Raw genomic sequence first — 57,671 nt, 5'->3', positions numbered from 1 at the left:
AGCGCGGCCTTCGTATCCGCCTCGCTGAGCTTTCCCTTGCCGCGGAGGTCGCGGAACACGCGCTGTAACTTTTCGGTTAAACTCTCAAATGCCATAGGCTTCCTCCTTAGCGCGCTGTGAGCTGCAAGAGCTCGTCCGTGAGTTTCTGAATTGCCGGGAGCGCCGTCTCTCTGTTGCCGCCCGCACAAACGGCTTGAATCGCGGTGAGGATGCGCTGCTCTTCGCGGAACTTTTCCGCGAGGTGCAGTTTTTCCTCATACGCGTAGAGCTGTTCTTCGGTGCGGCGCACGAGATCCGAGACGCCCTGGCGGCTGATGCCCGCCTCCTTCGCGACTTCGCTGAGCGAACAGTCGAGAAAGACGACCGCCTCAAATATGTGTCGCTGGTGCTCGGTCAGAAGCTCCGCGTAAAAGTCAAAGAGAAGGTCGCGATCCGCGAATTTCTCTGCTCTTTCTTTTCCCATGCGTCCCAGTATAAGAAAAACCGGGAGTGCTGTCAAGTATTTTTCCTTGACACTCCCGGTTCCATTTATTCCTTCGTCTCCGCGGTGCCCTCCGGAATATTCCAGAGTTTTCTCGGCCCCTTGCGGTTGATGAACATCGCCTGGGTCTTCGAGTAGGGGAACTTCTGGCTCGTGTAGAGGCCATAGTAGCCCGATAGCGTGAAGCAGACGGCAATCGCAAACGCATAGTACGGCATGCCCGCAAAGCCGAATATCTCGAAAGTCATGAGTAACGAGGTGAAGGGGCTGTTCGTCATGCCCGCAAAAAAGGCCGCGACACCTATGCCCGTGTAGAGCGGCACCGGCAGGCCGAACCAGCCGGCAAAGGCCGCGCCGAAGCAGGCGCCTATGGTGAGGGTCGGCACAATCTCTCCGCCCTTAAAGCTGCCGAAGAGGCAGGCGCAGGTGAATATCATTTTAAAGAGAAAGCTGTACCAGGCCGCCTCGCCCCGATAGGCCTTCTCAATCAGCGCAAAGCCGCCGCCGTTAAAGTCGAGCGCGTGCGTAAAGAACTGCTGGTTCAGCGCCGTCAGGCAGAGCAGCGCGACCGCGCCGACCACACCGCGCATCCACGGGTTCGGGAAACGCTCCGCCGTATAGCGGTGTCCGCGATACAGAAGAATGCTGAAGGCCATCGCGAGAACGGCGCAGAGCACCGCAAAGAAAATGACCATGACCGCGCCGCGCAGGTTAAACGCCGGCACTTCCGTGACCGGGAAGGCCTCGCCGTAGACACCGAAGCGCACCGAGACATGGGCCGCGATAAATGCCGCGAAGAGGCAGGGAATCAGCGCCGCGTAGTACATGATGCCGATAGAAATCATCTCCATCGGGAAGATGGCCGCCGCGAGCGGCGTCCCGAAAATCGCGGCGAAGCAGGCGGACATGCCGCACATAATCGCGATACGCTTATCCTTCTCGTCCATACGAAACGCCTTGGAGAGCGCTTCGCCGAGGCTTCCGCCGATCATGAGCGCCGCGCCCTCTCGTCCGACCGAAGCGCCGACCAGATGCGAGAGCACCGTCGAGAGAAAGATGAGCGGCGCGGTCTGCACCGTGATGTGTTTGCCCTCGGTGATCGAGTCGATGACGGTGTTGGTGCCGCCGTTTTTCTCCTCGTGTAAGAGCTTCTCGAGCCCCACAATCAACATCGCCGAGAACGGCGCGAGCAGCAGAAACTGCGGATGTGCGTTCCAGTTTGCGGTTCCGAAATCAACGCCCTTCCGGAACAGCATGCCGATAAAACCGACCAGCAGGCCGGTGACAATCGCGTAAAGCGTCCATTTTACGAAATAGAGCAGGTTGCTCTTTGCCGACTCATTCACCGTAGGTCCCCTTCGAGCGCACAAGTTTCGGGCGATACCCCTCTTTCTTCAGGCGCTCACAAATTTTTTCTTTGTGTTCGGTGCCAAAAGCCTCCATCGTGATACGGAGTTCCACCGCCGCATTGCGGTTGATGCTCACAAACTGGTTGTGCTCGAGCTTAATCACGTTGCCGCTCTCCTCGGCGATGACCTCGGCAACGCGTGCAAGCTGGCCGGGCTTATCCGGGAGCAGCACCGAGACTGTGAAGATGCGGTCTCTCTGAATGAGGCCGTGCTGAATCAGAGACGCCATCGTAATCACATCCATGTTGCCGCCCGAGAGAATGCTCACAATCTTCTTGTTCTCGACATCGAGGTGCTTCAGCGCCGCGACGGTCAGAAGACCCGAGTTCTCGACGATCATCTTGTGGTTCTCGACCATGTCGAGGAAGGAGACAATCAGCTCATTGTCCTGAATCGTGATGATGCCGTCCAGGTTCTTTTGGATATAGGGGAAAATCTTCTCGCCGGGCCGCTTCACCGCAGTGCCGTCCGCAATCGTGTTGGCACTCGGCAGCGTCACGACCTCGCCCGCCGCGAGCGAAGCCTTCATGCAGGCCGCATTCTCCGGCTCCACGCCGATCACATGGATGTTCGGATTCAACAGTTTCGCGAGAGTCGAGACGCCGCTCGCGAGGCCGCCGCCGCCGATCGGCACGAGAATGTAGTCGACCGTCGGCAGCTCTTTCACGATTTCCATCGCGATGCTGCCCTGGCCGGTTGCGACCGTCAGGTCGTCAAACGGATGCACAAAGGTGGCGCCGGTCTCGGCCGCAATCTCATAGGCGCGCTTTAACGCGTCGTCAAAGACATCACCGGAGAGCACAACCTCCGCGCCGAGCGCCTTGGTGCGGTTAATCTTCATGAGCGGTGTCACCGTCGGCATGCAGACCGTCGCCTTCACGCCCGCGAGCTTTGCCGCAAAGGCGACGCCCTGCGCGTGGTTTCCCGCCGAAGCGGTAATCAAGCCTTTTTCCCGCGCACTCTCATCCATCGTCGAAATCTTATAGTAAGCGCCGCGCACCTTGTAGGCGCCGGTCTGCTGCAAATTCTCCGGCTTAAAGTAGACCTTGTTGCCGCTCTGCTTGGAAAAGAAGTCCGAGTAAATTAACTTAGTTTCCTTGGTCACCTCGCGGACTCTGTCGCTTGCCTCTTCAAAAGCCTCCAATGTCATCGGTTCCATACCGCTTATGCCTCCTCTTCACTCTCTCTGTCCGGCTCTCTGGCGAACAGCGCCTCGACATACTGCCCTGCGTCAAACTTTCTGAGATCGTCAATCTTCTCGCCGACGCCGATGTACTTGACCGGAAGCTTTAACTCCGCCTGAATCGCAATCGCGACACCGCCCTTTGCGGAGCCGTCGAGCTTGGTCAGCACGACACCCGAGATATCGCAGATGTCGCCGAACTCCTTCGCCTGCTCGATTGCGTTCTGGCCCGTTGTGCCATCGAGCACCAAAAGGGTCTCTCTCCGGTACTCCGGCAGCTCCCGCTGCACCACGCGGTCAATCTTCCGTAGCTCCTCCATCAGATTCTTCTTGTTGTGGAGCCGGCCCGCCGTGTCGCAAATCAGAAGATCCGTGCGCCGCGCGCGCGAAGCCTGGCAGGCGTCGAAGACGACCGCGGCCGGGTCTGCGCCCGCCGTCGCCTTGACCATCTCGACCCCGGCGCGCTGCGACCACGCCTCCAGCTGCTCGATGGCCGCCGCGCGGAAGGTATCCGCGCCTGCGAGCAACACGCGTCTGCCGTCTGCCTTCGCCTGCGCCGCCATCTTCCCGGCGGTTGTCGTCTTGCCGACACCGTTCACACCGATTAAGAGCAACACGGAGGGGGTCTTCTCAAAGTCATAGGCATTTTCGCCGAGGTCCATTCTGGACTTGATGCTCTCGATCAGAAGATCCCGGCAGGCGCTCCGCGCCCGCACATGTCTTTCCTCTGTCATGGCGCGCAGCTCTTCGAGAATTTCCTCCGTCGCGCGGACGCCCACATCGCCGGTAATCAGAATCTCTTCGAGTTCATCATAAAAGTCATCGTCCACTTCTCCGGGTCCGTTGAACAAATCGTCCAGGCCGTAGACCACTGCCTTGCGGGTTTTCTCGAGTCCCGCCACGAGGCGGCTGAAAAATCCCTTTTTCTCTTCTGCCATTGTTCCTCCTACTTGTCCAGCTGGTCTTCAATGAGGCTCACCGAAACCAGCGCAGAGACGCCCTTCTCCTGCATCGTGATGCCGTAGAGGCGGTCGGCCGCCACCATGGTGCCGCGCCGGTGCGTGATCACGATAAACTGCGTGTTCTTTGCGAGCTTTTTTAAATACTGCGCGTAGCGATCCACGTTCGAGTCGTCGAGCGCTGCCTCAATCTCGTCGAGGAGCGCAAACGGCGAGGGCTTTAAGTTCTGAATCGCAAAAAGTAGCGCAATCGCCGTGAGCGCCTTCTCGCCGCCCGAGAGCTGCATCATGTTCTGCAGCTTCTTGCCCGGCGGCTCTGCGATAATCGCGATGCCGGCCTCGAGCAAATCAACGCCCTCCTCGAGCCTGAGTTCTCCCTTGCCGCCGCCGAAGAGCTCGCGAAACACCTGGTTAAAGGCGCGCTGAATGCTGCGAAAGCCCTCGGCAAAGCGCTTCCGCATACCGATGTCCAGCTCTTCAATGGCTTTCCGAAGTGCGTCCTCGGCGCGTTGCAAATCCTCGCACTGTGCGCTGAGGAAGTTGTGCCGCTCCGAGACCTCCTTGTAGTCCTCGATTGCGTTCACATTGACATTGCCGAGCGCGCGCATCGCATCTTTCTTCTCGCGTATCGTGCGTCGCGTCTCCTGCATGTCGCCGAAAGACGGATCTCTGTACTGTCTCGCGCCCTCCTCGGTGAGATTATACTCGCTGAGGATGTACGCGCACTGCGCATCCCGCTGCTCGGTCTCCTTGTCCCGCTGCGCATTCACGCGGAACAAATCTTTTTCGAGCTCGGTGCGCCGCGCTGTGATTTCATCCCGCTTCTCAAAGTGTTTCTTCTGCTCGCCGCTGTGATTGCTCTTCTCGGTCTCAAGCGCCTCCAGTTCGCCCTCCAGGGTCTTAAGCGTAGCTTCGAGACCGGTCAGCGCCTTCTCCTCTTCGGCGGCGCTCCGCTGTTTCTCGGCCGCCGCCTGTCTCGCGGCCTCGCTCTCCCGCTCGAGTGCTTCGACTTCGGCAGCGTAGCGCGCGACCTCGTCGGCGACACGGCGCAGATTTTCGCGGAGGTGCCGCTGCTGCTCGCCGGCGAGGCTCGCCGCGACCGCGGTCTCCGACTGCTGCGCGAGCACGGCGCTGTAGGCCTTCCGCTTTTCGTCGAGGAGATTTTGTAACTTCCGGATTTCTGCCTCCGCGTCGCGCTGCTTCTCCTCAAGGCCCTGCAAATCGCCCTGCAAGCCTCCCCGGTTCATCGCAAGTGCCTCGAGACTGCTTGTGATTTCGCGCCGCTCGGTGCCGAGTTCGCGGAGCTGCACTTCGAGTTCCTCTTTCTTTTCGCGGAGAGTCTGTCTCGAGAGTTCTGCCCGATTTAAGCTGAGCGATACCTCGTGCTCCCGCTCGCTGAGCGCCTGCAACGCTTCCGTCGCAAGGCGAAGCGTCTCGCGGAGCTCTTTTAACTCCTTCTCCTCGGCCTCGTTCCGGCTTACCAGCTTCTCCTGCGCCTGCCGCAGCTCTTCGATTTCGCGGCGGCGGCTCAGGAGATTCGAGTTGTTCCGGAAGGTGCCGCCCGTCATGGAGCCGCCCGGATTCAGCTGATCGCCCTCCAGCGTCACGAGGCGGTAACTCTGGCGATATTTTTTCGAGATTGCAATCGCGTGGTCAATCGTGTCTACCACAATGTCCCTGCCGATTAAGTTCTCGATCACGACCCGGTAACGCTCATCGGTCCGCACAAGATTTGCCGCAATGCCGAGCACACCGGGCTCTTTCAGAACCGCGCCCGGGTCAAAGGGGCGTGGGTGCTGGGCACTCTGCGGCAGAAAGGTCGCGCGGCCGTAGCGATTTTTCTTCAGAAATTCAATGAGCTGCTTTGCCGTCTCCTCGGTGTCGACGACAATGTTCTGCATTCTTCCGCCGAGCGCAATCTCGATTGCCTGCTCATAACGCTTGTCGACCGAAATGAGATCCGCGACCACACCGAAAATACCGCGCACGCGGTCCCGGACGCCCATGACGCGCTGCACGCTCTGTCCGAAGCCCTCGTAGCGCTCCGTAAAGTTCTGCAGCGTCTCGAGGCGCGCGGCATTCGACTGGTATGCCTTCTGCGTCTCACGGAGCAGCATAAGCAACGCGCTCTCAGCCTTCTTGCTCTCCGCAATCTTCTCGTTCCGGAGTGCCCTCTCCGCTGCCGCCGCCGCTCTCTCATCCTCCAGCGCCTTCGTCTCGGCCTCGGCGCGCTGCAGCGCGCTCTCGATGCCGTCAAAATCGGTCTTCAGCTGGAGCAGGCGCTGTGCGCTCTTCGAGGCGCGGATATTCGCTTCCTGCATCATCGCCTCATAGCGCGCGCCGCGGGAACTCATGTCCGCGTGCTCGTTGATCAGCGAAATAACCGCATCTTTTTTAGACTGTAACTCCTCTTCGAGCGCCTTGACGGCAGCGTCCGCCGCCGCTCTCTCTTGCTCCGCCGAAGCTGCGCGGGCAGTCGCCGCCTCGGCTGCTGCCGCCGCTTCCGCCTGCTGTGTACCGAGCGCAGCCCTCTCTTCTTCCCGGCGTCTGCGTTCTTCCTCGCTCCGCGCCCGGCGCAAAGAGATCTCTTCGACCTTCGCCTGCTCGGCCTTTGCCTGCTCGTGCAGCACGGCAATGCGGCCCTCCGCGGCGCCTCTCCCGGTTCTCAGTTCCTCGATTTCTCGCCGTTTCCCGGCAATCGCACTGTCCAGTTCTTCGAGCAGCCGGTCGAGAGACTCGTACTGCCGCTTCAGAGCCTCTTCTTCACCGACCGCCCGGTCCACTTCGTCCCGCAAAATGGCCGCCCGCTTCTCAATCTCGGCGAGCACCTTCCGCGACGCGTCGCTCTGCAGGAGGAATAAGTTCAGGTCAAGTGCTTTCACCTCATCCCGAAGTTTTAAATACTTCTCCGCGGTCTCCGACTGCTTGCGGAGCGGCTCCACCTGTTTCGAGAGCTCCTGCAGGATATCGGAGACGCGCACCAGGTTGTCGTGCTCCGTCTGGAGCTTCTTCTCGGCAGCCGCCTTCCGCTTCCTGAATTTCGTGATGCCCGCCGCCTCGTCAAAGAGCTCGCGCCGCTCTTCGGGTCTGCCGGACAGGATTTTCTCGACCTGACCCTGGCCTATGATCGAATACCCTTCCTGCCCGATGCCGGTGTCCATAAAGAGCTCATTGACATCTTTCAGACGGCAGGGACTGCCGTTTAAGCGATATTCGCTCTCGCCCGAGCGGTACAGCCGTCTGGACACTGTGACTTCGTCGTAGTCGAGAGACAGCGCGCGGTCGGCATTATCCAGCGTAATCGCGACATAGGCAAAGCCCTGCGGCTTCCGGTTCGCCGTGCCCGCAAAGATGACATCCTGCATGTTGCCACCGCGGAGACTCTTTGCGCTCTGTTCGCCGAGCACCCAGCGCACCGCGTCGCCGACATTCGACTTGCCGGAGCCGTTCGGGCCCACAATGCCGGTCACGCCGTGCTGGAACGAGAAACAGATTTTATTTGCGAATGACTTAAAGCCCTGTACTTCTATGCTCTTTAAGTACATGTGCCGCCCTCCGCAATGCCGAGCGCAAGGAGCGCCGCATAGGCCGCCCGCTGCTCCGCTTCCTTCTTGCTGCTGCCTTCGCCCTCGGCGAGCGGCACGCCGTCCCGGAGCGCCGCGACCGTGAAGCGCTTCAAGTGCTCCGGCCCCTCCTCGCCGCGCAGTTCGTACGAGAGCACGGCATCCTTGTCCTTCTGAATCTCCTCCTGGAGTATGGTCTTTGCGTCGTAAAAATAGCGCTTGCCCTCAATGTCATTCAGGATAAAGCGGTCAATGTAAGCGCGCGCCGGTGTGAGACCGCCGTCCAGATAGATGGCACCGATTACCGCCTCCATCGCATCGCTCACGATGCTCGGGCGCAGTCTGCCGCCGGTCATCTCCTCGCCTCTTCCGAGCAGCAGATAGGGCGGAAGCGGAATCTGCTCCGCGCAATAGGCGAGTGCCGGCTCACAGACAAAGCTCGCGCGCAGTTTCGTGAGCTCGCCCTCGCTGAGTTTCGGTTTTTCCCGGTAAAAGAAATCGGAGCTCACAAGCTCCAGCACGGCGTCCCCCAGAAATTCCAGTCTCTCGTTGGAACCCAGATGACCGCTGTGCGCCTCATTCGCAAATGAGGTGTGTGTGAGTGCCAGAACCAACAGTGAGCGGTCCCGGAACGTATAGCCAATCTTTCCCTCCAACGCCTCAATGGTCTCGGAATTCAAATCCTTCTCCTCTCATCGCCCGGCAGGGAGCGCGCGAATGGCGCGCTCCGCAGACTCGACAGACTGAATCTTGTCGAGCGCCTCGGGCGGAAAATGCAGGTCAAAGAATGTTTCGAGTGCGAGCACAATGCGGTAGCGCTCCAGGGAGTCCGCGAAATAGACTTCCGTGAAGCTCGCGCCGTCATCGAGCTCTGTGAGCGGGAGTTCCAGTATCTCTGCGACAATGCGCCGAATCTCATCCCTCTCTGACATTCACTGCCTCCGCAATACTCTGTAATACATGCTGCCTCTCAAAGGTCTCGCACTGCAGCACAGCGTTGCAGACCTCCGCCGCCTTTGCGTTGCCGTGCACCTTGACCACAAGACCGCGGAGTCCCAGCATCGGCGCGCCGCCGTAACGGGAGGCGTCAAAACTCTGCAGCGCCTCTTTGAGCGCCGGCTTGAGTAGCGCCGCACCGATTTTACTCCGCAGATTCGACATGGCAGCTCGCTTGATGATGTGCTGGAAAGTAGATGCGGTTCCCTCGATGGCCTTTAGCACCATGTTTCCGGTAAAGGCCTCCGCGACGCAGACATCCGCCTGCCCGTGCAACACTTCGCGTGCCTCGATGCTGCCGATAAAGTTAATCCCGGGCGTCGCCTTGAGGAGCGGATATGTCTCCTTGACAAGCGCATTGCCCTTCTCCTCCTCGACTCCCACATTCAGGATCGCGACGCGGGGCTTTTCAATGCCGAGCGCCTTCTCCATGTAAAGCGAACCCATCTCGGCAAACTGCACGAGATGCGCCGCCTTCGCGTCCACATTCGCTCCGGAATCGAGGAGCAGCGTCACGCCGCCGTCTTCGGTCGGAATGAGGGGGGCAAACGGCGCGCGCTCCACGCCCGGCAATCTGCCGACCAGCACCTGTCCGCCGACCAGGATTGCGCCGGAATTGCCGGCCGAGACAAAGGCATCCGCTCTCTCCTCGCGGATCAGCTTCATACCGACCACGAGAGAGGAATCCTTCTTTTTTCGCACCGAAACGACCGGGACATCGCCCGTCTCAATCACTTCCGATGCCGGTACAATTTCGAGGCGCTCCGCCGGATACTGCTGCCCCACCAGCTGTCTCAGAATTTCTTCCTTGCCGCAGAGCAGAATCTTTACCGCCTCACTCTTTTGAAGTGCCAGAAGGCAACCCTTCACAATTTCGCCGGGCGCATTGTCGCCGCCCATTGCGTCCACTGCAACTCTCACCATATGATTTCACCTCTGTGTACCTAATGATAAAGCAAAGCACCCTGCCCCGCAAGTTGTAAAGAAAACCGCCCCGGACTTTCGTCCGGAGCGGTTCATGCATTATTTCGCAGGAAGAAAGGCTCAGTCAGCGACTTTCACGATCTCCTTCTTATTGTACGTCCCGCAGTTCTTGCAGACGCGATGCGGCATCATGAGCTCGCCGCACTTCGGGCACTTGACAAGGTTCATCACGCCCATCTTCCAGTTGGCTCTTCTCTGATCTCTGTGGCCCTTGGAAGATTTATTCTTCGGACAAATCGACATCCTGAAACACCTCCTCACCTCGTAGCGTTAACGGTTATAAACCGCAATCATCCATTTCTGGCATAACAGGCTTAGTGTAATATACAACATCTATCCTGTCAAGCTGTTTATGACACTTATGCGAGCGCTGCCGTCACAATCGCCATCGAATAGACCTCGAGCGCGTTGCAGCCTCTCGAAAGGTCGTTGATCGGCGCATTCAGACCGAGCAGAATCGGGCCGTAAGCGTCGAAGCCGCCGAGTCTCTGTGCAATCTTGTAGCCGATGTTACCCGCATTGATGTCCGGGAAAATGAAGGTGTTCGCATAGCCTGCGACCTTGCTGTCCTTTATCTTGGTGCGCGCGACGGTCGGGGAAACCGCTGCGTCAAACTGCATCTCGCCGTCGATTGCCTCGTCCGGGAAAGCAGCCTTTGCCTTTGCGCAGGCATTTCTCATCTTGTCGACATCCTCGCCGGAGCCGGAGCCCACGGTCGAATAGCTGAGGAAAGCAACCTTCGGGTCAATGCCGAAAATCTTTGCGCAGTTCACGGTCTCGCCGCAAATCTCGACGAGCTCGTCCTCGGTCGGCTTGATGTTGATTGCGCAGTCTGCCATTGCGAGCAGCTCGTTGTCACCGGTTGCGGACGGACGAACCAGGATGAAGCAGGAGGAAACAATCTTGTTGCCCGGCTTGGTCTTGATGATCTGAAGCGCCGGACGAACCGTGTCTGCGGTGGAGTAGGTAGCGCCGCCGAGCAGGCAGTCGCCGATGCCCATCTTGATCAGCATGGTGCCGAAGTAGTTTGCGCCGGAGAGAATCTTCTTCGCCTGCTCCGGGGTCACGCCCTTCGACTTTCTGATCTCGCAGAACATCTCGACCATCTCGTCAAAGCGGTCAAAGTTCTCCGGATCGACAATCTGTGCGCCGCGGATGTTGTAGCCCGCATCCTCCGCCGCTGCCTCGATTGCCGCCGGGTTACCGACCAGAATCGGCTTTAAGAAGTTGCTCGCCAAGAGGCGCGATGCCGCCTCGAGAATACGCGGATCCGTACCCTCCGTAAACACGATGGTCTTCGGGTTCCCCTTGAGCTTGTTAATCATAGTGCCGAATGTATACATAAGGTTTTCCTTTCTCCCGTTCCGGGATGAACCTTGCCGGGGCGCATTGCCCCGCCTGTTTTACTTGGTCAGCTTCAGCGTATCTCTTGCGATTGCGAGCTCCTCGTTGGTCGGCAGGAGGTACACCTGCACCTTCGAGTCGTCGGTCGAAATGAGGCGCTCTTCGCCGCGGACATTGTTTCTCTCATCGTCAATCTTGACGCCGAGGTAGCCGAGGTAAGCGCAGATATTCTTTCTCATGAACTTGTCGTTCTCGCCGACACCTGCCGTGAAGGCAATCGCATCGACGCCGTTCATCGCCGCGACATAAGCGCCGATGTACTTTGCGACGCGGAGCGTGTACGCCTCGAGTGCGACCTTCGCAAGGTGATTGCCGCCGTTTGCCGCATCGTCAATGTCGCGGAAGTCGGAGGAAATGCCGTTGCTTAAGCCCAGGACACCGGACTTCTTGTTCAGGACATCGGTCATCTCTTCGACCGTGAGCTTCTCGTGCTCGCAGATAAACTGAATGATTGCGGGGTCAATGTCGCCAGAGCGGGTGCCCATGATGAGACCCTCGAGCGGGGTGAGACCCATCGAAGTGTCGACACACTTGCCGCCGATCGAAGCCGAGACCGAAGCGCCGTTGCCGAGGTGGCACACGACGACCTTTGCGCTCTTCGGATCGAGGCCGCCCTTCCGGATCACCTCACCCGCGACAAAGTTGTGGCTGGTGCCGTGGAAGCCGTAGCGACGCACCTTGTACTTCTCGTAGTACTCGTAGGGCAGTGCGTAGAGATAAGCCTTCTCCGGCATGCTCATGCCGAAAGCCGTATCGAACACAGCGACATTCGGCTTGCCGGGCATAGCCGCCTCGCAGGCCTCAATGCCCATGAGGTTTGCCGGATTGTGAAGGGGAGCCAGGTCAAAGCAGTCCGCGATTGCCTTCTTCACGTCCTCATTGACCAGCACAGACTCGTTGTAATATGTTCCGCCGTGAACCACGCGATGGCCGATTGCCGAAATCTCGTCCGTGCTCTTGATGACACCGTGGGACGGATCTACCAGCGCCTGCATGACGAGCTCAATTGCCTCCTTGTGGCTCGGCATAGCTGCCTCGACCTTATACTTTTCGCCGCCCGCCGGTGTGTGGGTCAGCAGAGAACCGTCGATGCCGATTCTCTCGCAGAGTCCCTTCGCGAGCACGCTCTCATTCTCCATATCAATGAGCTGATACTTTAACGAAGAGCTGCCGCAGTTCATGACAAGAATTTTCATTGTGTGTTTCCCCCTTCAACTTTATATTAGTCACAATCTCTGTTATTATAGACCAATGAATAAACGAGTGACAAGACGGAAGGCTGTTTTTTTCAAAATACAGGAGAGACTATGATTAATCTTGCGCAGGTTGTCGGGATTATTGCTGAATATCATCCGTTTCACAACGGCCATCTCTACCAGATGCGAAATGCGCGCGCGCTGACCGGCGCCTCCTACTGCGTGGTTTTCCTGAGCAGTTACTTTGTGCAGCGCGGTATGCCCGCGATTTATTCGCCCTTAAAGCGCGCCGAAGCCGCACTCCGCGCGGGTGCCGACGCGGTCTTTGAAATTCCGACGCCGTTCAGCTCCTCCTCGGCCCGCGACTACGCGGCCTACGGCGTGAGCCTGCTCGCGGGACTCGGCATCCCGAATCTCTGCTGCGGCACGGAAGATGTCTCCGCCGAGGAGCTCTCGATGCTCCTCGAGGTCATTGACGAGAACTCCGAGGCCTTTCAGCACAGTCTCCGCGAGGGTTTAAAGACCGGGCTCTCCTACGCCGAGGCGCGGGTCAATGCGATTGCCGCCGACCTCTGCCAGGCGGGTGCGGACAACACCCTTCTGCTCCGCACGAGAGAGCTGCTCTCGAAGCCGAATAATATCCTTGCCTTTGAATACGCGCGCGCGGCGCGCGCCGAGCGCATTCCGATTCGCCTGACGACCGTCTCCCGAAAGGGGAGCGACTACCACGACCCGATTCTGCAGGGCGATTTCAGTTCCGCAACCGCAATCCGCACCCACATTCTAAACGGCGGCTCCTGGGACGATTTGTCCCGCATGGTGCCGCACAGCGTACAGGAAGTGCTCGCCGAAACGCCCTATCTGAACCCCGACTGCCTCGTGGGGCCGCTCGAGCGGCGCGTTCTGGACCTGCTCTACGAGGGCACGGCGCTCTCCACCTTCTCCGATGTCTCGGACGATCTCGCCGATCGCATTGCCAATACAAGCTTCCGCGAGGACGGCTTTGAAGCCCTTGTGAACAGCCTGAAGACCAGACAGTATGCGCACACCCGCGTGGCGCGCGCGCTGACCCACATCTTCCTCGGCATACGGAAGTCGGATGTGCTCCGCTGGAAGAATGCCGCGCGCGAAGAGGCGCTCGCCAAAGACAACTCGGAAGGGACGGAAACCGCGGTTCCGCCGATCGGCGCCGCTCCCTATGCGCGCCTGCTCGGTTTCCGGCGGGATTCCGAGGACCTGCTCTCGATGTTAAAGCAGGCCGCCACCATTCCGATTGTGAGTCGCCCCGCTGCTGCGGGCTCTCTGCTCCGCTCGCCCGCCGCCCGCGACCTCTTTCAGGCCGAGGTGCACGCTGCCGATCTCTGGAATTCGCTCTATTTCTGGGACAGTGGCATGGCGTTGCCGTCCTATCTCCGCCAGCAAATCGTCATTGTGTGATAAACCGTAAGTCCTTTCCCAAGTCATTTTGTGGAAAAGAGAGATTTTATCAAAATTGTCGGAAAACTCCTTTGGCTGTGTTACACTGGTAAAAGGAGGTGGACTATGTATCAGTTAAACGATATTGTTGTCTATGAAAGTTCCGGCGTGTGCCGCATTTGCGACATCCAGGAGCTCTCCTTCTCCGAGGATACAGCACCGAATACCTATTACATTCTGGCGCCTCTCTTCTCGCCCGGCGACGTCATTTACACCCCGGTCAACAGCACAAAAACCGTCTTCCGCCCCGTCATCTCGAGAGAAGAAGCGCTGGAGACCATACGCGCGGTGCAGGGAGAAGAGATTGCGAGCTACGAGGGCATGCGCTCCTCGGAACTGGAGTACCGCTACCGGCGCGCCCTGCAGGGCTTCCGCTGGGGCGACTTACTTCGTCTGTTGCGCGCCATCAACCGAAAGATGCAACGCGCGCGCCGTTCCGGCAAAAAAGGCAGTGAAGTTGACCGCCGCTTTCAGCGGCGCCTCGATTTTCTCGTGACCGGCGAACTCGCGGTCGCGCTGAATGTCTCGCAAGAGGAAACACGCAGCCTGCTCGAACGTGAACTTGAACTTGTCTAAACCTTTCGACATCAAAAAAGACTAGCGGAAACGCTAGTCTTTTTCTGATTCCAATCATTAAGGTGTAGAAAGTTATTGCCGTCTTTCGTGAGAAAACCACCCTTGCGCAAGAGCTTGACTGCATGGCTGACGCTCGGCTTAGAAATACCAATGGTATGAATATTGCTTTCAGGTAATCCTCCTCAGAAAGTATGGAGTTTCATCAGGCTCCTCCTGTATTACAACAGCCCGGCTTTCTCAAAATGTTTTTTCAAAATTCGGGTGGAAAGCACCGCACCAAGGAAGCTGGTTACAACCGTTAATGCTACCATGATAAAAAACATAGGCCATGTGAACATCTTTAAGTAAACAGCGAGGGCTTCATCAGTCAGATGAAAAATCTCCTGCCTGTCGATCAAGTATTGCGCATTGGACAGGTACATAGGAAGTGTATATCCGGCAGAATGAAGTGTGCAGCCGAGAACATATGCAAAGATCAACACCTTTTTATTCTTATAGTGATTGGCGCTTACTACGATCTCTGCCATGAGCCAGCCGACAACGGATGCTATAACACCGATCACATTTGCAGCCATAAGACCCGGAAGCGCGCTGATTGTTCCCATAATCAGAAAGGTTCCTCTTTTTCTGACCTTTGAAACGAGCAGCATGTAAGCAATAGACGTGAAGAAAACGGTTATAGGTATATTGGCAACCGTTCCAATGAGCGTCATTCCGGCGGCTCCGCCAATTACAAAAAAGATAACAAGACTGATGGCGGCAAAAATTCCAATGGTAATAAAATCACGGGTGTCCAACTTTTCTGTTTTGATGGTGTTCATTTTGAATACCTACTCATTTGAATTGTAAATAGAATAGTACGACAACAATCAGAGTTGATACTATCCCAATGATGTAGTCAAGTGTTTTCAGCTTTAGCGGATAGAGAATCGTCTGTTCATTCATGTGTTCAAAGCCTCGAAGCAGTGCGGACGCCGCTAATTCATCCGATGTGCGGAGGCTTTTCATCAGGATCGGAATGAACAGGTATTCCACCATTCGCACGGGATGAATGACAAATTGCATCGGTGACAGGGAAACCTTACGAATCCGCAGGCTGTCCTTTAGATTGTGATAGTCCTCCCGTATCGTTGGAAAGAAGTGCAGCGCCACCATAATCGGAATGGCGGCAGCGTCCGGAATCTTCATCTGCTGCATGGCGGACAGCACATAGGGAAATGTAGTCATTCTGACAAAGAAACTGCCCATCATCAACAGAACGACCAGCTTTTGAGCGAAATAGCTGAGTGATACGACAACAAGCATGGCGCTTGTGTTATGAATCTTGTCCACGTTCGCCATGAGCAAGGCAATGGCAATGTAGATGAAGAGATACAAGGCGAACGGCTTGTATGCCTTTGCGGTAAGCAGATAAACTGCGGCTACCACGCAGATGATATGCGCGGTCATGGCCTTGTTCATAAACATGGCCGTTGTTCCGAGCAGAATTACTACAAATCCAACAATCCGCGGGTCTAATGCAGGCTTAGTCTTATCCAGAAGAAGCACCCCCTTTCCGAAGCAGACAGAGCACCCTGTCTTTGCTGTTTTCTGTCAAAGGGAAGTCCTGATCTATTTTCCCTTCGTTCAGATAGAGCACGCGATGGCAGGCTGTCAAGATAAATTCGTAGTCGTGTGTAATCACGAAAACTACACGGCTTTCCCTCGCAAGCGATTCCAACTCCGCAGCGACACGAAGCATATTCCCGCGATCCAAACCGCTGGTAGGCTCGTCAAAGAACAGTACGCGACTGTCTGCTTTCAAGGCTCCGGCTATCGTGAGCCGTTGTTTTTGCCCTCTGGAAAGGGCGGCGGGATGATCCTCTCTTTTTTCCCAAAGAGAGAGCTTTTCCAATATCGCTTGGTCTTCTGTATCATCCGATTTCTTCCTACTGACTCCGATCCGCAGCTCGTTTAACACGCTGTCACCAAAGAGCTGATAATCGGAATCCTGCATAACAAAGTAAATCCGGCCGATGCGCTTTTTTCGTGAAAGTTGTCTTTCATTGATAGCGATTGTCCCGGCGCTTTCTTTCAGCAGCCCACAGCACAGTTTGGCAAGAGTTGTTTTTCCCGCTCCGTTATCCCCGATGATGCCTATGATTTCTCCGCTGTACGCTTCAAAAGAAATATCATGCAAAAGCGCAACCTCCGCCTGTGAGCACCTCTTGCGCCGCCCATAGTCAAAGGACACATGGGAGAGGGATAGAATCGGTCTTGCTTCCTTCTGCAAATCTGACGGATGTGGATAAGGCATAAGTGCATCGAGACTGAAATTCCTCAATTCGAGCCGCTTAAGATCACTGTCGCTTAATGAAAGCGTTTCTTGCCTGCTGAAATCGTCTCGTATGACGCCATCCTTCAAGAAAAGCATGCGATCCAAAAGGTCGGCTAAATAGAAAACCCTGTGTTCCAGTACAATCAAGGTTTTTCCCTCGCTTTTCAGCTCCGCAAGGATATCGTGCAGCTCCATGATTGCTCGAAAGTCCAAATTCGCAGAGGGCTCGTCGAATACATAAATATCCGGGGTCATAGCGTAACAGGAGGCGATAGACACCTTCTGCATCTCTCCGCTGGACATCTGAAAAAGGCTTTTGCCTATTAGTTTGGATATATCGATCCTTTCGATACTGTTCTTTGTTCGCTCCCATACTTCTTCACGCGGCAGCTTCATGTTGACGCAGCCAAAGGCAATCTCATTTGTCGTGTCCGTCATAAAAAACTGGCTGCGCGGGTCTTGGAAAACAGAGCCTACGATTGTTCCAAAGTCGCGCAAAGCAAAATCCTCAGTATTCCTGCCGTTCAAATAGACCTCTCCGCTAAAGCTGCCCTCATAGAAGTGCGGAACAAGCCCATTGATGCAGCGGGAAAGCGTTGTTTTCCCGCTGCCGCTTGCGCCGCTTATCAGTACAAAAGAGCCTTTTTCTATTTTGAGGTCAATATCGTGAATAGCAGACCGGGAATGACCCTGATACTGATACGATACGCCCCGCAGCTCAACCGCATAATTCTTCATTCGCGCTGCCCCCCTTGCTGCCGCGAGCGTTCCACAGCTTGTGGTAGTATCCGCCGGTATCCGATAGCAGGGTTTCGTGCTGCCCTGACTGAACGATACGTCCGTCTTGCAATACCAAAATCTGATCTGCGCTGCGGATTGTGCTCAAATGATGGGCGATTACCAAAACTGTCCTGTCTCGTGCAAGCTCCGAAATGGCCTCCTGAATAAGAGCCTCGTTGATCGGATCGACATTGCTTGTGATCTCGTCCAAAAGCAGGATTGGGGCGTCTTTCAAAAAGGCTCGCGCAATAGAAATCCGCTGCTTCTGTCCGCCGGAGAGCCCTACACCGTTTTCTCCGATCATGGTCTGATACCCATCGGGAAGCGACAGGATAAAGTCGTGGATGCGGGCCTTTTTTGCAGCTTCAATGATTTCTTCCTGTGTAGCTGCCGCCTTTCCCAACCGGATATTCCCCTCTATGGTATCCACAAAGAGCTGGACGTTCTGCATAACGATGCTGACAGAGCCTAAAAGCTCGTCGTAGCTCATATCCCGTACATCCACGCCACCGATACGGATTGCTCCGTTCGTTACATCCCAAAAGCGCAACAGTAGATTTGTAATCGTTGTTTTGCCGGAGCCGGAACCGCCGACAAGCGCGGTAATTGTTTGCGTCGGGGTGTGGAAAGAAATGCCGTTCATGGTAAAGCCGCCTTCCTCATAAGAGAAAGTCACATCTTCAAAGTCAATCGAGTATTCCGAGGGAGAAACAGGGGTTTTCGGCTCCGTGACGGTTTCAGCTTCGGTAATCTTCTTGATGCGGCGATAACTGTCTGCTGCCGTCAGATAGTTCGCCCAATGGCTTTCCAACGCAAGGAAAGGCTTGTAAAACTCCCTGCTGATGATGGCAAAGAGCAGAAAACCGTAAACAGGGATACTGCCCTCCAGTATCAGGAGCAGCCCCACAGCGAGCATAATCCAAAAGGATACATCTATTAGGAAGCCATAAACAGACAAGACCGCCGCCCGATTTTTGGATACGGCTTTACTGCTCTGTCCGAAGTCGCGGGCTGTCTGCTCAACCTTTTCCTCAAAGTGGCGGCTTTCGGAAAAGGCTTTCAGGAGGGGAATCCCTTTTACATATTCCACAAAGACACTCACCATATCGGCAAGATCATTCCCAGCTTCTTTTTCTAACCGCTCCCCGCGCTTCAAGCCCAAAACGAGGAACAGAATCGCGACAGGCAAGGCCGAGACCATAAGCAGCGCCATTTTAGGGCTGTAAATAACCAGCGCCGCAAGCAAGACAGCAGACACGATAAAGTCGGCAAGCATCCGCGTCCATATATGGCCGACGACCATTTCCATTTTGTCTACATCTTTATGAATGATGGTACTGATTTCACCCAAACGCTCGTTGGTATAAAAGCCAAGCGAAAACTCCTTCAGGCGACAAATGATATTTTTGCGTATCTGAAAGACAATATCAAAGCCCGCGTGGTGCTTTTGTACATCCGCAAGTATATTGCTGCCGCCTTTTATCAGTAGGCAGGCGACCAATGCAACCCAGTACCACATCAACGCGCCGTTGCCTGACATGACGGATTCCAAAGATTTGAGAACAATGTCCATCATAGCGATCCCTGAAAGGGCATACAGGGTAAAACCCGTGACGGAAAGCAATAGAGAGCGTTTACCGCTGGAGGTAAGGGTATTCCATATTTCCTTAATCAAAGGGACACCTCCTTGATTTTCCAATTATCCACCTTGTTTTGATTCTCCACCATCTTCCGATACAGGGCGCAGCGGTCGAGCAGCTCGTTATGCCTGCCGGTATCCACAATCCGTCCGCTGTCCATGACGACAATCTGATCTGCGTCACGGATGGTGTTTAAGTGGTGAGCAATCATAATGACTGTTTTATCGCGGCTTAAATCGTCGATTGCCGCCTGAATATATGCTTCGTTTTCCGTATCTACCGCTGCGGTTGCTTCGTCTAAAATGATGATTGGTGCATCCTTCAGAATCATACGGGCAATGGAAATACGTTGTTTCTCTCCGCCGGAGAACTTGATGCCTGCCTCTCCCGCCATGGTCTGGTAGCCATTTGGCAGTAACATGATAAAGTCGTGGATGCGCGCTTTCTTTGCAGCATCCATGATTTCTTCCATCCCGGCATCCGGTTTTCCGATCCGTATATTCTCCTCCATACTTAGGTTAAATAGAAAGACCTCCTGTTGAACGATAGAAAAGAGGCGGTTCAACTGCTTTTCAGAGAAAGCAGCAGCATCTTCTCCCGCTATGGTGATATGTCCATCTGTCGGTTCCCAAAAGCCCATAAGCAGGTTTGCCAGCGTACTTTTACCGCAGCCGGAAGCTCCGACCAGCGCGGTTTTGCTGCCTTTCGGAAAACGAAGATTGATGTCCTCCAATACCTTCCCGTCGCTGTTATAAGCAAAGCTCAAATCTGAAATAGCGATTTCGCCATTGACCGGTTCTTTGCTTTGCTCCGGTCTTTTTGATACAGAAACGCCCAGAATCGACCAAATCCCTTCCATGGCCTGCTTGAACACAATCTCGTAATGCTGAAAGGTTGCGACCTTGGTAATAGAAGATGTAAACAGACCTCCCAAAACAATCGCAAGAATCAGTCGCGGAAGCTCAATCTGCCCGACAGAAAGAAGATAGGTACCGAGAATCATCACAAGGACAACGCCGGATTCCATGAACAGGATAATCAATCCCATCGGGACAGAAATACCTGCCATGGATTTTTTAACCCAGTAATCATAGTCTTTTGCGGACCGAATCGTTTTTTCTGTCTTGTTTTCTTCCTTGCCAAAGGCTTTAATGACGGAAATATTTGAAACATATTCCATGACGTTTTCTTGCATTTTTGTCACGGAATCCGCATATATTTTGAAATTCTTTGTCCAAAGCGGAGCAGAGATCTTTTTTGTGATCCACATCAACGGAATCCCTACAATCATTACGAGAGCCAGACGCCAATCCATCCATAGCATAATGAGAAAAACGGCAGCGGGAAGAATGGTAGCGGACATGATTTCCGGCAAGCCATGAGCGAGATATCCTTCCACCTGTTCTACGTCATGCTGCACAATATTTGTCAGGTCTCCCGCCTTTCGTTCTTGAAAAAAACCGAGAGAAAGTTTTTTCAGATGTTGGATAATTTGCAGTCGTAAGTCCGTCAGACAGGTATATGCTGCTTTGTGCGCTGTCCATGTCGCAAAGTAGGAGCAGATAGCTTTTCCTATAAAACAGATCAGCATTGCCCCGCATTCAAAAAAGATATGCTCTCTCGTTAGTGAAGCAGCAAAATATAAGCCAATCATGTGGATTAAAAGCACCTGTGGGATCAGATCAAAAACTGTTTTGCAGCACAACATAATGTTAGACAGCCTGTTTTTCCCCGTTACCTGTCTTACAAGTTCCGATTTGTTTGTCATATATTACAACCTCCTTTTAATATCGAATTTCGATTCGGTATTTGCTCAAAAAAAATAGTTATTCACTCTAACGCGCCGGTGAAAAAACAGGGTCTATGCTTATCTAAAGCAAGTAAGCATAAGACCCATTTTTTTTATAGAGAATTTACTCCTTCATAGTAGCATTTGGTTACCAGAGAAAGCATAGTATGGGCAAACTCACGATCTTTATAGTGCCTTGCGACCTCCAAAATGCCTTCCGCAAAATTGCTGGCAAGGATATGACAGAGCATGTCATTATAGGAGACATGCGTTTTTTTGTCGAGTTGTCGATGTATATGCCGTTCAATAGAGTGAATCAGCTGATCTTTCGCGTATTCATACTTTGTCCCCTGACTTTTATCCATGAGAATTACAAAGATTTTGTGATTCTCCAATAAATCAAGGATATAATCTTCAGCAACATCCCTGTACTTTTCCGATGGGAGTCCCGCAGCTTGCTCTTCTTCTGCAGCAATTTTGTCAAAGTTTATCCGTAAAGAGGAAGCAATCTTATCAAACAGTTCTTCTTTGTTTTTATGGTAATTGTAAATCAAGCTGACCGGGATTCCTGCCTTGTCAGCTATTTCTTTCATTTTTGCGCTGCGATAGTCTTTTTCATAGAACACATCTACACCAGCTTGGAAGATACGCTCAAAAACTTCGTCTTTTAATACTTGCGGCATAAAACCACTCTCTTTCAAAACCGAATTCTAATTCGCTTTTTATAATATAGTATAATCGGGCTAAAGTCAAGAGGGTTCTCGAACCTTAACAAAAGGGTATCGTCCCAATCCTCTGGCAAGGATATCATTTGTGAAAACAGCCCCTTTGCCTTTAGAGAAAGCTCCCTGTTTCGTAAATGGTAGTTGCTCATTACGGTATAGCCCTTATTTCGCTCTCCCCAGGAAACTGCCATCGTCTCACCTCCTTTACTCGTTTGGTTGTTACGCAATAGAACGGTGGTTTTGAGGAAGTAACGGTAGGCGCGAAAAAAGCGGCATAGACTTCTGACTGAAAATCTATGCCGCTGGCAAAAACGAAAAGGGATGCTCCTTGCGGAAACATCCCTTTTTCGCTCGATTATTCGATTTTTGCCTCACCTGTTTGCCCACTGCCATAGAGTATGCGCGCATAATCGCTAGTCTTTTTTTTGTTGCCACGCCATCTCCCAAAACTTGAGCTCATAGCGGGAGCAGTTCAGAAAAATATCCCGGAGGCGCTGCCGTTTTGCGGGCGTGGCAGCTTCCGTCACCGCATTCAATGCGGCAATGAGCTTCGCGTTCTCCGCCGCATAGCTCTCCGAGGCGTATTCCCGCACCCATGCGCCGTAAAACGGATCGCTGCCCGCCTTCGGATTCTCCGCGAGCATGCGCTTTGCAATCACCTCGTAGCTGTAGGCGCAGGACAAAATCGCCGCCAGAATTTCCGCCTCCCCGCCCTCATAGCCGACGCGGAGCATATACGAGGTATAAGACAAGTTGTCAAGCGAGCGCGCCGTGGTTTTGAGCTCCCCCTCGCTCACCGAGAGTAGCTCGAAATACCCGCCGTGCACCGCTCTCTCCCGGTTAATTGCCGATAGGTACTCCGAAAAGAGCAGCGCTGTCGAAAGACTCTCCGCCTTTGCCGCGCCGAGCGCAAACACTTTCGCGTATTCTTCGAGATAGAGAGCGTCCTGCATCAGGTAAAAACGAAAGCGCGCTTTGTCGAGCGTCCCGTCCTGAATGCCGCGCACGAACGGGTGCCGAAAATAAGCATCCCAGATTCCGGCGGACACAGCGAGCAAATCCTCTGCGGTATTCACTTTGTCTTCTCCTCTTCTTCCAGATAGCCCGGTAACAGCGGGCGGTTTAGACGGTTCACGCCGACCGGCGGTATCTCGGTGCCTGTCGGCTCTTTTACGCGATGCAGCGGCGTATCCGCCGGGAGCACGGGGATGCCCGCTTCCAGGGCGGCAAACAGAACGCCGCTCTCATCGTTTTCCCCCTCCGAGAGGGAAAGTTTTTGCACGCTGAGCCCCTCGCTCTCCATCGTCAGCGCAAGACATCGATAGGCCGCCGGAAACGCGCTCGGCGACACGGTCTCGACCGCGAGTGCGCCGCCCTCGTTCAGGTGATTCGCGCACATACGGTAAAACAGATTCGTATAGGCGCGGTTTTCCGCCTCTGTCTTCGGCGCGGCAAGGGCGACCAGAATAAAATCATAGTGCTTTTCGCGCTTTTCGAGAAAGCGGAACGGATCTTCGGTATAGCGGTGCAGGCGCGCGCTCACAGTCCATACGAACTGCTTCTCCGGGGTGACGAAATCCACATCCTTTACGGCGCGGTTTCTGAGTAACTCCTCCGCGGCTGCGGCGCTTCCGAGCACGAGCACATGCTCGTACGAGGCGGCCGCCGCCGCAATCGGACGATAGTGCGCCGCCCGGCGACTCCTCACAAAGCCGCAGGCCGCAAGCATCAGACAGAGCAGGACAGCGGCGGCATACAGAACTGTCCTGCGCGCTCTCCTCCTCCTTTCCATCAGTTTTTGAAGGAGTGGATGGACGCCGGAATACGGCCCTCGCGCTTCACAAAGTCCGCGCAGCTGTAGGGATTCACCGCAATCACGGGCGCGTGGCCGAGGAGACCGCCGAATTCCACCTCGTCGCCGACCTTCTTGCCCGCTGCGGGAATCAGACGCACCGCCGTTGTCTTCTGGTTAATCATGCCGATTGCCGCCTCATCCGCGATGATGCCAGAAATCGTCTCGGCTGAGGTGTCCCCCGGCACCGCAATCATGTCGAGACCCACGGAGCAGACACAAGTCATGGCCTCGAGCTTTTCAAGCGTCAGTGCGCCGCGCTCCGCAGCCCGTATCATGCCCTGGTCCTCGCTGACCGGGATAAATGCGCCCGAGAGGCCGCCCACATAGGACGAAGCCATGACGCCGCCTTTTTTCACCTGATCGTTTAAGAGCGCAAGCGCTGCTGTCGTGCCGGGCGCACCGACCGACTCGAGCCCCATGCCCTCGAGAATATCCGCGACCGAGTCGCCTGCCGCCGGAGTCGGCGCGAGCGAAAGGTCAATGATTCCGAACGGCGTATCCAGACGGCGGCTCGCCTCCTTCGCGACCAGCTGCCCAACGCGCGTAATCTTGAATGCGGTCTTCTTGATGGTCTCGCAGAGCACCTCAAAGCTCTGCCCCTTGGTCTGCTGTACCGCCGCGCGCACCACGCCCGGTCCCGAGACACCGACATGAATCACGGCATCACCCTCGGTCACACCGTGGAAGGCACCCGCCATGAACGGGTTGTCATCCGGCGCATTGCAGAAAATCACGAGCTTTGCGCAGCCGAGAGAACCGTTATCCGCGGTTCTCTCCGCGGTCTCCTTGACCACCTGTCCCATGCGGCGCACGGCGTCCATGTTGAGTCCTGTCCGCGTGGAGCCGACATTCACCGAACTGCAGACGCGCTCCGTCCGCGCGAGCGCCTCCGGAATCGAGTCAATCAGCAGGCGCTCGGCATCCGTCATCCCCTTTGCGACCAGGGCCGAGTAGCCGCCGATAAAGTTGACGCCGATTTCCTTTGCCGCGCGGTCCAAAGTCTCCGCAATCTGTACAAAGTCCTCGGTCGTCCGGCAGGCCGCGCCGCCGATCAGCGCAATCGGCGTCACGGAGACACGCTTATTCACAATCGGAATGCCGTATTCTCGCGAAATCGCCTCGCCGGTCTCGACGAGCTTGCCCGCGCGCCGACAAATCAGCTCGTAGATATTCCGGTTCAGTTTGGTTTTGTCGCTGTCAATGCAGCCGAGGAGGGAAAGCCCCATCGTAATCGTGCGGACATCGAGCAGGTCCCGGTCTATCATTGTATTGGTTTCCAGCACTTCCGGCATATTTAACATGGCGCTTCCCCCTTAAATGCGGTGCATGGCTTCGAAAATTTCTTCCCGCTGCACATGAATCCGAAGCCCCACTTCCTCGCCGAGTTTCTGCATCGCATCCGTGAGTTCCTCGAGACTCTCCTCAGCCGCCGAGATATCGACAATCATCATCATGTGGAAATAGTCCTGCACTATGGTCTGGTTGATATCCAGCACATTGATGCGCTCCGCTGCGAGATGGGTGCACACCTTTGCAATGATGCCGACCGAATCCTTGCCGAGTACCGTGATAATTACCTTGTTCATCGTTTTTCCTTTCCGTCGCCTGTCAAAGACCCAAATCAGAATTCATACAGTTTCGAGCAGCAGTCCCGCGCCGCAACCGCAAGCGGAAGCTCTTCCGCTTCTCCCTTGCCGTGCGTCAGGCGCAGTTCACAGCGCACAGTCTCATAGGCGAGTTCCGGCAGATTGTTCTCTTTGCTGAGATGCCCGAGCAACACCTGTTTGAGGCCGCCGTGGCAGAGCAGCGAGAGCAGCCTGCCCGCACTCTCGTTCGAGAGGTGCCCGCAGTCCCCGAGGATGCGGCGTTTCAGCGGATAGGGATAGGGGCCTGCCTCGAGCATACGCACATCATGGTTGCTCTCAAGCAGCAGCGCATCGAGATTCCGTAGCGCTGCCTCGAGTTCCGGTGTCGCGTGGCCAAGGTCCGTCAAAAAGGCCGCGCTCTTACCGCCGTATGTCACCCGGTAGCCGACCGGCTCCGCGGCGTCGTGGTCAATCGAGAGCGGAAGCACGGTCAAATCGCCGAGCGAAAAAGCCTCTCCGCCACGGATCACATGAATCCGCTCCGCCGGGTAATCGTCCAGCATCCCCTTCTTTTGGATTGCTGCCAGGGTGCCGGCGGTCGCATAGAGCGGCACCGGATCCTTTTTCAGCAAGACCTTCAAGCCGGTCACATGGTCTGCGTGTTCGTGTGTGAGAAGAACCCCCGCCAGATCCGCGGGCTTCAGGTCCGCGGCCTCAAGCCCCTGAACAATGCGCCTTCTGCTGATGCCGGCATCGATCAGAAGATGCGTGCGCTCGCTGCCGAGATAGCCCGCATTCCCGCTGCTGCCGCTCGCAATGGTCATAAGTCTCATCGGAGCTCCTTTCCGGCGAGGCGCGCATCAATGCGGCGGTAAAGGCTTGCTTCGTCCGCATCGTTTACGAGCGTCCAGTCCGCCATACCGGCATAGGCGGCATCACTCAGCTGTTTCTCCATGATTTCCGCCGCGCGCTCTCTCGTGTAACCGCGGGAAGCCATGAGGCGCTGTATCCGCAGGTCGCGCGGCGTAAAAACATACCAGATTTCATTGTAAATATGATTGCGCTCTCTCGCCGGCAGCGCGGTTTCCACGACCAGAAAACGCTCTTTTTTGCTTTGCGCAAGTGCCTCCACGCGGTCATAGACCAGGGGGTGTACGGTTTCATCGAGCAAAGACAGCAGAGACGGCTCCCGGTAGAGACAATCCGCCATCGCGCTTCGATTCAGCTGCCCGTCCTCGGCAAGTATCTTCTCTCCCATGAGTTCCAGCGCGCGGCGATAGCCCGGCTGTCCCGGCTCGTAGAGTTCATGCGCGAGCTCATCCATGCCGACGATGCACGCGCCGTAGTTCTCCCGCAGATAGGTGAGCACAAGGCTCTTTCCCGAACCGACGCCGCCGCAGACTTCGAGCACCATCAGTGCGCCTCCAGCCAGGACGCGCCGATGTGCGCATCAACCTCGAGCAGCACACGGAGCTCTGCGGCGTGCCGCATGGTCTCTTTCAGGAGTTCCAGGACGCGGGGCGCCTCGGCCTCCGCCGCTTCCACCAGAAGTTCGTCGTGAATCTGGAGCACAATCCTGGCATCGAGTTTTTCCGCCGCGAGCGCACGCCGCACCTTGACCATCGCAATCTTCATGATATCGGCTGCGGTACCCTGAATCGGCGCATTCATCGCGACGCGCTCGCCGAACGAACGCTGCATGAAATTCGAGCTTTTTAACTCCGGCACCGGGCGTATTCTGCCGAACAGCGTCCGCGTAAAGCCGTATTCCTTCGCCTCTTTGATCTGGCGGTCCAGGAAGTGCTTTACCTCCGGATAGGTCGCGAAGTAGCGGTTGATGTACTCCTTCGCCTCGTTTCTCGAGATGCTTAAGTCCTCCGAGAGACCGAAGGCCGAGATGCCGTAGACCACGCCGAAGTTCACGGCCTTCGCGTTTCGCCGCTGTAAGGGTGTGACTTCCGAGAGCGGCACATGGAAGACCTGCGACGCCGTGACCGCGTGAACATCGACCGCGTCGCGGTAGGCCGCAATCAGATTCTCGTCGCCGGAGAGCGCCGCTAGGATACGAAGCTCAATCTGCGAGTAGTCGGCATCCACAAAGACCTTGCCGGGCGAGGGCACAAAGACCGCGCGCACGCGACTGCCCATCTCAGTCCGGATCGGAATATTCTGTAAATTCGGATTGGCCGAAGAAATACGCCCCGTCGCCGTGATGGTCTGGTGAAAGGTGCCGTGAATTCTGCCGTCCGCCCGAATAAAGCCCGCGAGCCCGATCGCATAGGTCGAGTTCAGCTTGGTCAGCATGCGGTAGCGAAGTATTTTTTTGACGACCGGATACTCGGGCGCGAGCTTCTCCAGAATGTCGGCCGCGGTCGAATAGCCGCTCTTGGTCTTTTTGCCGTAGGGAAGCTTCATCTTCTCGAATAAAATTTCCCCGAGCTGCTTCGGCGAATTCAGGTTAAAGTTCTCGCCGGTCTCCTCAAAAATTTCGGTCTCGATCCGGTGAATTTCGGTTTCGAGTTCCTCCGAGAAGGCCTTTAATTTTTCGGCATCCACCCTGACACCGGTCTCTTCCATCTCGGCGAGCATGAAAATGAGCGGGCGCTCAACGGTCTCATACAGCATTTCCATGCCGAGCTCTTTCACCTTGTCGCAAAGCGGCTGCCGCGCCGCAAAGACGACATAGCCCGCATAGGCGGCAGCGGCGACTGCATCCTCTTTGGCACTCGGCAGGAGAAGGGACAGGTAGTCCCGCGCGAGATCCTCGCTCTGATAGCTCTCTTTGAGCGGATTCACAAGATAGGCGAGCACGCCGAGGTCATCGACATTCTCGCGCTCCGCCGTGCCGACCGCTTTGATAAGCTCCTTCAGAGAGAGCGCCGAGACCCGCTTTGCCTGTTGAAACAAGGCTTTCAGAAAGTCTTGTTCCGCGGTCCCGGTGAGCACTGTACCTTCGCCGGTTCCGGCGAGCGCCTTCATTTTTTCGCGCTCGGCTTCCTCCGGTTCGCGCCGATAGAAAAGCACAGCTTCCTCCGCGCGGAAGCAAAGAGAAATCAGGAGATCGTCCCGCGCAATTCCTATTTCCGGCGCCTCTGCCGCCTGCCGCAACACTTCCCGAAGTTCTGCCGCGCTTTGCAGGAGACGGAGCTTTGGCTTTTGCTGTGCGCGCATATTCTCCCGCTGCACTTCGCTCCCGAAATGCTTTAAGAGCGAGCGGAATTCAAGGCGCTGAATCTGCTCGTAGGCAGCCGCCGTATAGATTTCGCCGAGTTTCAGCGACGAGAGGTCCAGTGCAAGCGGGGCGTCGAGGCAGATGGTCGCGAGCCACTTGGAAAAGACAGCGTCCTCGAAATGCTCTTCGAGCGCCTTTTTGGCGCGCGGCGGCTTCACTTCGTCCAGATGCTCTTTCAGATTTTCAATCGAATGAAAGCTCTGAATCAGCGCGGTCGCCGTCTTCTCGCCGATCGAGGGGACGCCCGGGATGTTGTCGGAGGTATCGCCCATCAGCGCCTTGACATCAATGAATTCCTCCGGCGTAACCCCGTAGGTCTCCCTGACCGCCTCCGGCGTGAAATCCAGAATCTCGGTCTTGCCGCGGCTGGTCTTCGGCAGTCGAATCAGAATGTGGCGATCCGCAAGCTGCAGAAGATCCCGGTCACCAGACACGACCGTGACCTCATACCCCTCTTTCTGACAGCGTTTTGCGAGGGTTCCGATCACATCGTCCGCCTCAAACCCCTCAAGAGAAACTGTCTGAATGTGCATGGCGCCAAGGAGCTCTTTTAAGAGCGGCACCTGTTCCCGCAGTTCTTCCGGCATCGGCTTCCGGGTTCCCTTGTACGCTGCATAGCGCTCGTGGCGGAAGGTCGGCGCAGGCAGGTCAAACGCGACCGCGAGATAGTCCGCCCGCTCTTCCTCCAGAAGTTTTAACAGGATATTTAAAAAGCCATAGACCGCATTCGTATGCAGGCCCGCCGAATTTGTGAGCTCCGGTACGCCGTAAAACGCGCGATTCAAAATGCTGTGGCCGTCAATCAATACAACTTTCTTTTGTGCTTCCAATCCGTTTTCTCCTCTTTCAGCCCGCATGCCAGTATAAAATGCGGAGCAATAAAAGTCCTGCGACTGTGACGCCGGCACTGGTCAGCGCATCCATCACATAGCGCAGGATTTTTCGAAGGCGCGCGCGGCGAAGTCGCAGAAATTCATAGCGCAACTCCCGATTCATGGCTCTCATCCCGTCGAAGTCGTCACTGTCCGTGTCGAGAACGCGCAGCCCCTCCAGCAGGAAAAAATTCGTCTCGAGCTCCCGGCGACAGACACTGCAACAACGGATGTGCTCTAAAAAGTCAGCGGTCTCTTCCTCTGTGAGCTCCCGCTGTATAAAACGTGACATCTGCCGTTCCGCTTCTCTGCAGTCCATTCCGCCTCCTCTCTTTAGCAGCAATTTTAACACACTCCCCCGCAAAAAGGGCAGTAAAACAGAAAGAGAACGGAGTTTCCGCCCCATTCTCTCTCCGCTCTCTCCTGAACTTCCCTCTTTACTTGGTCACCATGTCATACTTCATTACGACCACATTGCCCATGTCCTGCGGCACCGAAATTGAGAAGTAAATCTCGCCGTCCTTCACATAGCTGAAGCTCTCCGGCCACTGAAGCTTGCCGTTTTCTCCCTTTTTCAGCGGGAAATCCGACGCCGCCAGCTTCTCTTCGAGCGACTTCTGCAGCGCCTCCTTGCCCGTCGACTGCACCCAGGCCTTGTAGGCATTGACCTTGCTCTCACCCGCGTTGTCGAGCTCAAACGCATCGCCGAGCGCGTAATTCACCATGCTGTCGGCATCCACTGCGTCGCGAAGGCCAAGATCCTTCAAGGTCTTCACCGCTACCGTATTGGTATAGAAGAGCTTGACCGGCGCCGCATCGCCGCTCCGCTGCATTTCGCCGCGGTACACGACCACAACGCGGTCCGCATCCGCCGAAACAACTTCTGCCGTCACCGTGAGCTTATCCTTTGCAGCATCGGTGAGCAGCGCCTCAATCGGCGAGAGCGCGTTCTCCTTTAAGTGCGCATTCAGCTTCTCCTGCTGCGCGCTGTCCGTGAGGCCGTTGACCACAGGATAGCCGATCGAAACATTGTCCTTCTGATAGGTTTCGACCTTTGCGGAAATCAGCGCGCGCTTTTCGGTTGCCACCGCACTGCTGCCCGCCGCCGCACTACTGCTCTCTGCGCTGCCGGAGGTCGCCGCGACACTCGCCGCTGACTCGGCCGCGCGATTTTCCGCCGAAGTCTCCACAACTTTGGAACCGCTCTTCTTGCCGCAGCCGACCACGGCGAGAGCCGCCGCCAGCGCTGCCGCACAAAAGAGCCCCACTCTTCTGTTTCTCATAGTCCACCTCCGCTGTTCGTTTCCGTGTTACCCATAAGTATAGGCGGGAAGGCGCTTTCCGTCAACCGAGCCCTCCTGTCTCCTTTCCGGCTGCGCCGCTATTGCGCAAGCAAAATAAAAACCGGCTGCTCTCCCAATTCAGGGAAAACAACCGGTATTCTCTGCCTGCCGACAGTGGGACTTGAACCCACACGCCCTTGCGAGCAACAGATTTTGAGTCTGCATCGTCTGCCATTCCGACATGTCGGCTTACCGGCAGAGTATAGCATTTCGGAGGAAGCAATTCAAGGGCTTTTTGCCTGCCTTTGAGTATGCAACTAAAAATAGTTGCATGGGGCAGAGCTCTCGTCTATACTTTCAATGACGGAGGTAAATCCGATGGGACAAAAAGAAAAATTGATTCAGCGCCTTAAGTCTAATCCAAAGGACTTTACTTTTGATGACGCTGAATCACTACTGAAATACTTTGACTATGAGTGCTCAAATAAAGGCAAAACAAGCGGTTCCCGTATTATTTTTCCAACCAGGAACACGGAAGCATCTTGCTTCACAAACCACATCCGGGAAACGAGCTGAAAAGTTATCAGGTGAAACAGCTCATTACACTGCTGACAGAGGAGGGGCTTATATGAATAATACCATTCAGTATAAAGGATATGTAGGTAGCGTCGAGTTTTCAGAGGAAGATGGTATTTTTTTCGGTAAAGTCATGGGAATTCGTTCTCTTATCTCGTATGAGGGCGAATCTGCCAAGGAACTTTTGAATGATTTTCATGATGCTGTTGATACCTATCTGGAACATTGCAAGGAAGAAGGAAAGAAACCTGAGCTTGCTTTTAAAGGCAGTTTTAATATTCGCCTCTCCCCTGCGCTTCATAAAAAGCTCTTTCTTTATGCAACCGCACACCAGATGTCTATCAATCAGTATATCGAAGATACCTTAGAAGCCTCCCCCGCCTCGAAGCTCGTGATTTGAAAGGAATCCTGTTAAAGCGCAAGTTTACAATACATTGCCCTATGTTTGTATCCCCGCCGGTAATGACATGCGCGGGAACAATGTCCGGCGTATCACTCATACTTTTCGCAATGGCATTGTTCGATCACCCGCTTTCCGAGCAAGGTAATTGCCTTTTTCGGACATAGACTGATGCAACGGTAACACATGGTACACCGATTCCCGGAAACGGCCCGCTTGCTTTGCATTCGGATATTTCCCATGGGACAGATCTCACTGCACACGCCGCAACCGATGCATGCACTGCTTATTTTCAACTGATCTGTGTATCCCGCCGTCTTTCGATAAAACCATAGTCTCTGCCCAAACAACCCCTTGAAGTGCGCTATCATCGATAAACCTTCACGCGGATAATTTTCCTGCCGTATTTGTTCCGCTGCAAGCGCTATGCGCTTATCCGCCTCCCGGACAATCCGTCTGTTCTCTTCCGTATTCTTTTTTAAGAGCCTGCTGTCACAAACGGAATCCGGCATTTTGATTTGCAGACCGCCGAGAACGGTCGCGCCGTACTTCTTCAGAAGTCTCGCGGTACATCCGGTTCCGTCACCGCTGAACAGTCCCATGGTATTGAGTATAAAAATCGCTTTCCCGTTCCACAGTGAGCGGTGTTTGTCAATAAAATCACGCACCACAAACGGTGCATTGGAAAATTGGGTCGGATACCCCAAAACAAGGCTGTCATGCTTGGCGATTACATTCTCAACCCCGGCATATTCAATCGGAAAACACTGCGCCGAAGCGTCGAGCAAAGAAATCAGCGTTTCAACGCAGTGCTTCGTGTTTCCGGTTCCGCTGAAATAGATTCCTATCATAGTTGACTCACTTCCCCGCCGCAACTCTTGCCGGGTACCAGTTTTGGAACCAGGCCGTAAAGAGTCCCATGAGAATCGGTATCGCCTGCACCACGATGCTAAGCACCAAAGCCGGGACTTTCCCGCTCAGATAATAGCTGACTGCCGCAATTACGATATAGACCACTCCCCAGGCTGCTGCAAGAATATAGTTGGTCTTTCGAAAAATGGGATTTTGAAGCGCATCCTTTCCGTAGCGATACTTTACATAGGCTGCGCAGAGCGGTTCTTTTGTAAAACAGGATCCGAGCCACAAACACCCGAAAGCCAAATAACCTGCGCACACTGCTTGTAGGCCGTTTCCTGTGACAGCGGCATAGACGGCGAGTCCCGCCACCAGCCCAAACGAGAGTCTGTCGTAGCGGCATAATTCATAGCGCTCCGTGACAAGCGGTAACAACGAACATACCGCGAGAGTGATGAGTGCTCCTATCCTCGGCTCTACCGATACAGCGACCCAGAGCGCAATCCAGGCAAACAGCATGTTCTGCATGCGCGGGGGCTTTTTCTCTGTCATAAGCTTTAGGACGGGCTTGCGATCCTCAGCCTGCTCCTCCGTGCCGAAGTAGCGGTCCCAGTTCATCATGAGTGAAAAATCGCCGCTCACGGTATACAGGTGTTTCGCAAGCGCCTCATCGCCCCGCATTTCTCCTCTCGAGAGAGCAAGCCAGACCGAAAAGGGGGTGTCGATGCGAGTGGTGGCACGGAGGCTTTCGTCCGTCAGTACCTCAGCGCCGTCCTTTCCGAGCTTAATCCGATAGGTTTTTCCGAGATCCGTATAACAGATTTCGAGCACACGCTCCCGCCCGTCAAAGCGGTCTCTGTTGTAGAGCGCCGCCATCTGTCTGGTAAAGATGAGACTCTCCTCTTCCTTTTCACCGCTGTCTTTCGAAATCCCCCAGCTCGCATCCGCCATTTTTTCAAAGACCTCTCGCGGATACAGCAGAGCTTTGAGCTTCATCTCGGTCTCCTCTCGGATGCTCCCGCTCGCGTATTCTTTCCCGGCCTGCCTCACTGCAGCGAGATAGGCATCGGTTCTCGCGGAGAGCTCTTTTACGCGGAACAGTTCGCCCTGCCCGCAGAAGATGCTCGTGTACTTCCCCTGTCCCAGCACATGGTCAAACATCCGCGTCACACTGTCGTAATTGCCCTCGGCCGAATAAAAGCCGCAGGTCGAAATGAGCACATGTTTAACCATACTTCTATCATAGCGGGAGGGATGCCCGCCGCTCCCGTTCCCGTCTCTGCTCTCGCACATAAACGGCAGGCTCATGGGCAGCTGGCGGTCAATCAGAGTTTTGAGTGGCCCCGGCACACTGTAGTAATAAAGCGGAAAACTCCAGATGACCAGATTTGCGGAGAGCAGCCCCTCAATCACGGTCTGCATATCATCTTTCATGCAGCAAGTTCCGGGCGTCTGCTTCCAGCAGGCAAAGCAGCCCTTGCAGGGCGCAATCCGAAGAGTGCTCAGATGCAGCTCTTCGAGCTCGACCGCCCTCTCCCGTTCGCTCTCCTGTTCGCGTATGCCATCGAGAAAGCTGTGCGCGAGACGGAGCGAGTTACTCTTAGCTCCCTTGGGACTTCCGTTAATCAGCAGAATCTTCATGCTTTAATCCCTCCAATTCGCGTATGCACTCCTCACACCAGGCGCGCACCATCTCCTCATACATGACGCCGAAGCGAATCGTAAACTTCCAGAACAGCGCTTTTTCGGGCAGGTTTAGCATATCCCGATATTGGTCGCTGACCGCCTCCGCTTCGCCGCTCTCTTTCGTAAAGAGACATTCCCGTTCCGGCAGGGACTTAAAATAAGCGATGTTCTCATCCAAATCGCATTCGCCGCGAAAAAAGGTCTTCATGAGCATGGCATTGCGGACCAGACTCCTGTTCGTATCCTCCCGAAGCCAGCGGAGCAGCTCTTCTCGTCCCGCTGCGGTAATCGATAAAACATTCTTATCCGGTTTTCCCGCCTGCTCCACATGCACCGCCGCAATCCACCCGTTCTTTTCGAGGCCTTGCAGTTCCCGGTAAATCTGACTCGTCTGCGCAACCCAGAAGTGGCTCAGAGAATCCCGGAATACGGTCATAATCTGATACCCCGTCATGTCTCCGTAGCTCAGTAATCCCAGAATGCCGTGCTTTAACATCGATTTTCTCTCCTTATTTCATTCCACTTGTGGAATGAATCCACCCTCAATATAGTTCCACTTGTAGAATATGTCAAGAAACAAAAATTGCGCCGACCTCCGGCGCATCCCGGGAAATCGGCGCAAGAAGCTTTATTCTCAACCTTTGTTAATCAAAAGTAACCCCAGTCCGCAGACCAGAATGCCGGCGAGCTGTTTGATGCTGATGTGCTCCCGGTAGACCAGAAAGCCGATCACCAGCAGTGCGAGGGCAAGACACATACTCGATGTCAGCGCACCGTTACTCACTTTCCAGCCGGAGCGGTACAGAAACACATACCCGACCTCGATTCCCACAATCGACAGACCGAGGACATACGAAGTCCAGTTCGCCTTGCCAAGTTCATTGACATACGCCGAGGGTTTGACGCTCGCCGCAAACAGCACTGCCGAGAGCACCCCCGCAGCCAGATAGGTGATGGTCAGCGCGCCGAAGGTATTCGCGCCCTCCGGCATCGATTTCGTACAAATGTTGTAAAAACAATTCGATCCCACAATCAAGAGCAAAGGCCAAAGCATCTCCCACATCTTACTTCCTCCGAAGATTATCTCTTTCTAAGACTTCCTGTCAGATACACAGGTAAACACTATGCGCAAGCAAGTTTGACAGCTGTTTTTAGGACTAAAAAAGAACGGTTCCGCAATGCGTGACCGTTCTTTCCTATGGCGTGAGACGAAAACGTGTCACTCATGTAACCGTTCCTTATCAAAGTTAAGTCCAAACCGCTTTCGTTTGTACTTTTATGACAGCTATCTGTGTTGCGTATCCTGGAGCCATCTCCTGCGCAGAAAGCTCCGATTCCCTATCCTCATTATAGTTTCAACCTATGGACAAATCAAGCGCTATGCGCAGCGAACCGCAAAAATTTTAATGAGAATCCGCACAAAACTTATCCGTATTGCCTCGCAAAAACACGCTTACAATACTGCGAACGGTAATGCCCGTCTATATGAGCCGTTCGACCGCCGTCCGGACAGTCGCAACAGACTTCGTGCCGGAGCGCTCAAGGCATGAACCTTCTGTCTCAGAAATCGCCCGTATTTACTCCACCCCCAGCGCCTTAAAAACCGCATCCTCCGCACTGCTGTAGAAAATCAGATTGAAGCTCCCCACCAACTCCGGGGGCACGGTGCCAAGGTCCGCCGCACTGGTGATCGGAAGCAGCACTTTCTTTGCTCCGCTATCGAGACACACCTGTAAACTGTTCGCAAGCTCGTCCACTTTCAAAATCGTTCCGCTGATGCTGATTTCTCCCAGCACGGCAAGTGTACTGACCGTGGGCCGTCCAAGTGCAATGCTGCACAGTGCAATCAATGTGGGTAAGGCCAGCTTACCGGTCATTCCAATGCCCTGTAAATCCTGATAATTGATGATGTAATCCCGCATCGTGGTGCTGATACCGCTACTGATCCGATGTCCGTTGGCTTTCAGGAAGTTAAACGCTGTATTGGTGGATTCCTTGCAGTCACGGTCGCTGCCAAGACCGGTGCGCTCAAATTTTCCGTTCCCCGGAAGCATCTGGCTCTCCAGGCGGAATACACCGATCATACCGGACTTGCCCTGACTTACGGTATATACCTGCCCGGAATTGCAGCTGCCGTCGGGAATGAGTTTGCCGCCGCCTTGCTCCGGCACGGAAACAAATTTCTCTTCAAAGGTATCCAGATCAATATAGCTGAAGTTCACATCGTAGAACTCCATTCCGCCCAGCTTTTTCAGCTGCTCCTTGACGCGCCGACGCATTTCCAGCGCAAATACAAGGATTTCTTCAACCTGCTCTTTTGTGAACACGCCGTTCGGGTACAGCAATTTTACATACCCGCCCACAATCTTGCGGACAGCAATCGTATCACGCTGATTCAGATTCTTTCCGAGGCGGAAATACCGATCCAACGCATCTCCCCACTGCTCTTTCCGCAATTCCCGGATAAACTCCGCCAGATAATCCGTGATAAATCCGTAATCATCGGTAAAATGCTCCGGGCGGAACTTCGGAATCTCCCACCCCGGAATATAGCAATGCAGGCGGTCAAGAAAGGCCGTGTCCGTTCCCATCTCCGGCGGGAACGGGTCAAACAGGGAGGAAGTCTTTAGCAACACATCCACGCTCTGGTTGATGTTTCCCACAAAAACCATGGATGCCGATGCCGCCTTTTCCTCTTTCCCGCGGGCAAAGGAGCCGGACGCCATATAGTCTTTCATGATCTGAATGCCGTCTTTGTCCTTGAACTTGATCCCGGCAACCTCATCAAAAGCAACACAGTCCCAGAGGCCGACCAAGCCAACACTCTTGCGCCCCATATTGTAAAACAGATTAGCAACGGTCGTCTGACCGCCGGATACAAGAATGCTGTTTGGACTGATTTCTTTGTAGATATGGGACTTACCGGTGCTGCGCGGCCCCAGCTCACAGAGATTGAAGTTGTTCTCCACCAGCGGCAGCATACGGGCAAGCAGCAACCACTTTTCCCGCTTGCCAAGCTGTTCCGGCTCATATCCGCAGGAACGCAGCATCACATCCATCCACTCTTCCTGTGTGAACGCCCCTCGTCCCTCGCGGACTTCTTCGATGTCGATATGCGGCATCTGAATCGGCGTCAACTTATGAATGCTGATGGGGGAGATTTCCTTCTGTTTTTTCTGTTTGGAGGAAATCGGCTGTCCGTCCATATCTGTGATTCCGAAGCTGCTGTCTCCCTCGGCTTCATATTCCAGCTGCACGATGCACCAGATTCCGCCGCAGAGAAGCCTATCGTATTTTTCCGGATACTCATCCGTAATCGGCACATTGGTAAGGCCAAGGTTAGAGAACTCCGCAAAAAAACAATCCCTTTTGATGTCCAGACGGACTGTCACCATATCAATAATGGTATGGCTCCCGTTCTTGCGCAGCTGAGAAAGAATTTTCTGCGCCTCATCCGGGCGGACAAAATTGTCTGCCAGAATGCGTTTCACATTCTGAACCCCCTGCTCAATGATTGTCTCATCGTCCGAACTGCAATACTGCCCCAACAGGAACTCCAGCACATAGACAGGAACATTTGCTCCTTCTTTGATTTTCTTTGTCAGGTCTTTCCGGACGATGCGACCGTCAAAGTTGCTGCGCAGCTTCCGGCGCAGTTCTTCACGCATATCGTCTGCCGCCATATCCAACCTTTCCATACGGAATGCCTGCCTCCTCTGTATCAGAATCCGAATCCAAAGTCATCCGCAAAGGCAATGTCCATCATCACAGGCTGCCTCCACTGCTCCAGACCGCTTTGTTCGTCATACACCACAAGGTAATACTGCTTGTCCTTGTCGTATTTCTTATTCTTGAATGTGAACCGCATCCGGAAGATGCGCTTCTTAGCATTTTCTTCCCGACTGTCCGCCACATAACTGTTTTCATTCGAGATTTTCTCGTTGTCTTCCGAGAGGAAGAAGATGCGGTATTTTGCTGTCTTCACAGTATCGCTGACGGCATCCGACTGGATAAAGTCCAGGGAAGTAATCAGGTTCGTAATCTTACGGACAATGCTGACCAGAGCGATTTCTGCATTCTTTGTTTCCATATGACCGCGCTCCATCTTAATTTCCAGCACCGGCACCAGCATTTCCTGCGGGGAGGAACCGCCATGCACGAAGTTCGCGCCGCCTCCGGCTACCTTAAAGACATTGCTGCTGACCGGATAGGACACCACCTTGCCGTCCGCATTTCCCAGAACACGCCCCATGCTCATGTGATCAATGCCGTCATCTTCCAAAGCCGCCTCGGACACAATAAATCTGCGATTAACAAAGGCTTTTTCCGCGCTTTTTCCGGAAATTTTATCACTCTCTGTCAGCTTATCACGCTTGTAAAGAAAGCCGTGATCGGCAGTGACGATAAAATGATAGGTGTTGCCGCTGACAGAGATGCGATGAATGAAATCCATGATTTCCCGAACCGCCTCCTCACACGCATGAAACACCTCATCCTCGGTGTTGGCCTTGTCGCCGCGCGCGTCAATCTGATTGTGATATACATAGATCAGCTGCCGTTTTGTCAGCACATCCCGCAGCTCTGCCACTTTCAGATTTTTGATATCATCGAACTGCACACAGACACTATCCGGGTTATAGTTTTGCAGCACCTGCTGCCGACCGGCCAGATTATCGCAAAGAATACCATCTGCCAGTACCTGAAAGTCATCCGTCATCTCCAGTGTCTTATGCGGTAAAAGCGCTGCCATACCGAGCCTTGTATAAGACGGCAGGACGCTCAGCTGTACGGAAAGTTTTGCCGTACATTTCGGGTCATCCTGCATACGGGCAAACAATTCCTGCCCGACTTCATAACGCATGGCATCCGAAAGGATGACCACCGTGCGCTCTTTGGCGTAGCGGAGGTTGGTATTGTAAAACTCCCGTTGCAACGGAATTGCCGAAAATGCGGCATCCTGCCGGATTCCGGCATTCCAAGCGGGGAGCAGAGAAGCCAGATATTCGTTCGTGTAGATATTTTCCACCAGTTCCCGAAGCGGCTCAAAGCTTTCCGTGCTCTCCAGCCGGTCGTAATAATAGTAGAATTTCCGGTACTGCCGATCCATACGGTAATCCGCAGCAAGATAGCGGTCGATGATGGGCTTGAAGCCCTCTGCGGCATGGTAATCCGCTCCCTTCACCATGCTGTACGCAGCGGAAAGCATCCGATAGATTTTCCCAGTCTTTCTGCCAAAGTGCATTTTAGCCCGCTTTTCGCAGAGTTCCGGAATCGTAAGTCCGTTTGCGACTGCGCCGATGTCTTCCGAAACAAGTCTGTCAAGGAGCCATTTAATAAGCACCTGATCCACGGCAAGGAAAGTGTCGCACTCCGTCAAATCGTCCGCTCGCATTCCCGCAAACGCAGGAAGAACATTCAGCTCTTTGGCCACATGCGCCGAAAGCACATCGTATTGATCCCGGTACAGGACGCTGTTCATCAGGCTATCGAGAAAGGCGATGATATTGCCGGACTTGTAGGAGACAAAGCTCTTCCATGCTGCCGGAAGCTCTGCCTGCACATATCGCCCGGTATAAGTGACGAACAAGGTCACCAGGAGCCGTTCCAAACCCGGTTTCGCATCGGTGTATCCGAAATGCTGCTCACAGAGCTTCCAGAATGCGGACAGCAGGTCGTATTTTTCAAACTCCTGCAAGAAAACATTGTCCACCGGCTCATTGCCCGTCAACACGACGCGCACCACTTCCTCAAACGAGCAGGTACGCGCCTTGCAGACTGCACTCAGCAGGCCGACCAGAATCGTTTCTTCGTTGAAGTTTTCGATCTCCAGATCATAAAACCGCTGGGTACGCTCCTTGTTGGCAAAAAACTTGATGTGCTTTTCAATCACCGACTTATACTTTTCCTCAATTCCGAGGTCAAGCGACAGCAGGGAGGCCCGGTCGGCAAAAAAGCGTCTCGAATAAGCACAAGTGTCCTCCAGATGGTTGTCCCTTACGTCCGGTTTGGGGAACGGCGCATAAATCAGATAATTCGTAGTCTGATCTATACGCTCCAGAAAATACTTTGTATAGAACTGGTTATCCGGCTGAAGACGGTATATCTTCGCATTCTGAAGCTCTACCGTTTCCATATCCTCGGCAAAATCTGCCTTGTCATCGTACCAGAAAACCAGTTTCCGGGTCTCGCCGGTAAATTCCGCATTCAGGCGGTCTATAATTTGTTTCAGGTTCAATTCTGCCATATTCAATCTCTTATACTTCTTTCTTCACGACCCATTTTCCGCTTCTATTGGAGCCCTGTCTTTCTACAAATCCATTCATCTGTAAATCCTTAATTATAATCTGGACTTGTTTTCTCGTAAGCTCGAATTCCTCCATGAGCTTTAACTGTGTTATCGCCGGATTCTCTTGCTCACGCTTTTCCTCGCTGCTTTGCCATCTCGGCTCTCGCCTCGATGCGGGCGCTCGTCAAGGCGTGATTGCGTGCAAGCACGCTCACGCTTTTCCTCGCTGCTTTGCCATAATGTTCTTGCTGTCGGACAGCACTTCATAGAATTTTCCGTCCTGTGCGGTCTGGAGCTTGCGGTAATTCACCTTTACGCCGTCATCAAGATCCAGCTCAATGCGGGAAAGTGCCAGATGGCTGATCTTCTCGTCGTATTCCCGGCATTCCTTCAGCTGCTTGGTCAGTTTCTCCTTTCGCTTTCCGGCTGCCGCCACCTCACGGGCATTCTCGCTGTGCTCCATCATATCCTGCATTCGGTTAATTTCGGATTCATACACGCGCTGCATCTTATGCAGGTAGTCGATCCGCAGGTTGCCGATGGTATCCGGCGTATAGCGGTGCAGATAAATCAACGCCTTAAAGCCGTTCTGCTTGCCGCTGTCAAACAACCAGTAAATCGGACGCCTGCCGGAGCCTGTGACAGAGTAGGTCTGGCAGTGATCCTTGAAGAAATCGTTCAGGAAGTAATTGCGGATGATTTCCCGGCTGGTGCTGCCCTTAGTGCCGAGGGCTTTTGCGATGAAATCGAGGTTCTCTTCCAGCGTATCGGCACCGTACGCCGCTTTCAGCCATGCCAAAAGGCGCGATACAATATCATCCTCCAGATATTCTTCATCGGTGATGGGAATCACATTGTCCTCGTCCGGGATAAAGCGCCGGTATTTACTGCTGTCCCACGCACCGCCCGCATAGGCAAGCCCTTCCGTATCCAGCGAATAGCGGCCAAACATACAGCCCACGGCATAGCCCAGCAGGCTCTTGATGTCCCGCTGCAAGTCAGCCTTGCGCACGGTCACATCTTTATCTTCCACTTCCGGGGTCAACTCGTCCTGCAAGCCGTAAGTGTCAATAAAAATGCGGTTTAGCTCTTCTTCGTTGGCTTTCAGCTGATTAAAACGGTCATCGCATTCTGTATTCCACTGGTTAAAGGCTTCGGAAATCGTGGAAACATTCCGGAACAACGGGTGCTTCTTAAAGTCCCAAGAGGATTCAAAGGAATCCCATTCTGCTTTTGACAAGTCAACAGACCCCATAACCTTGCTTTGAATATGTCCTACTTCATCTTGCTTCGGTTCAACTAATGGAATCCTCTTGAGGTCACCAACCTGTGTTGTAGTGGTAGGGTTCAATGCCTCCACATAAATAGGTGTTACTTTTGAGTTAAAAATTCCTATCAGGAGTTGTAATTTTGTCTTTTCAGCAAATGCACATGATCCTTTCACATCAAACATGAATCCGCCTTCACAATAACGACCCGCGAAAGAATTTCCTGATATATCAGACCAAGTGATACACGGCTTTAGGTAAACATGGGTCATGGTAGTTTTTGCTCGATTGAATTCTGACGAACGTGACCAATTTACAACATACTCTTGATTTCCATACCATTTCCGCATACCTCCACCCTTATGGTATGGAATCCATTTTGTTTTTTGAAGGTTGACTTTCTCTATATTTGATTTATTAAAAGCAATTTTCTCAAAATTCAATTCTGTCCAAACTCGAAGAAAGATTTCATTATTCCCAGTTGTCATGCCTGAAACAATCTCCGCCAAACATCCAAGATTAGGATTTTTGAAGTTTTTCAGTGCTGCTTCACTTATCCAATACGCATACGGTTTAGCCGGAATCAATTCAAAATCTGTCTTTTTACTGAGCACACGATAATCCCCACTTAAGAAAGCAATTTCTTTCTGGGAAGCATTATCAATATTTACCAACCGGTCACATGTTGTAATATAGTCCAGCACATGCGTTTTTCTTATAACAAAAGAAACTGTCTGAACTACTTCACCACCAAGTTCTTCAAATGCATGTGCACCCAAATGAAGAATTGTTGCAACATCTATATCGGACAAGTATTCTCTCAGTTTTTCATAACTCGATAAGAACATCCATGACTGCTGTGTTATAAGTGACAAATAACAGCCCTCTTTTGTAAAATGTCTGCATTTTTCAATGAATACTGCAAATAGATCACCTTTACTACACGGATAGGTTTCTTTAAGATAATTACTTAATTTCGCATTCATTCCACTGCTCGCCATATATGGAGGATTGGTTACAACCACACTATACTTCCGCGCCAGGGTCTCGCCGATGTCAATCAGCTGGTTCAACTGCTCGGCGGTATCGTCCACGCCCACGCTTTCCATGCTGATCTGCCTGGCGGTATCCGCCGCTGCCACAAAGCGGCGCAGCAAATCCCAGTTATAGTTTTCGACATTCAGGATGGAGCCGTACTCCTTGGCATCGGTCAGGGTGTCCAGCAGGCCTTCCAGCTGATTTTTAGCAGCCTTCTTCTCGCTATTGTCCATCCCCGCGCCGAAATAGTGCAGGTGCGCACGGTTGATGCTGTTACTCTCCTGCACGGCATAGACATGGCAGGTGTTCTCGCCGTTTAAGATGCGGCGGTTATACTGTCTGGCTTTCATCATCACGGCAAAGTACGCCAGCTGATACGCGCGGTCGTCAATGTCCAGCCCGTAGAGGTTGTGTTCCAGAATGCTCTTTGCGGCATCGCGTTCACTGTAACCGGCACTCTCGTAAATCTGCAGCAGCACATCAAAGGCGTATACGAGGATATGGCCGGAGCCCATGCAGGGGTCAATGAGCTTAATGTCTTCCGGGTTCAGAGCAGCGTACTCTCTGCGAATTTCCGCGAGTTTCGCCTGCACCGCTGTCTCCTGTTCCGCCTCTTCCAGATAGTATTTCCAGTTCTCTTCCAGTCCGCAGTCCGGGTGTCCTTCCACCCACAGACGGCCGAGGCTGTTCTCCACCATGTAGCGGACGATCCAGTCCGGGGTGAACAGCTGGGTCACGGCAGGGATTTCCTCTTTGGTAATCTTGCCGTTCTTGGCAAAAATAGCGGCCTTCAGCTCGGTATTGTAATACTGGTACAGCCAGCCGATAATTTCCACCTGACCGCCCTGCTCGATGTTGAAGTCAGCCTCCGGGATATCGTGTATCAGGTGATAGACCACGCCGTCCCGGTCAATGACGGACAGGCTTAGCAGCAGCTCGGTGTAGTTCTTGGTTGTTTCAAACAGCGCAGGCAGAATCGCATTCAAGGCATTGCACTGTTTCAGGAACAGAATGCGAAACACTTCATCCAGCCGGTTGTCCTGCTTCAACCGGAAAATCTGCGCCTCTTCCTCCGCTGTGAAGGGCAGCTCTGCGTCAAACGGGGTCGTGACCAGATCCGGTTCCAGCTTACCGCTCTCGGAAGAGAGAACCCGGATATGAGAAGGCAGATAATCATTGACCTCCATGAAACGGATCGCAATCAGGCGGTTGAACCATGTATAGGCAACCTCCTCCATCACATACCGATATGCGGTCTTATAGTCGGTATCCTTTTCTTTCTGCCGGATGACCTCGATCAGCTTGTCACGCTGACGCACGGCCTCGCCGGAAATCGAATACGGTTCTGCGGTGCCGATGTCAAAGAACTGCGTATCGCCGAAGCTCTGCGGCAGCGGCTTTGCAATGCCGCCCTCGGTCACGCCGATCAGGCGGGCAGCATAGCTGACATCCGCAATCAGCTTGTTCCGCGCCCAAATCGCAAAATTTTTTATGGCTGTCTTATTCATGGAGTCAATCTCCTGTCATTTACAGTTCAATGTTTATGATGGTATCCTCATCCATCTCTTTCAGCAGATTTTCACGCAAGACAGACAGGTATTTATCAATGTCCTCCCTGCTCTCCAGTCGCCATGACGCTGTCCTGGCAACTGTCTTGATAGAGATGTTTTTCGTGGTGCGCACCTTGTATTCCGGTTGCGGTTCCGCGACCTTTTCCGCCGGTTTCACGGTCTCCCCGCGCTTTTTCGCCTCTTCCTCCCGGCGTCTCTGCTCTGCTTCGGCCTTTGCCGCCGCTTCCGCAGCAAGGCGGTTATCTTCTGCCGTCATCTCATCGAGCAGTCGCAGTTTTAAGGCCTCTGCCTTATCCGCAAAGCTGCGGAGTGTAGAGACATTGTTGCACCGCTCCGCGCCGTCCATAATCTCCCCGAACAGTTCCAGATAGCGGTTGATTTTTGCATCCTTATAGGGCTTGGTGTTCAACACTTCAAACACTCTGCTTTGATCCTGGTGAATGGAATCCTTCACCGGCTCTGCCTTGTTATCCAGGATGCGATTGTAGCAGTATGTAAACTGCTCGAGCAGTTCCGGCAGCTTCGGAATCTCCTGATAGGGCTTTGCCATCCGGACGATGGTGCGCATCTTTGCCACGACATCTTCCAGCTCTGCATCCACGATGTAAGTCTTACTGTCTTCGTAAATGTTCAGCATATCCAGTACACGCGTGAAGATGGGCAATTGCTCGCCGTCGAAGAAATTGCGGACCGGCTCATAGTCCTCGCCAAAATCCATCAGCTCGTCCTGCTCGTCAAAGACGGTCTTGAAAAATTCCAACGGTGCCTGTATCCGCATCAGTGCGGAGAGCCGTTTTTTACCGTTTTTCAGAATTTCTTTTCCGGGATAAGCATAATTCTCGTATTTCGCTTCCAGCGGCACAATCTCGGAGATTCGCTTCTCGCAGTCATGCTGAAACCGTTTCATAACGGTATCTTCGTCATCGGCGGACGCTGTCTCCCTGAACAACTCTTTCATCACGGTGCGGACGGCCTTTTTCCGGTTTTCCGGCACACGGATGCGCACTTCCGTCAGCAGTTTATCCACGAACTGCTTCTTTGTGATGTAGCCGATGATTTCCTCTTCGGAGCGGTTATTCCGATTTACACTTTCTCCGCTGACGGTAAAGGACAGATCGCCACGCTGAAAGAGCCGTGCCACCAGCCAATGGATGTCATCTTCCACAAAGCCATAGGGTGCTTTCATAAAGCGGTCCTTGATGGTCTTCATAGAAGTCTTCATGTGTACCCGGGAATTGCCTGCCACGAATTGCAGCACATCATCCAGTGCATGGACATTGGGTTCTCCGGCATTTCCCAGTGTCAGCGACATTTGATTGCCGGTCTTGAACAGCTTCCGAATGTCTGCCTCGCCCATCGCTGCATCAATATAGGACAGCTTGTGATAAACCGTCTGCACCAATCTTCCGATTGCCTCATTGATGCGACCGGTCACTTCCTTAGCGGAGGTGTGCAATACATCTCCGTTGACATAGATGGTAGCCTCTTTCAGCGCTTCCGTCAGGTAAAGCTTGGCGTTGCCGTTCCGCTCCCGCATCTCCACGCGCTTCGCTTCTTTAATGGTCTCATACTTGGCAAGCTGCACGGAAGTATTCTTTCGCAGGAAGCGCTCAATTTTTAGGTATGCCCGCATTTCCGTCAGGAACGCATCATCGTTCGGCAGAACCACGAGGACTTCTTTGCCCTGACCGGAGAGCAGTCGCAGTGTACCGTCATCTGTGCCGCCTTCATACCACGGGGTCAACACGCGGAGGCCGATGTCGTAACTCTGGTTTGCCTTATAAGGACGGTCATCTACTGTCTGGTTGAAGGAGAATGCATACCGTCCGCCAAAACTTGGATACTGATACTTCTTCCCGGAGAAAATATCCTCATAGATCATCTCCGCAATCTTCGTGATGACCTCCGGCATCTCCACGTTTTCTTTTTCGATTTCATTGTTGATTTCCTGTTCCTCATCGGTCAGGAATACATAGACGGAGCCGTTCTTCTGAATCAGCATCTGGCGCATCAGCACCTTCAGTGCATCCTCCACCTGTGCCTTCAGGGAGATGCGGTCATCGTCAATGCCGGCAATCATCAGGCTTGTGATATTATCCACATTGGCCTGAATCTCCGGAACATATTTAATCAGGAACAGGGTCTTTAACACGTTGATTGCAAAGACATCCTTTTCCTTTCTTTCCGGGTTGACGAAGCTATTATCATAGGCGCGGATAATCACACTGCTGTGGCTGTGGTCAAGGAAGTTTTCCAAAGCATCATAAAACCGATAGAACGGCACGATGGCGCCCGTCTCCGAATCCATCAGCTGCATGGCTGACTCCTTGAACAGCGCCAGCATGGAACGCTCGCCCTCGGACAGATGCTTCCCGGAGGCCCCGTGGGTGCGGATGCTGGTCAGCACACTTGCCAGCAAATTAAACTGGTAGGGAACAAACGGATAAACCTCCGCAAAATCCTCCGCATTGGCGTACAGTTTTTTCTCCACACCGTCGTTAAAAACAATCAGATTTTTGATGACGGTTGCTTTCTGGTCATAGAGCAGACGCAAACTCTGTGCCGCTGTCTCTGTCTTATCCAGAATACGCTTTTTGATCACGGCATCTACATTGGCAGAGGACAGGGAGAGGCGTGTGTCGAAGCGCCCCTGAATCTTGGAGAAATCGTTGCCCTTCACCTTGGTAACGGAGTCGATGTCCTGCTGGCTTGTCACGATTACCCAAGCTTTCCCCATGCACTCCTTCCCCAGCTCTTCTGTCACTGTCTGGAGGTTCAGCATCAGCTTGGAATCGTCACCGATGTACTGCCCGATTTCATCCACAAGGAATACCACATGGTGGTTGTTGCCTTTTTTCTCAATATAGGACTTTACACGCTTGGCGAAATCTTCAATGCTGATCCGGTAGCTCTCAGTTGCTTTCTCGCACCAGTTGCGGGCCACCGATTCGCTCATGAAGTTCATGTCAGAAAGGACATCGACAACGGAATCCTGAATGAAATCGAAGTCCTGACGAGAGCTTTCCCACGGATTGCCGTACTCTTCTTCAAACTTTTCCCGAAACTCCTCAAAACGACCTTCCTCGGAAAGTCTGCGCTCCAGATCGGCAAGGTGCGGCATGGAACCGCAGAAGCCCTGCATCTCATTGAAAACCTTCAGAAACACATTCACAATGGCATCTTTGTTTTCCTTACCGTTCGAATCGCTTTTGGAATCAATGTTGAAAAGAATGACATCCGATAGCGTATTTGCTGCCAGTTGCATATCTGCCAGCACCATCTGGTCGCTAATCTTCCGATCGGCGATAAAGTAGTCGATGGCATGTCGGTCTCCGACTTGTTTATTCTGAAGCAGATAGGACAAAATTTTCAGGAAATGAGATTTACCGCTTCCAAAGAAACCGGAAATCCAGACTCCCATTTTTGGTGTGGTCCCCTGAATTCCTTTTTTATATGCCGCAAAAAAATCCGCGAAATGACGCTGAAGCTCACGGGTCACAACATACTCTTCCAGTTCCTGCGCCACATTCGTTTCTTCACCCTGGCCGACAATGATAACACCCTGTATCTCGCGGTCAATTTTCTTTCGGAACATATCCTTAATCTGCATAACAGTTTCCTCCGTCCGTTACTTTACCAGTCGGAATGCCCGGTAATAGTTATCGTCTTTAATCTCATTGAACAGAATCAACTCCTGTTCATTATAGGTTCCCGGAAAGAACATCACGACCGGGCAGCGCACAAACGCCTGATGCAAGTTATTCAGCACCTTGTGGGAACGCAAAATCGGATAGCACTTGCCGATACCGGTCAGGAACACGACTGCATTCTCCGGCGTATGCTCTGTGATATATTGCACAATCAGGCTGTCATCGTCATTCACCTTCATGGAGTTGGTCACCGCCTTGATAATACGCTCAATTCCCCGTTTTTTTTCAAAGTCGTAACACTTTTCCAAGAAGTTTTTCTCTTCCAGAAAGTCAATGATGATATCATACAGGTCAAAGACCACAAGCACAAAATCATCATCGCCGCGGTCGTTCTTGGTTTTCAGATACGCAACGCGCTCCCGAACTTCCAGTTCCTTTTCCGGCGGGTAATCAAATACCCAGTAGTTGACCTCATTTGCGCGGCCTGTTCCTTTCCGAAAAGACGGCTTATGGATTGCAAGCTCCATCTCATCCAGTCTTTGGCTTAAGTCCATTTCATCTTACCCCTGTCAGTGTTTTTACCATGATGCCGAGAGCATGGTCATAAAGCCAGTGCTCAAATGCAATATCAAGAATCGGCTTTTGTATTTTTCTTGTGCTGTTTAGCCGGCTGCTTTCTAAGAGTCCCGCTTCACAAAGCTGTGTTTTATAGCAGGCGCCGAGACGGCGCAAGGTAGCGTCCTGAAAAGAGGCTACCTTCTCACTCTGTTCCTGCTTATTTTTGAAGAATATACGGATATCCGCATCCGTCAGTTCATCGGATCCGAGAATCATTTTTTCCCGCACGACTTCGTACACAAAATCAAAAAATAATGTGTCGTGCAAAAGAGCCGCAGTCAGTACAAATAACTTTTGTGTGGCAAGATCACTGCAAAGAAATACCGGATAAAAGCTTTCATCTAAGGTCTTGATACGGGATATTACCGTAGAATAAATCTGCTGCGCTCGCAGTTTTGTCGGCGCCCCGTAAATGTTTGTCTCTTCATTCAATTTCTTTATATCTGCAAAGCTCTTGCCCTCACGCAAAAGCTGCACGGTTTTCCGAAATTCCATGAACCAGAACGAAAATTTCACTGCTCCGGCACTATACGGTTTTCTTTCCATCTTCGCTCTCTCCGTTTCCGGATTTCTTTTTGATGTATTTGCCGCTTTTGATTCTGGCATCCTTCGGCTTTTCTGCGTTAACCGGAATGATCCATTGATGCCCCAAACGCTCGACGCCTTCAATTCGCCCTTCCATGCATAATGTCTGTACTCTCCTCGCGCAGATTCCCCATTTTTCAGAAACCTGCTGAATCGTCATGAAATCCATCCGGAACCTCTTTTTCGATGTCCAAAATCACTCACGGCAAGTTAAACTCTCACATTTCTAGTTTACTCCAGGAAACGAATAAAACCAATCTAAAGTTCATTCGAATTTTCATTTGCCCAAGATGCCTGTGCGGCAGTTCCTGCCCACAAAAAACGGTGCAGCATGCGCATGACACGCACACTGCACCTAGTATTCCGTCATTGACCGCTTGCTCTATCCGGAAGCGTTTTTTCCTTGTTCTCTAACCTATGACTGCGATTTGAGGAAGAGGTTTGTCGAAGCAAGGCTCAAGCAATGTCATCGTTTAAACCGGGACTTTCCACCGCAACGATATCCTCGATCGGAATCCGGCTCCCGTCCGTCAGGTGTATGCATCGCGGCAAGTCCGTTATCTTTTTAAGCCGCCCGCTTACCGTCACATAGGCACCGCCCGCCTTGCGCGCATCCGGCACAAAGTACAAGAGGCTTATTTCCGTGTATCATCACATAGCCGCCGAGAGCGGTCTTCCAGTGCGGACATCCCCCCTGGTCAATTGCCGCGTAAATCGCATCCTTTTCCGCCTCGGAAATGAGTCTCTGTGCGAAGCCGCGGTCCGCGTCCGACTTGTCGGGATAGGACAGTCCGAGCGAGAGATGATAGTTGCTCTTCGGATTCCGGAGACAGATATAATACTCGCCGCTCGGCGTAATCCGGTCGCCCTCAACCTGTTTTTTCCCCAAGGCCGAATTGGTGCCGATATTGCACGCCCAGACGCCGATCACCTGATGGTTCACATAGAGCGTGAGTTCTTTTTTTCCCTTGCTCACATAGATTCTGGTCGGCGGTTCGTTCTCTTCGACTGCTGCGCCCGTCTCTCTTGTCGTCCCGGCTGTCTCCTCTGCCGAGGCCTTCGCCGCTTCCTCTTCCCGCAAGGCTGTCTCCTCCTTTTCTTCCGCACTTACACTGGCGCTGACCTTGGTGACGGTCGCCGCATAGACCGTTCCCTGCATGGCCAGCACAGCAAGCAGTGCTGTCACCGCAATAAGTTTTCCTTTTCTCACATGGATACATCTCCCTTCTCTCTGTCAAGACAGGCACAAAACAGACTCTGCTATCTCTACTCTAGGCACGGCAGGGCAGGATTTCATCCTGCAAAGGTAGGCCTTTTCTTGGTTCTTTGGTATACCTCTTTGCGTCGTGCCGCAATCGCAGACAAAAAACAGGGGCGGACTTTCGTCCGCCCCTTCCGTAGGATCGCATACAGCGTTTGCTGTCTTCTATTATTCGGTCTTGCTGTCGTCGTAAAGTGCGACCAGCTTCTTCAGGTACTCGTAGCGAGCCATTGCATCCTGCTCGTTCTTCGTGAAGAGCTGCTCCGCTCTCTCCGGGTTCTTCAGCATGAGGGAGTTGTAACGCACCTCGCCCATCAGGAAGTCTCTGTACTCGCCTTCCTTCGGTGCCTTGGAATCCAGCGTGAACTTCTTCTCGGCAGCCGGGTTGAAGCGGAAGTTGTTCCAGTAACCGGACTCAACCGCGAGCTTCTCCTCGGTCATAGCCTTGTTCATGCCCTTCTTGATACCGTGGTTGATGCACGGCGAGTAAGCGAGAATCAGGGACGGACCCGGATAAGCCTCTGCCTCTGCGAGAGCCTTGAGCGCCTGGTTCATATCCGCGCCCATGCTGATCTGTGCGACATAGACATAGCCGTAGGTCATCGCAATGCCTGCGAGATCCTTCTTCTTGGTCTCCTTACCGCCTGCCGCGAACTGTGCGATTGCACCGGTCTTGGTGGACTTGGAGGACTGACCGCCGGTGTTCGAATACACCTCGGTATCGAAGACGAGGATGTTGATATCCTTGCCGGAAGCGATGACGTGGTCCACACCGCCGAAGCCGATATCGTAAGCCCAACCGTCGCCGCCGAAGATCCACTGGCTCTTCTTGTTCAGGTAATCCTTCTGCTTGAGGATCTCCTTCGCGAGCTCGCTGCCGTCCTTCTCGAGTGCCTCGACCAGTGCATCCGTTGCTGCGCCGTTCGTTGCGCCGACAGAGTAGGTGTCAAGCCAAGCCTGGCAAGCCTTCTTGGTCTCGTCGTTCGAAGCGGTCTCGTTGAGCTCCTCAACCTTGCTCTTCAGACCGTCGCGGATTGCGCGGTTTGCAAGCAGCATACCGTAACCGAACTCAGCGTTGTCCTCGAAGAGGGAGTTGTCCCAAGCCGGACCCTGGCCCTTCTCGTTCGTCGTGTACGGCGTGGACGGCGAGCTGTTGCCCCAAATCGAGGAGCAGCCGGTTGCGTTCGAGATGTACATTCTGTCACCGAAGAGCTGGGTGACAAGCTTTGCATACGGTGTCTCACCGCAGCCTGCGCAAGCGCCCGAGAACTCAAGCAGCGGCTTCTTGAACTGAGAGCCCTTGACGGTGCTCATCTTGAACTTGTCGATGACTTCCTGCTTCTCCGGCAGCGTAACAGCATAGTCAAAGAACTTCTGCTTGTCAGCATTGTCCGCGAGCGGCTGCATGACGAGCGTCTGGTTCTTCACATTGCCCGGGCAGACATTTGCGCAGCTTCCGCAGCCCGTGCAGTCGAGAACGGAGACATTGATGGCGAACTTGTAGCCCGGCATCATCTTGAGGTCGGTCATCTTCATGCCTTCCGGTGCGTTCTTCGCCTCTTCCTCGGTCATAGCAACCGGACGAATTGCAGCGTGCGGGCAGACATAGGAACACTGTGTGCACTGGACGCAGGTGTCCGGATTCCAGACCGGAACATCAACCGCGATACCACGCTTCTCGTAAGCAGCCGTGCCGTTCGGCGTGGTGCCGTCCATGTAATCCATGAATGCGGAAACCGGAAGGTTGTTGCCCTCCTGCGCATTGACCGCAGACTGAATCGTGTTGACGAACTTCTTGACTGCCTCCGGACCGTGAGATGCGTGCGTGAAGTCGAGACCCTCGTCCTTCGCATCCTTCCAGCTCTCCGGAACCTCAACCTTGTGAGCGCCCGAAGCGCCGGCATCGATTGCGTTCCAGTTCTTCTTGACGACATCCTCACCCTTGCGGCCGTAGGTCTTCTGCGCGGCATCCTTCATGAGGGTAATTGCCTTCTCCTCCGGGATGATGCCGGTCAGCTTGAAGAATGCGGACTGAAGAATCGTGTTGATACGGGTCGGGCCCATGCCGGTCTCGATACCGATCTTCACACCGTCAATCGTGTAGAGGTTAATCTTGTGGTCGTAGATGTACTTCTTGACCTGGCCCGGCAGATGCTCCTCAAGCTCCGCATCGCTCCAAGCGCAGTTCAGCAGGAAGGTACCGCCGTCCACAAGTTCCTGAACCATGTTGTACTTGCGGATGTAAGCCGGGTTGTGGCAAGCCACGAAGTCTGCCTGGTGAATCAGGTAGGTGGACTTAATCGGCTTGTGACCGAAGCGGAGGTGAGACATCGTGACACCGCCGGACTTCTTCGAGTCATAATCAAAGTATGCCTGCGCATACATATCGGTGTTGTCACCGATGATCTTGATGGAGTTCTTGTTTGCACCGACGGTACCGTCTGCGCCGAGACCCCAGAACTTGCAGTTCGTCGTGCCTTCCGGCGTCGTGACAAGGTTTGCACCGGTCTCGAGGGACAGGTGGGTCACATCGTCCACGATACCGACCGTGAAGCGCTTCTTCTCGGTGTTCTCGAACACTGCGACGATATCCTTCGGCGTCGTGTCCTTGGAACCGAGACCGTAGCGGCCCGTGAAGACCGGAACATTTGCAAACTCGGTGTCGCGGAGTGCAGCGACCACATCGAGGTAGAGCGGCTCACCGATGGAACCTGCCTCCTTGGTTCTGTCAAGCACTTCGATGCGCTTCACAGACTTCGGAAGAGCCTCGACCAGAGCCTTTGCGCTGAACGGACGATACAGGCGAACCTTCACGAGACCGACCTTCTTGCCCTGCTTGGTCAGATAGTCGATGGTCTCCTCAATCGTGTCGTTGACGGAACCCATCGCGATGATGACAACTTCCGCATCCTCTGCGCCGTAGTAGTTGAAGAGCTTATAGTCCGTGCCGAGCTTTGCGTTGACCTTGTCCATGTAGTCCTGCACGATCTCCGGCAGCTTGTCATAGAACTGGTTTCTCGACTCGTTGATCTGGAAGAAGACGTCCGGGTTCTGCGCCTGGCCCTTCTCCTCCGCGTGGTTCGGGTTCAGAGCCTTGTCGCGGAACGCCTGAATTGCGTCGAAATCAGCCATATCCTTCAGATCCTCGTAATCCCAGATCTGAATCTTCTGAATCTCGTGAGAAGTACGGAAACCGTCGAAGAAGTTGATGAACGGAATTCTGCCCTTGATTGCTGCGAGATGTGCGACCGGCGTCAGGTCCATGACTTCCTGCACGGAAGACTCACAGAGCATTGCACAGCCGGTCTGACGACATGCGTAGATGTCCGAGTGATCGCCGAAAATGCTGAGTGCGTGGGTTGCAATGGCACGCGCGGAAACATTGAACACGCCCGGGAGCATCTCACCTGCAATCTTGTAGAGGTTCGGGATCATGAGAAGCAGACCCTGCGATGCGGTGTAGGTCGTGGTCAGAGCGCCTGCGACGAGGGAACCGTGAACGGCACCTGCCGCACCTGCCTCAGACTGCATCTCCGTGATCTGAACCGTGTGACCGAAGATGTTCTTCAGACCCTGCGTTGCCCACTCATCCGTGTGCTCAGCCATCGGAGAAGAAGGCGTAATCGGATAGATAGCCGCGACGTCGGTGAACGCATAAGACGCATGCGCCGCCGCCTGGTTACCATCCATGGTTTTCCATTTTCTTGCCATGTGATACCTCCCAAGTGAAATTGGAACTCAGAAACACTTGTTTCTGAATTTTTATAGCGTCTGACAATATTATAACAGGCAGCTGCGCCAAAATACAATGCGCAACTGCCTGTTTCATGTATCTTATGGGGTACACGTTTTTTAATTCTGCGGTGCCGCCTGCACGGTTTCCTCCGTAGAAGGTGCCATGGTCGGTCCCTCCGAGATGTTCGCGCCGGGTCCCTTCGTGGTCTCGGCTGCCGGTGCCTTCGTCTCCGCGCTCTTGGAGGTCTCGGTTGCCTTCGTCTCGCTGTTCTTCGGCTCAACCTTGCTCGCCGCGCTCTCGGCTGCCTTGCCCGGGTTCACCGCCTCGGTCGGCGATGCGGTCGCCTGCCCTGCCGCCGTCTCGGTGTTCTCGGTGATGGTCATCGCATCTGCCGCCTGCGTCGCCGTGACCTTGCCGCTCGTGTTTCGCGCAATCTTCTTCGAGTGTCCCTTGTAGCTCGAATTGTGGAAGAACTCGTCCGAAGTCACCTCGCCGTTTTTCTTGGTCACAATGTTCGTGACCCAGCGGCTGCCGATGGTGCCGTCCGCAATTTTCTTCTCGACACCCGGCTTCAGAGTCGTGTCCTCGACATATTCCACACCGCCGTTATCCATATCCTCGAGTTTCTTCGAGACCATAGAAATCGTGACGCCGTCGTCCAGAATCGGAATACCGACCAGCGAGACCGTCACAGTCTTTGCCTTCGGGTCAAACTTTGCGCGAATGGCCATCGCGTACTTGGTCGTATTGATAAACTTCATGTCCGGACCGGCATAGCCGTCGTAGCTGACTGCCGCGTCCTCACCCGGCGTCACATAGGTCGGCGCGAAGGTGTGCGCGTGACGCTCGGTCGGCATGATACCGGCCTTTACCACTGTGTTGTACAGCGTGGTCGAAACCTGGCAGACACCGCCGCCCGGCTCCAGCACAACCTTGCCCATCTGGTAGGCACCGGCAGGCTTGTAGCCGCGCTCCAGCGTACGGTTGCCCGTCGTCTGGTTAAACGAAAACTCGTCGCCGACTTTCAGAATCTTGCCGTCCAGTGCCTCGCAGGCGAGCTTTAAATTGTTGTTTCGATCCGCATTGTCGGTCGCGGTCGTCGTAAAGGTTGCGATGACCTTGTATTTGTCCTTTGCGTCTGCGGTCGTCAGTTCCGGTTCCGTTATCTCCGCCTTGAGCGGAAGCACGGCTTCGTAATTCTGATTGTTCATCGCAGCTTTGATGGCATCCGCCATGGCTGTCTCGTCCACCTTGCGTCCTTCGGTGGAATCGCTGTACGAAAACGTATTGGTCGTCTTGTCAAAACTCTTGAGCTCCGCACTCTTGGCGCTCCGGTTCCACTTCTTCGCGATGTTCTGCACCTCGGAAGCAATTTCGGCATCCATGCTCTCGGCGTCCAGCAAGTAGTTATGGTCTTCCTTCTTATCGCCCTCGTCATAAATCTCCGTGAGCACCTTCTCGAGCTTCCCCTTGAGAAGGTCCGCGACCGCATAGTCCGCATCGTCCGCGCTGTCCTTGGCGGTCGATGTCTTTGCGGCCGAACTTGTCTCCTTCTCCGCTGCCGTCGTGTTATCGACAGTGCTGCCGTCCGCTGCACCGCTCTCGGTTTCGGTCTCCGCCGCAGCGTTCTCGGAGACCCGTAAATTCCACTTGTACTTCTCGAGCACGGCCTTTCTCGCCGCTTCCTTTGTCATGCCGGAAATATCAACATCGTTAATTTTGCAGCTGCCCTTCAGTTTCTCATTGCTCTCCGTACTCGCAACCGCCGCCCTGCCCTTATCCCGTTTGCCCGCCTGCACGATGCGGGAAATGCCGAAAATCGAAAGAGAAACGACAAGAACCGCCCCTGCCGCTCCGATTATGACTCTCCGCTGCCGATCCCGCAGTCTCCGCTGCCGCTGTCTGTAATAGTGACTCCCCTTATCGCCTCTCACGCTCATCGTCCGCTCTTCTCTATCTTTCAAAAATTCATTCTTCACAAATTCGATTTTCAAGTACACGCGCCGCGTCGTGTCCGACGTAACGCAATATTAAGGAAAGTATAACATAGTCTGCGCGAAAAAAAAGAGTTGTTCCTGTTACGAGAAGTTACAATTTCATTACAACAGCTTGTGCCTACTGGTAACTCTGCACAAGAGTCTTGTGTTTTCCCGCGCCCCATCTCCGAAGAAATCCGGAATTCTTACTTGCTTTTATCCAATTTGCAATTCGCTTGCTCTCATCTTTTGAACATGTTGCCGAACAACCGCCCGAAAAAGATTGTATTCCGAACAGAAGAGCGCGGTTTTCACCGCGCCCTTTTCGTCTAACAACTTATATTTGACCCTCAGACTGCATCCGCAATTCTGACATGGGACACGTACCAGCGGCGCAGTTTCACAAAGCCCCAGGGTGCGTAAAGACCGCAGGTCACGATGCTCAGCAGGAGTACCACAATGTACTGACCGAAGAGTTCGGCACCGCTTCCGTCAAAACGGAGGCGCTTTCCGGAAATGCGGGCATTCGGCGCATACCACTTGTTAAAGCTGCAAACCACCCACGGAACCGCGATGCCGCAGGTCAGCGTCCCTACCAGTGCGGTGACCAGGTTATAACCGATCCACTCAAACATATTGCCGTCAAACCCGGAATTCGGGAACACATCCGAGTTATTCGGATCGCTCACTTCATCCGCAAAGGCCGTGTGACTCAGAATCCACTGTTCCAACTTAAGCCCCATGACAAAACCGTAAAGACCGCAGGTCACAATGGTGAGCAGGAACCAGATAATCCACTTGCCGAAGAGCTGCATGCCCGTGCCGTTAAAGACCAGCCGTCTTCCGCTGTAAACACTGTGCCTGCGCTCCCAGCCGACGGCATAGCAGATAACCCAGGGACCCGCTAAACCGAGGGTTACCATACAAAGCAAAGCGCCGAACAGGTTGATGACAAAATACTCCAGGCCGCTTCCGTCAAACACGGACTTGCTCGGATCCGGTATCTCCCTGCTCACAGCTGTTGTCTCTGTTCTTTTAGGCTTCATCTCCGCCGCAAACTGTTCCGTCTTCTCCCTCGGATTCTCGGCAAAACTCTTGAAGGCCGCGAAGTCCTCATTCGGCTGAATGTCCGATTCGATGCCGGTGCCGCGCAAAAAGACGCGGGACAGCGCATCGAGCGCAAAGAAAGCCAGCGCAATGCTGAGAAGGGTAAAGAAAAGGTTTCCCCTGCCGGACAGGCGAAGCAGCAGGATGATCAACGCGAGCACATTGGCACCGAGGCACACAGCCATGCCGGTTGTCTGCTTCTCCTTCCTGCCGTAAAGCTGCACGCTTGCCACGACGCCGGCGAGGGAAAGCAGGCAAAAGAGCAATTTGCTTACCCAAAAGACAATTCCGAACAGACCGGACAGACCGTACGCAACGCCGTAAAGCGGCAAAATATTCGCAAAAACCGAATAGGCAATTCCGCGCAAAAAGTAAAGTACGTAGCCGAGTACCACAGCGGCAAAAGCTGCGAGCGGTGCCAGCGCCGCAAGGCGCTCCATATTGCCCGGCGTCCAATGTTGCTTCAGCGCCTCGCCCTGTCTCGCCGCTTCCTCAGCGGTTTCACGCGCGGCCCGTGCGGTGCTGTCTGCCGCCCGATTCGCCTCCTGCCCGGCCTGTTCCGCTTTTTCTTTTGCATACTTGGCGGTATCCTCGCTTGCGCGGCGCGCCTCCTCGGCGGCCTTTTCCGCAGCTTCCCGGGCACGCGCCGCAGCTTCTTCGGCATCACGCTCAAACCGGCTCTTTTCATGCGCCGCTTCGCCGTTCGCAGCGGTGCTCTCCGTCTGCTGCGTTGCCTCGCTGCTCTCAGCCGC

General features: G+C 53.8%; 46 protein-coding genes, 1 tRNA gene and 1 pseudogene (1 of these 48 only partly in view). 4 read left to right on the top strand and 44 right to left on the bottom strand.

Translation table 11 applies throughout. The features are described from left to right. From ffh to HMPREF9623_RS00445, 12 genes are all read right to left on the bottom strand, one after another. Positions 1–95, bottom strand: the beginning of a protein-coding gene (gene ffh, locus HMPREF9623_RS00500) for a signal recognition particle protein (RefSeq protein ID WP_009531927.1). It extends 1,258 nt beyond the left edge of the window; only the first 95 of its 1,353 coding nucleotides appear in the window; its start codon is at positions 93–95; its stop codon lies beyond the left edge, outside the window. Positions 96–106: 11 nt separating this feature from the next. Then, positions 107–463: a YlxM family DNA-binding protein gene (ylxM, locus tag HMPREF9623_RS00495; protein WP_040799264.1), complete on the bottom strand. Its 357-nt coding sequence runs from the start codon at positions 461–463 to the stop codon at positions 107–109. Between the two features lie 65 nt (positions 464–528). Continuing rightward, the gene (locus HMPREF9623_RS00490) at positions 529–1,827 is read right to left on the bottom strand and encodes a chloride channel protein (RefSeq protein ID WP_009531925.1); all 1,299 of its coding nucleotides are present in this window, start codon (positions 1,825–1,827) and stop codon (positions 529–531) included. After that, positions 1,820–3,049 (bottom strand): threonine ammonia-lyase, encoded by a 1,230-nt coding sequence (ilvA, locus tag HMPREF9623_RS00485; protein WP_009531924.1) that lies wholly within the window; start codon positions 3,047–3,049, stop codon positions 1,820–1,822. Before ilvA ends, HMPREF9623_RS00490 begins: the two co-directional genes overlap by 8 nt. 5 nt (positions 3,050–3,054) lie before the next feature. Next, positions 3,055–4,011 (bottom strand): signal recognition particle-docking protein FtsY, encoded by a 957-nt coding sequence (gene ftsY / locus HMPREF9623_RS00480; protein ID WP_009531923.1) that lies wholly within the window; start codon positions 4,009–4,011, stop codon positions 3,055–3,057. 8 nt (positions 4,012–4,019) lie between these two features. Beyond that, positions 4,020–7,577, bottom strand: a complete 3,558-nt coding sequence (gene smc, locus HMPREF9623_RS00475; RefSeq protein WP_009531922.1) for a chromosome segregation protein SMC — start codon at positions 7,575–7,577, stop codon at positions 4,020–4,022. Continuing rightward, positions 7,568–8,275, bottom strand: coding sequence for a ribonuclease III (rnc, locus tag HMPREF9623_RS00470; RefSeq protein WP_009531921.1), 708 nt, complete (start codon positions 8,273–8,275; stop codon positions 7,568–7,570). The genes smc and rnc overlap by 10 nt, the downstream gene beginning before the upstream one ends. Positions 8,276–8,287: 12 nt before the next feature. Further along, a complete protein-coding gene (locus HMPREF9623_RS00465) occupies positions 8,288–8,527 on the bottom strand; it encodes an acyl carrier protein (protein WP_009531920.1) in 240 nt (79 codons plus the stop codon). Continuing rightward, entirely contained in the window at positions 8,511–9,515 is a 1,005-nt protein-coding gene (plsX, locus tag HMPREF9623_RS00460) for a phosphate acyltransferase PlsX (protein WP_009531919.1), read from the bottom strand. The genes HMPREF9623_RS00465 and plsX overlap by 17 nt, the downstream gene beginning before the upstream one ends. A 120-nt stretch (positions 9,516–9,635) precedes the next feature. Then, the gene (gene rpmF, locus HMPREF9623_RS00455) at positions 9,636–9,818 is read right to left on the bottom strand and encodes a 50S ribosomal protein L32 (RefSeq protein ID WP_009531918.1); all 183 of its coding nucleotides are present in this window, start codon (positions 9,816–9,818) and stop codon (positions 9,636–9,638) included. Positions 9,819–9,934: 116 nt separating this feature from the next. Further along, positions 9,935–10,918, bottom strand: a complete 984-nt coding sequence (gene pta, locus HMPREF9623_RS00450; RefSeq protein ID WP_009531917.1) for a phosphate acetyltransferase — start codon at positions 10,916–10,918, stop codon at positions 9,935–9,937. A 60-nt stretch (positions 10,919–10,978) separates the two neighbouring features. Further along, a complete protein-coding gene (locus HMPREF9623_RS00445; RefSeq protein WP_009531916.1) occupies positions 10,979–12,175 on the bottom strand; it encodes an acetate/propionate family kinase in 1,197 nt (398 codons plus the stop codon). A gap of 111 nt (positions 12,176–12,286) precedes the next feature. On the opposite strand from HMPREF9623_RS00445, the gene HMPREF9623_RS00440 reads away from it, so the two are divergent. Beyond that, the gene (locus tag HMPREF9623_RS00440; protein ID WP_009531915.1) at positions 12,287–13,612 is read left to right on the top strand and encodes a tRNA(Met) cytidine acetate ligase; all 1,326 of its coding nucleotides are present in this window, start codon (positions 12,287–12,289) and stop codon (positions 13,610–13,612) included. A gap of 105 nt (positions 13,613–13,717) precedes the next feature. After that, positions 13,718–14,227 (top strand): CarD family transcriptional regulator, encoded by a 510-nt coding sequence (locus tag HMPREF9623_RS10715; RefSeq protein ID WP_009531914.1) that lies wholly within the window; start codon positions 13,718–13,720, stop codon positions 14,225–14,227. 218 nt (positions 14,228–14,445) lie between these two features. Here the strand turns inward: HMPREF9623_RS10715 and HMPREF9623_RS00430 are convergent, their stop codons facing one another. From HMPREF9623_RS00430 to HMPREF9623_RS00350, 17 genes and pseudogenes are all read right to left on the bottom strand, one after another. Further along, complete coding sequence (locus HMPREF9623_RS00430) at positions 14,446–15,048, bottom strand: MptD family putative ECF transporter S component (protein ID WP_009531913.1); 603 nt, start codon at positions 15,046–15,048, stop codon at positions 14,446–14,448. 13 nt (positions 15,049–15,061) lie between these two features. Further along, positions 15,062–15,775, bottom strand: a complete 714-nt coding sequence (locus HMPREF9623_RS00425; RefSeq protein WP_154646077.1) for an energy-coupling factor transporter transmembrane component T — start codon at positions 15,773–15,775, stop codon at positions 15,062–15,064. After that, positions 15,759–17,282 (bottom strand): ABC transporter ATP-binding protein, encoded by a 1,524-nt coding sequence (locus HMPREF9623_RS00420; protein ID WP_009531911.1) that lies wholly within the window; start codon positions 17,280–17,282, stop codon positions 15,759–15,761. Before HMPREF9623_RS00420 ends, HMPREF9623_RS00425 begins: the two co-directional genes overlap by 17 nt. Then, positions 17,263–18,999: an ABC transporter ATP-binding protein gene (locus HMPREF9623_RS00415; protein ID WP_009531910.1), complete on the bottom strand. Its 1,737-nt coding sequence runs from the start codon at positions 18,997–18,999 to the stop codon at positions 17,263–17,265. Before HMPREF9623_RS00415 ends, HMPREF9623_RS00420 begins: the two co-directional genes overlap by 20 nt. After that, positions 18,996–20,732: an ABC transporter ATP-binding protein gene (locus HMPREF9623_RS00410; RefSeq protein ID WP_009531909.1), complete on the bottom strand. Its 1,737-nt coding sequence runs from the start codon at positions 20,730–20,732 to the stop codon at positions 18,996–18,998. Before HMPREF9623_RS00410 ends, HMPREF9623_RS00415 begins: the two co-directional genes overlap by 4 nt. A gap of 134 nt (positions 20,733–20,866) precedes the next feature. Then, the gene (locus HMPREF9623_RS00405; RefSeq protein WP_009531908.1) at positions 20,867–21,436 is read right to left on the bottom strand and encodes a TetR/AcrR family transcriptional regulator; all 570 of its coding nucleotides are present in this window, start codon (positions 21,434–21,436) and stop codon (positions 20,867–20,869) included. A 92-nt stretch (positions 21,437–21,528) separates the two neighbouring features. Next, a pseudogene (locus HMPREF9623_RS11065) lies at positions 21,529–21,669 on the bottom strand (helix-turn-helix domain-containing protein); the annotation flags it as partial. 222 nt (positions 21,670–21,891) lie between these two features. After that, a complete protein-coding gene (tenA, locus tag HMPREF9623_RS00395) occupies positions 21,892–22,554 on the bottom strand; it encodes a thiaminase II (protein WP_009531906.1) in 663 nt (220 codons plus the stop codon). After that, complete coding sequence (locus tag HMPREF9623_RS00390) at positions 22,551–23,270, bottom strand: spermine/spermidine synthase domain-containing protein (protein WP_009531905.1); 720 nt, start codon at positions 23,268–23,270, stop codon at positions 22,551–22,553. The genes tenA and HMPREF9623_RS00390 overlap by 4 nt, the downstream gene beginning before the upstream one ends. Then, entirely contained in the window at positions 23,270–24,634 is a 1,365-nt protein-coding gene (locus HMPREF9623_RS00385; RefSeq protein WP_009531904.1) for a PFL family protein, read from the bottom strand. The genes HMPREF9623_RS00390 and HMPREF9623_RS00385 overlap by 1 nt, the downstream gene beginning before the upstream one ends. Before the next feature lie 12 nt (positions 24,635–24,646). Continuing rightward, positions 24,647–24,919 (bottom strand): ACT domain-containing protein, encoded by a 273-nt coding sequence (locus HMPREF9623_RS00380; protein ID WP_009531903.1) that lies wholly within the window; start codon positions 24,917–24,919, stop codon positions 24,647–24,649. Between the two features lie 35 nt (positions 24,920–24,954). After that, positions 24,955–25,752 carry an MBL fold metallo-hydrolase gene (locus HMPREF9623_RS00375; protein WP_009531902.1) on the bottom strand — a complete coding sequence of 266 codons (798 nt, stop codon included), beginning with the start codon at positions 25,750–25,752 and terminating at the stop codon, positions 24,955–24,957. Further along, positions 25,749–26,333 (bottom strand): dephospho-CoA kinase, encoded by a 585-nt coding sequence (gene coaE / locus HMPREF9623_RS00370; protein WP_009531901.1) that lies wholly within the window; start codon positions 26,331–26,333, stop codon positions 25,749–25,751. The genes HMPREF9623_RS00375 and coaE overlap by 4 nt, the downstream gene beginning before the upstream one ends. Then, positions 26,333–29,008 (bottom strand): DNA polymerase I, encoded by a 2,676-nt coding sequence (gene polA / locus HMPREF9623_RS00365; protein ID WP_050806311.1) that lies wholly within the window; start codon positions 29,006–29,008, stop codon positions 26,333–26,335. The genes coaE and polA overlap by 1 nt, the downstream gene beginning before the upstream one ends. Then, positions 28,998–29,342: an anti-sigma factor family protein gene (locus HMPREF9623_RS10710; RefSeq protein ID WP_009531899.1), complete on the bottom strand. Its 345-nt coding sequence runs from the start codon at positions 29,340–29,342 to the stop codon at positions 28,998–29,000. Before HMPREF9623_RS10710 ends, polA begins: the two co-directional genes overlap by 11 nt. Positions 29,343–29,460: 118 nt before the next feature. Beyond that, entirely contained in the window at positions 29,461–30,306 is an 846-nt protein-coding gene (locus HMPREF9623_RS00355) for a hypothetical protein (RefSeq protein ID WP_009531898.1), read from the bottom strand. Between the two features lie 166 nt (positions 30,307–30,472). After that, positions 30,473–30,555: transfer RNA gene (locus HMPREF9623_RS00350), tRNA-Leu, on the bottom strand. 129 nt (positions 30,556–30,684) lie between these two features. Here HMPREF9623_RS00350 and HMPREF9623_RS00345 point away from each other — a divergent pair. Next, entirely contained in the window at positions 30,685–30,882 is a 198-nt protein-coding gene (locus tag HMPREF9623_RS00345; RefSeq protein ID WP_009531897.1) for a hypothetical protein, read from the top strand. 52 nt (positions 30,883–30,934) lie between these two features. Further along, complete coding sequence (locus tag HMPREF9623_RS00340; RefSeq protein ID WP_009531896.1) at positions 30,935–31,282, top strand: type II toxin-antitoxin system HicB family antitoxin; 348 nt, start codon at positions 30,935–30,937, stop codon at positions 31,280–31,282. 92 nt (positions 31,283–31,374) lie between these two features. Here HMPREF9623_RS00340 and HMPREF9623_RS00335 read toward each other — a convergent pair whose 3' ends face one another. From HMPREF9623_RS00335 to HMPREF9623_RS11605, 15 genes are all read right to left on the bottom strand, one after another. Then, on the bottom strand, positions 31,375–32,133 hold the full coding sequence (locus HMPREF9623_RS00335) for an EFR1 family ferrodoxin (RefSeq protein ID WP_009531895.1): 759 nt from the start codon (positions 32,131–32,133) through the stop codon (positions 31,375–31,377). Positions 32,134–32,140: 7 nt separating this feature from the next. Further along, positions 32,141–33,778, bottom strand: coding sequence for an NAD(P)H-dependent oxidoreductase (locus HMPREF9623_RS00330; protein ID WP_009531894.1), 1,638 nt, complete (start codon positions 33,776–33,778; stop codon positions 32,141–32,143). Further along, positions 33,759–34,319 carry a PadR family transcriptional regulator gene (locus HMPREF9623_RS00325; protein ID WP_009531893.1) on the bottom strand — a complete coding sequence of 187 codons (561 nt, stop codon included), beginning with the start codon at positions 34,317–34,319 and terminating at the stop codon, positions 33,759–33,761. The genes HMPREF9623_RS00330 and HMPREF9623_RS00325 overlap by 20 nt, the downstream gene beginning before the upstream one ends. A 138-nt stretch (positions 34,320–34,457) precedes the next feature. Next, a complete protein-coding gene (locus tag HMPREF9623_RS00320; protein WP_009531892.1) occupies positions 34,458–34,886 on the bottom strand; it encodes an EamA family transporter in 429 nt (142 codons plus the stop codon). A gap of 514 nt (positions 34,887–35,400) precedes the next feature. Beyond that, positions 35,401–37,521 carry a protease Lon-related BREX system protein BrxL gene (gene brxL / locus HMPREF9623_RS00315; RefSeq protein WP_009531891.1) on the bottom strand — a complete coding sequence of 707 codons (2,121 nt, stop codon included), beginning with the start codon at positions 37,519–37,521 and terminating at the stop codon, positions 35,401–35,403. 23 nt (positions 37,522–37,544) lie between these two features. Next, positions 37,545–40,067: a BREX-1 system phosphatase PglZ type A gene (gene pglZ / locus HMPREF9623_RS00310; RefSeq protein ID WP_009531890.1), complete on the bottom strand. Its 2,523-nt coding sequence runs from the start codon at positions 40,065–40,067 to the stop codon at positions 37,545–37,547. Positions 40,068–40,320: 253 nt separating this feature from the next. After that, positions 40,321–43,923 carry a BREX-1 system adenine-specific DNA-methyltransferase PglX gene (pglX, locus tag HMPREF9623_RS00305; RefSeq protein WP_009531889.1) on the bottom strand — a complete coding sequence of 1,201 codons (3,603 nt, stop codon included), beginning with the start codon at positions 43,921–43,923 and terminating at the stop codon, positions 40,321–40,323. Between the two features lie 19 nt (positions 43,924–43,942). Further along, the gene (gene brxC, locus HMPREF9623_RS00300; RefSeq protein WP_009531888.1) at positions 43,943–47,596 is read right to left on the bottom strand and encodes a BREX system P-loop protein BrxC; all 3,654 of its coding nucleotides are present in this window, start codon (positions 47,594–47,596) and stop codon (positions 43,943–43,945) included. A gap of 18 nt (positions 47,597–47,614) precedes the next feature. Further along, positions 47,615–48,190, bottom strand: coding sequence for a DUF1788 domain-containing protein (locus HMPREF9623_RS00295; RefSeq protein ID WP_009531887.1), 576 nt, complete (start codon positions 48,188–48,190; stop codon positions 47,615–47,617). Position 48,191: 1 nt separating this feature from the next. Further along, on the bottom strand, positions 48,192–48,800 hold the full coding sequence (locus HMPREF9623_RS00290) for a DUF1819 family protein (RefSeq protein WP_009531886.1): 609 nt from the start codon (positions 48,798–48,800) through the stop codon (positions 48,192–48,194). Continuing rightward, positions 48,781–49,008 carry a MerR family transcriptional regulator gene (locus tag HMPREF9623_RS00285; protein WP_009531885.1) on the bottom strand — a complete coding sequence of 76 codons (228 nt, stop codon included), beginning with the start codon at positions 49,006–49,008 and terminating at the stop codon, positions 48,781–48,783. The genes HMPREF9623_RS00290 and HMPREF9623_RS00285 overlap by 20 nt, the downstream gene beginning before the upstream one ends. 396 nt (positions 49,009–49,404) lie before the next feature. Beyond that, positions 49,405–50,049, bottom strand: coding sequence for a L,D-transpeptidase family protein (locus HMPREF9623_RS00280; protein WP_009531884.1), 645 nt, complete (start codon positions 50,047–50,049; stop codon positions 49,405–49,407). A 219-nt stretch (positions 50,050–50,268) separates the two neighbouring features. Continuing rightward, positions 50,269–53,811, bottom strand: coding sequence for a pyruvate:ferredoxin (flavodoxin) oxidoreductase (gene nifJ / locus HMPREF9623_RS00275; RefSeq protein WP_009531883.1), 3,543 nt, complete (start codon positions 53,809–53,811; stop codon positions 50,269–50,271). A gap of 141 nt (positions 53,812–53,952) precedes the next feature. After that, positions 53,953–55,776, bottom strand: coding sequence for a VanW family protein (locus HMPREF9623_RS00270; RefSeq protein ID WP_009531882.1), 1,824 nt, complete (start codon positions 55,774–55,776; stop codon positions 53,953–53,955). A 386-nt stretch (positions 55,777–56,162) separates the two neighbouring features. After that, positions 56,163–57,671, bottom strand: a 1,509-nt coding sequence (locus tag HMPREF9623_RS11605; protein ID WP_009531881.1) for a DUF6693 family protein, incomplete at its 5' end; no start/stop codon positions are given.

Source organism: Stomatobaculum longum (genome assembly GCA_000242235.1).
Taxonomy (GTDB): Bacteria; Bacillota; Clostridia; order Lachnospirales; family Lachnospiraceae; genus Moryella; species Moryella longum.
This window is presented reverse-complemented; position numbering and strand designations above follow the sequence as displayed.

What these genes read in the sequence shown, in the direction of transcription:
- HMPREF9623_RS00465 (WP_009531920.1), bottom strand. Translation starts at nt 8,527, where the DNA reads ATGTCAGAGAGGGATGAGATTCGGCGCATTGTCGCAGAGATACTGGAA.
- HMPREF9623_RS10710 (WP_009531899.1), bottom strand. Translation starts at nt 29,342, where the DNA reads ATGGACTGCAGAGAAGCGGAACGGCAGATGTCACGTTTTATACAGCGG.
- brxC (WP_009531888.1), bottom strand. Translation starts at nt 47,596, where the DNA reads ATGCAGATTAAGGATATGTTCCGAAAGAAAATTGACCGCGAGATACAG.
- HMPREF9623_RS00445 (WP_009531916.1), bottom strand. Translation starts at nt 12,175, where the DNA reads ATGAAAATTCTTGTCATGAACTGCGGCAGCTCTTCGTTAAAGTATCAG.
- HMPREF9623_RS10715 (WP_009531914.1), top strand. Translation starts at nt 13,718, where the DNA reads ATGTATCAGTTAAACGATATTGTTGTCTATGAAAGTTCCGGCGTGTGC.
- coaE (WP_009531901.1), bottom strand. Translation starts at nt 26,333, where the DNA reads ATGGTGCTCGAAGTCTGCGGCGGCGTCGGTTCGGGAAAGAGCCTTGTG.
- plsX (WP_009531919.1), bottom strand. Translation starts at nt 9,515, where the DNA reads ATGGTGAGAGTTGCAGTGGACGCAATGGGCGGCGACAATGCGCCCGGC.
- HMPREF9623_RS00430 (WP_009531913.1), bottom strand. Translation starts at nt 15,048, where the DNA reads ATGAACACCATCAAAACAGAAAAGTTGGACACCCGTGATTTTATTACC.
- HMPREF9623_RS00385 (WP_009531904.1), bottom strand. Translation starts at nt 24,634, where the DNA reads ATGTTAAATATGCCGGAAGTGCTGGAAACCAATACAATGATAGACCGG.
- pglZ (WP_009531890.1), bottom strand. Translation starts at nt 40,067, where the DNA reads ATGGCAGAATTGAACCTGAAACAAATTATAGACCGCCTGAATGCGGAA.
- HMPREF9623_RS00290 (WP_009531886.1), bottom strand. Translation starts at nt 48,800, where the DNA reads ATGGAAAGAAAACCGTATAGTGCCGGAGCAGTGAAATTTTCGTTCTGG.
- HMPREF9623_RS00325 (WP_009531893.1), bottom strand. Translation starts at nt 34,319, where the DNA reads ATGTTAAAGCACGGCATTCTGGGATTACTGAGCTACGGAGACATGACG.
- nifJ (WP_009531883.1), bottom strand. Translation starts at nt 53,811, where the DNA reads ATGGCAAGAAAATGGAAAACCATGGATGGTAACCAGGCGGCGGCGCAT.
- HMPREF9623_RS00440 (WP_009531915.1), top strand. Translation starts at nt 12,287, where the DNA reads ATGATTAATCTTGCGCAGGTTGTCGGGATTATTGCTGAATATCATCCG.
- HMPREF9623_RS00335 (WP_009531895.1), bottom strand. Translation starts at nt 32,133, where the DNA reads ATGATAGGAATCTATTTCAGCGGAACCGGAAACACGAAGCACTGCGTT.
- HMPREF9623_RS00420 (WP_009531911.1), bottom strand. Translation starts at nt 17,282, where the DNA reads ATGAAGAATTATGCGGTTGAGCTGCGGGGCGTATCGTATCAGTATCAG.
- HMPREF9623_RS00410 (WP_009531909.1), bottom strand. Translation starts at nt 20,732, where the DNA reads ATGACAAACAAATCGGAACTTGTAAGACAGGTAACGGGGAAAAACAGG.
- brxL (WP_009531891.1), bottom strand. Translation starts at nt 37,521, where the DNA reads ATGGAAAGGTTGGATATGGCGGCAGACGATATGCGTGAAGAACTGCGC.
- HMPREF9623_RS00405 (WP_009531908.1), bottom strand. Translation starts at nt 21,436, where the DNA reads ATGCCGCAAGTATTAAAAGACGAAGTTTTTGAGCGTATCTTCCAAGCT.
- pta (WP_009531917.1), bottom strand. Translation starts at nt 10,918, where the DNA reads ATGTATACATTCGGCACTATGATTAACAAGCTCAAGGGGAACCCGAAG.
- HMPREF9623_RS00380 (WP_009531903.1), bottom strand. Translation starts at nt 24,919, where the DNA reads ATGAACAAGGTAATTATCACGGTACTCGGCAAGGATTCGGTCGGCATC.
- HMPREF9623_RS00320 (WP_009531892.1), bottom strand. Translation starts at nt 34,886, where the DNA reads ATGTGGGAGATGCTTTGGCCTTTGCTCTTGATTGTGGGATCGAATTGT.
- polA (WP_050806311.1), bottom strand. Translation starts at nt 29,008, where the DNA reads ATGCGGGCTGAAAGAGGAGAAAACGGATTGGAAGCACAAAAGAAAGTT.
- pglX (WP_009531889.1), bottom strand. Translation starts at nt 43,923, where the DNA reads ATGAATAAGACAGCCATAAAAAATTTTGCGATTTGGGCGCGGAACAAG.
- HMPREF9623_RS00390 (WP_009531905.1), bottom strand. Translation starts at nt 23,270, where the DNA reads ATGGAAAGGAGGAGGAGAGCGCGCAGGACAGTTCTGTATGCCGCCGCT.
- HMPREF9623_RS00340 (WP_009531896.1), top strand. Translation starts at nt 30,935, where the DNA reads ATGAATAATACCATTCAGTATAAAGGATATGTAGGTAGCGTCGAGTTT.
- rpmF (WP_009531918.1), bottom strand. Translation starts at nt 9,818, where the DNA reads ATGTCGATTTGTCCGAAGAATAAATCTTCCAAGGGCCACAGAGATCAG.
- HMPREF9623_RS00355 (WP_009531898.1), bottom strand. Translation starts at nt 30,306, where the DNA reads ATGAGAAACAGAAGAGTGGGGCTCTTTTGTGCGGCAGCGCTGGCGGCG.
- ftsY (WP_009531923.1), bottom strand. Translation starts at nt 4,011, where the DNA reads ATGGCAGAAGAGAAAAAGGGATTTTTCAGCCGCCTCGTGGCGGGACTC.
- HMPREF9623_RS00270 (WP_009531882.1), bottom strand. Translation starts at nt 55,776, where the DNA reads ATGAGCGTGAGAGGCGATAAGGGGAGTCACTATTACAGACAGCGGCAG.
- ilvA (WP_009531924.1), bottom strand. Translation starts at nt 3,049, where the DNA reads ATGGAACCGATGACATTGGAGGCTTTTGAAGAGGCAAGCGACAGAGTC.
- smc (WP_009531922.1), bottom strand. Translation starts at nt 7,577, where the DNA reads ATGTACTTAAAGAGCATAGAAGTACAGGGCTTTAAGTCATTCGCAAAT.
- HMPREF9623_RS00345 (WP_009531897.1), top strand. Translation starts at nt 30,685, where the DNA reads ATGGGACAAAAAGAAAAATTGATTCAGCGCCTTAAGTCTAATCCAAAG.
- HMPREF9623_RS00285 (WP_009531885.1), bottom strand. Translation starts at nt 49,008, where the DNA reads ATGGATTTCATGACGATTCAGCAGGTTTCTGAAAAATGGGGAATCTGC.
- HMPREF9623_RS00295 (WP_009531887.1), bottom strand. Translation starts at nt 48,190, where the DNA reads ATGGACTTAAGCCAAAGACTGGATGAGATGGAGCTTGCAATCCATAAG.
- ylxM (WP_040799264.1), bottom strand. Translation starts at nt 463, where the DNA reads ATGGGAAAAGAAAGAGCAGAGAAATTCGCGGATCGCGACCTTCTCTTT.
- HMPREF9623_RS00330 (WP_009531894.1), bottom strand. Translation starts at nt 33,778, where the DNA reads ATGAAGATTCTGCTGATTAACGGAAGTCCCAAGGGAGCTAAGAGTAAC.
- HMPREF9623_RS00375 (WP_009531902.1), bottom strand. Translation starts at nt 25,752, where the DNA reads ATGAGACTTATGACCATTGCGAGCGGCAGCAGCGGGAATGCGGGCTAT.